The following is a 42,002-nucleotide window of genomic DNA, read 5'->3' as shown; positions in this document are numbered from 1 at the left end:
GGGGGGGGGGGGGGGGGGGGGGGGGGGGGGGGGGGGGGGGGGGGGGGGGGGGGGGGGGGGGGGGGGGGGGGGGGCCCCCGGGGGGGGGGGGGGGGGGGGGGGGGGGGGGGGGGGGGGGGGGGGGGGGGCCCCCCCCCCCCCCCCCCCCGCCGCGGGGTGCACCACCATCATCAAAGGACACGGTGCCTCGATGCTCTACGACCCTTTCCACGTCGGGGGCCTGCTGGCGGTCGACGGCCCAAGCGGACCTCGCAGCGACGCACCCCAACCCACCGGCACAGTGGAAAACACCGACCATGGTGAGGACGACACTTTGGTGCTGTTGTCGGTCAACGACATTCAAAGTTTCTGGCGCTCCAACTACAGCAAATTTTTCAAAGGCGAATTCAAGCCCGTCGACGAACTCGTCTCCTACGACTCCGAGGATCCGGCCAGCCCTGCCGTATGCCATCACCGAACCTACAAACTGATCAACGCGTTGTTCTCGCCGCGCTGCAACCTGATCGCCTGGGACCGCGGGGTGCTTATCCCCACCGGCAAAACATATTTCGGATCGATGCCGGTCACAGGCATCTTCGCTCACGAGTATGGTCACGCCATTCAGGACATGGCCAACATCGCCCCCCGCGGCACCTCGACGATCGTGCTAGAACAGCAGGCGGACTGCTTTGGCGGTGTCTACATGCGCTGGGTTGCCGAAGGCAAGTCGACGCGCTTCACCCTCAGTACCGGTGACGGGCTCGACCATGTACTGGCCGGCCTGATCACCCTGCGTGACCCGATCCTTACCCCCGACGATCGGGAGCTGATCGAAGAAGGCCACGGCACCGCGCTCGACCGTGTCAGTGCTTTCCAGATGGGTTTTGTCTCAGGCGCCTCGGCGTGTGCCGCGATCGACGACAACGAGGTCAAGCAGCGTCGCGGGGATTTGCCGATCGCGTTGACCTACGACCAATCCGGTCGCTTAGAGACCGGGGAAGTGCCGATCACCGAGCAAACCCTGTCGTCGCTGATGGACACCCTTGGGGCGATCTTCGCCCTGAAAAGCCCCCCGCAGCTGTCCTATACCGCCGCCGGCTGCGCTGACGCCCAAGCCAGCCCGCCCGCCTCATACTGCCCGGCCACCAACACCATCGCTGTCGATCTCGCCCAGCTCCAAAAGATGGGTGCGCCCGGTAATGAGCAGTCCGGTCATGTGCTGATCCAGGGTGATGACACCGCGATGTCGGTGGTGATGTCGCGGTATGTCCTTGCGGTGCAACACGAACGCGGCCTCAAGCTCGATTCACCGGTGAGCGCATTGCGGACCGCCTGCCTTACCGGCCTGGCGCACCGCAAAATGGCTGGCACGGTGTCGGTGCCGTCGGGCAATGCGCTGACCCTGACTGCCGGGGACCTCGACAAAGCTGTTGCCGGGCTGTTGACCAACCACCTGGTGGCCAGCGACGTCAACGGGCAGACCGTGCCGGCGGGGTTTACCCGGATCACCGCATTTCGCTCCGGGGTCGTCAACAGCAACGACGACCTGTGCTACCAACGTTTCACCGACGCCTGAACAGAGCCGCACGCAGGTGCTGGATCAATGCGGGCCCGGTGAGCGAGCAGCGACACGGTGCGACGACAGCCGCTCGCCGACGAGGCATTGGATCCGCAATCCCACTGAGGATTTCACCGTATTGAGGCAGGGTTAGAGCAATGAGCACCGATTGGGGGCCCGGGCAGGGCGATGAGCCGACGATGAACCTCCCGCAGCGCCCACCAGCGCCGCCACCGACGCCGGGGGGAGGATCCTTCCCGCAACCCGGCCCGGCCTGGCAGCCGCCTCAAGCCCCACCACACTGGCAGGGGCCACCGAGTGGGCCGCCGTATCCCTACCCAGTGGGCGGTCCGGGCATGCCGCCCATCGGATACCCGCCGCCGCGGCGGCGCCGGCGTTGGCCCTGGTGGGTTGCCGGTGCGATCACCGCCGTGATCACGGTAGTGGTGATCACGCTGGTGGTGGTGGGCGGCAACGATTCGACGACGACGTCGAACTCGGCGGCGCCGTCATCGACGCGGGCACCTGCCTCGAGCTCGAGTAGGCCGGCGCCGCCGACACCGTCACCGAGCGCTTCGCCGGCGGCGCCGGCGCTAGACATCGCAGCGCTGCCGAGCCTGCTGGCATCTGCCGACCAGGTCGGCAATGTACTCCACGACGTGCAGATGCGACCGCGTGAGGTGGCGACGTCGCTTGCCTCAGACGTGTCGATAGACCCGGCCAAGTGCGCCAGCGCCGTGGCCCCGGCGTTGGCAAGCACCTACACCGGGTCGGGGTATACCGGCGTCGCGGTCCAAGGACTGATGGAGGCCAGTCCGGGACGCCACAAGGTGATTCAGGCGGTGGCGGCGTTCTCCGATGAGGCTGCCGCGCAACAGTTTTACACCCAACAGCTCTCGGCGTGGCGAGGGTGCCGACTGACCGGCGTCACCGTTTCCTTCACCAACGGCCAACCCGATGACCACGCCACGATCACGATCATCAGCGAGACCGACGGCATCGCCAGCACGGTGTTGCTGCCCGCCGGGGCGAGCGAACACCAAGGCAGTGAGTGCGAGCGCGCGATGGGTGTGCGGCGCAACGTCGTGGTGGATGTGCGCGCGTGCGGGCAAAACACCATCACCACGGGCGCATCACTTGCTCGCGTGATCAATGACAACATCACCCGCCACTCATAACCGGCCAGAACTGCGCCCCTGCGGCGGCGGGAGTTTCACGGGGAAGTCAGCGCATGCTACGAAACCCTCTGCAGCACAGCGGCAGTGGGAATGATGACACGGGTGATGGCTCGGGGTGCAGACCCGCAGGGCACGATGAAGGTCTGGGGATGAGTGCACGGGAGTTTCGCGACGATGATGCGGGCTATCAAGCCTGGCTGACTGACCACCCGGATGGCTTCGTGATCAACATTGCGCGCAGCCACACTGCCACCGGCGCCCGTGTGCACCGTGCCAGGTGCCGAACGATCAACGGGACGAACCCACGCGCCGGCAGCTGGACCGGACCGTACGTGAAGGTCTGTGCGCAGCATTCGGCCGAACTCGAGCGGTGGGCGATCAAAGAGCTGGGGGAGCCGCTTGCGGTGTGCGCGATCTGCCACTCGGGCCCGCGAAACCTGGAATCCACCACGACAGGGCGGAGCCGGCGAACAGGCCCACGCCGTGAGTATGAGGGTCGCAGCGTGGTCCACGGGCCATTGCCGGGGCGTGCGGTCGTCGAGGCCTGGGCAGATGCCTACATCCAGTCTGGGGACCGGCGTGTCCGCCAGAAGAACCTAAGCAGCGAGATTCAGGCTCGCTGCAGGCAGCTCAAACCCTCGGATGGCCAGGTGCTGCACGCCACGTTTTTCGGAGCAAAGCCCGACGGTGCTGACGTGGAAAACCTGTTGCTCTACAACATTGGCTCGTTTGCGATCGCTGGGTGTAACGGGATTCGCTTCGAGCACGGTGCTGTCGTGCCAGCCCCTCCGGATGGTGGCGAGTATCCGTTCTGCTACCGCTATGCGCTGGCACCGCGGTCGGCCTCCTTCACCGACTGGCGGCAGGGCCGACTGCTGGCGTCGTTCGACTGGACGGACCTGGGCGCGTTCTCTGGCGAGAAGAAGCTGGAACAAGTGTGGCTAGCGCTCGCGCGCGGGCCGGTGAAGGTATTCGAGCCAGAATGCACGCCCCATACACCTTTTGGTGTCAGAGTCCGGGTCCGGCCGCCGCGCGGGGGTCGACCACCGGTGTGGGGTGCTGGTTTGGTAAAAGGCATTTTCGATGGCGTCATCTCGGTGTTCGCCACCCATGCAGACGCGACCGTGCTTGCTGAAGTTGTGGCGCGGCTTGCGACAATGCTGGCGGCCGATGCCGCCGAAATCGAGGCGCACCTGCTTGATCAACGACGCGGCGTGCTCGGCGCTGTGCCGCGGCTTGTCAAGCCTTTCGGTGCCGGGGGTGTCCAGTGGAGCCCTGGAGACGATTGGTGTGTGGCCGGTGAGCTGCTGGCCGTTGAACCCATCGGCTCGCGGTGGGAAATCAGCGGAGAACTCGTCGAGCTCTCCCGCTGACACCGCGCGGATGGCAGCCCGCCAGGATGGGCAATGGATCCCGGTGGGACGATCTGATCCCATCTGCAATCGCACGAAACTCGCGGCGCTTCGGGACGGAGAATTCCTGTCCTCCCGAGGAGGTTTAGAAGGCAAGGGCGTAGCAGAACAAGAGCAGCAGTAGCAGCGGGATCAGGGACACCAGGGTCAGCACGGCGACCACCTGGAGAAATGGGTGCGGGCGTACGGCCACGGCGCTCGCGGCCAGGCCAGTCGCGACGACGATCAACCCGGTCGAAGTGAGGACCCCGATTCGTGCGGAATGCACGATCGTCGCGGAATTGTCGGGGAAATAGCCCTCTTCGAGTTTGACCCCGAACACCGGGCTGCTCAACTCGTTGAACAACAGCAGGATCACCAGCGCCAGCACCACCATCGCCAGCAGCGCTAGGCACGCCCCTAACAGGTTGCGGTTAGGCGGCTTTGGCGCCTGGCCGCAGTGGATTCGTGCCGGCTGGCCCATGTCGTCCAAGCGCATGGTCAGATTTTTGTTCCCTTCGGGGCGCTGACCTCGTAGCCACCCGCGTCGTCGGTGAAGGTGACCGTGAACTGGTGTTTGATGTGGTCAATGGTGGCCTGGCAGGTGAAGGTGGCTCCCTTGAGAATGGTGGGGTTGTGGCCGTCGTTGCAGGTGACGTCGCTGACGTTCTTGGCGGCGTAACCGTTCGGATCGGACAAGACGTGCGTGACGCCGGCTGCGACAGCGCGGACGTCGAGTTGTTTGGTGACGAGAAAACCGGGTGCTACGAATCCCGCGAAGAGCACCGCCGCGGTGATCGCGGTGAGCGCGCCGCCCAGGTAGAGCGGAAGGTGTTTGCCGCGCAGGCCAACTCGGGGACTACGGGCCGTGAAGGCGGTTGGTGCCCAGGGGTTCGCGCCTGGTGGTAGGTGAGGATGCGGGTAGGGGAAGGGGCCGGCCTGGGGCGTCATCGGGAAGGCTTGTGGGCGGGGCAGTGGCTGGATAGGCGGTTCGTAGAAGCCCTGGGGAGCGACCGGCGGCATCCCCGGCGCGTACGGGTGGCGCGGTGGCGCCAGGGGCGGCTGCTGTGGGTGTTGCATCGGCGACCTTTCTCTGTGCGTGGCCGAGGGCCGCAATGGCATCGTGCCCGAACAGTAACCCAAGCAGTCCCCATAGCGCAATGGTTTAGAAACCACAGCACGCTTGTGGGGCCGTCCCGCTTGCGAGTCATGGGCCCGGTGAAGCAACCGCGTCAGCAGCTCACTCTAGGGTGTCTACCTGGATTAATGTGGTGAGTCGCCCATCGGTACGCACGACGCGAGAATCGCAGAACGCCGCAGGCCCTCGACAGCGGCGCTGTGCTTTCTAGCCCACCTTTACGGTTCGGATGAGGTAGCATTTAGCCGAGCGCTTTGTTTAACAGCAGAGCATCAGTGCCTCAACCGGGAAAGGGAGCGACGATTGATTGCCAGCCCAGTGACGACGCCCGCGCTAATTGTGCGGGTCGGTCGCGCGACGCACACTCTTCACGCCGCCGCGGGCGCGGTATTCATCGGCAGAGATCCTGAGGCGGCGGTCGACATCGATGATGAGCGGGTTTCACGGCGCCATGTTGTCCTCGAACCCCACCCCGATGGTTGGTACGCCGTCGATGTCAGCACCAACGGAATGTTCGTCGACGGAGAACGCCGCACCCCGGTACCCATTACCGCTACCACGACCCTGCACCTCGGGACCCCAGATGGGGTGGCCGTGACCCTTACCACCGACGTGACTCAGGATGAGTCGACCCAGGCACTGGGGTCAGCTCAGACCGAGCATCCGTCGCGAGCCGAGAAAATCGCCGCGGCGGGGCGTCTGCGGGCTGGCCAAGCGGTCCGTGCGCGTCGTGAGCAGTTGGGGATCTCCCAGCGGGGCCTGGACAACGACGGGATCTATAACCAGTCCGCTCTCATCAATTTCGAGCTGGGTCGCAGCTGGCCGCATCCCAGCACGCTGGCAAAACTGGAAAAGAAATTGGACTTGCCCGCCGGGTACATCGAGGCGCAGCGACGCGAGGGCGAGCTAGCAGCAGCGGCCGTCCCTGAGGCTGGTAGCGACGAGGCGACCGAGGTGTTGACCGACTCCATTCACGCGCCGACTATTTCGCGCACGGTCGAGCTCGCTCTGCAAGCCGTCAGCGTGACCATCGCGGACTTGCCTGAACCGAACGCCCCGGACTTCACCGCCAAAGCCACTGCGATCCTGGCTGATCTGCGCAGGCTCGAGGGCCTGGCGTTGACTGCTGCGCGCCAGCCCACTGGGGGCGCTGCGGCCATGAAGGCGTTGAGCCGTGTGCGGCGCACCTACAACGATGTGATGATGCGCGCCGCCGCCTCGCCGTCGGCGACGTTGGGGCAGCGGCTTTACGGGGCCCGCCACCGGGCGGAGCTGAGCCTGGAAGAGGCGGCCATAGGCTCCGGGCTGCCCGCCTCAGCCCTTGAAGACGCCGAAGCCGAACGTCCCGTAACGCCCGATGTCGCCGACGCAATCGAGCTCCTGATCGCCGACCTGTTAGACAAATAACCGATCACGATGTGAGCGAACGATGCTGTCGGGGCGCCGCGCGCGTCTTGGCTGTCGTCAGAAGACGTGACTGTGGGGAGCCGCGATCACGAAGCCATGGGTTTGTGGACCGCTGTTGTCGGCACCGATGGCCTTCGGCGCGTTGAGCCTGCACACCAGATCCGCCGATCGCGGCACCCCGCAGACCAGCGATTGGGTGTTCGAGAACGCCCAGAACACGATTTTGTGCCCCGCTGGCAGCAGGACCGGCGCCTGGCCCGTGGTGTCGCCGAAGAATCGTTCGGGCGGGGTGGGCAGAAACCGCGCCGGCCCGTTGGCCTGGGCGTAGACCGTGGGCAGTGTCACCACCCGGGTCCCCGCCGGCGCCCCGGGCAGATCACCCGCGCACGTCACGTCATGCATCACCTTGACCACGGTCTTTTTGCACAGCAGGCCACTAGGGGTGGTGAACAGCAGATCAGGTAGTGCCGTGAGGTCGCGGGTCTGTTTGGGCAGTGGCCCGCTGTCGTCGATCAGTGCATCAATGTCATCGGGCGCTGCGGTCGCATGCAGGGGCAGACCGACCAACGCCGGCCAGGCAAGCGCCAGCGCGATCAATATGAGCGATCGTTTCGCAGCAACATCCTTGAGCCGGGTTCTCGGCGCGTGAAAGATGTTGGCGTTCTTCATTTTTTATTGGGTGATTTCGGCCAGCGAGACCCACAGGTATGGGCCTGCCGGGTTGATGACGATCCCGCTGTGGCCTTGCGCGCGAGCCATGTTCACCACTTGTTCGACCGTGAGGGGCCCGGCCGCATCAGCGGGGCTCCAAGCTAGAACTTCTGGGCCGCTGGTGAAGCCGAAGATGCTGGAGCTGCCGTCGGGATGTGTGGTGTTGCGAACGGCGATGTGCCCGTTGCCTTGGGAATCGTCGGCGGCGATTGCCAACGGTCCGTTCTGGCGCACCACGTCGACGACGGTGTGCCTGTCGATCTTGCCGGCAGCGTGATCGGCCAGCGCCCGTTTGAGCGGCTCGTTATTCGGATTGCGCAAGGCGAAATCGATTTCGGCGGCCGACAATGCACAGGTGGGGCCGGCGGGGTCGATATAGAGCCAGTCGTTGCCTTGGCTTTGGGCCAGCTCCAGGGCCCCGGTAGCCGACTGCACCAATGACTGCGTGCGCGTACCCGGCGGGTGCAGGCGGGCGATCTCCTCATGACGGGTATAAGCGAACAGCGCCGACCCTTTGCCGTGGGGGCCTGTGCCGCCGCGGATTTGGAGGCGAGACCCGGCCGCGAACGGTGTTTGGCCGGTAAATGCATCGGATCCGGTGATGTCGAAAAGCACCTCACCGACCATGCACAAACGGAGTACCTCGAGCGCCCCGCGCTGGTTGGGTTGTGCGGCGAAGGCGGCGACGGCTTGTCGCAGCGCCACATTGTCGACCAGGGTGGCGCGGTTTCCGTTGTCCTCGGTTGGCATTGCCATACGGATTCCCCTGACTGCACAGATAGCGTGATTCAACGATGGCCTGGTTCTTAACGCGTCGTGCGCTGCAGCCTGAACGCGGCGCGCGGTGTCTCGTTGGCGGTTTAGTGGATTTGGTTGCCAAGTTTGGTGACCAGCGCGGTGTTGAGGTAGGTGGTGGCTGCTGGTGTAGGTTCTCATCCAACATGGCGGAATTCTCATCTTCGTGACGTCAAGTTGGCGGATCCGCCACGAAGATGAGAATCTGTTTAGTGGGCCTAGGTCTCAGCCGTCGCTTCGACGGTACCCGCTAGGCCCTCTCTCCCCACCATCGAAGTGTCTTGTGCACCAATACTATTGTGGTTCTCGATTGGGTTAGCGTCACATCTCACGACGCAAAAAGCGTGGATATCGACGTTTATCCATGCGTGACCGCCCATCGCAAGTTCTGTGACGAACTCGTTCGCGGAATTAAAGCGTCAAATTCAGTTGCTGCAGTGGTAGTTTAGCGTGCACGGGCATAACGAATGCCGGGGTATGAAGCTAGTGGCGAGTTCCCTACTCGCTTGATTATCGGCGGCGCTGCGGACGGCACACACTCAGCTGGGTCGTCCGGCGAGGCGTCCGAGCCATCGTTGGCCGCAACAGGACCGACACCGTCAGCATCCCGGTAGCCCGCTGAGAACGTGATCCGTGGCGATCTCCAGGGCTCGCTCAGCCAGGTCGAGCACTCGGAAGCGCAGTGACAGTTTCCGGTGTTTGCGTTGAGCGATTGCGCGACGCCATTCGTCTTGGACTTCGGTGAGATCGGGTCGGTGGTCTGCCATCGCAATTTCGGATTCGTAGCTGCAATAGTTCCCAGTCGTTGCAGTGGAGTGCTCGAGCTGATGCGGTGCGAGAAGGTAGCGCAGCGGTGCGGGGACGCCGCGGCCGCCGGGGTGGGCCACGAGGCTGACGAACTGGGCGAGCAGGGCGGCGCTGACGCTGGCTGAGAGAGCGGCGACATTCTGAGCCGCTGGCGCCTGTCCGCCGGTGCGGGCGATGTAGGTCGGATCATCAAGCAGGCGCTGCTTGTCGAGACTGAGCTCGCCAAGGTCGAGTTGGCCAAGACAGACCATGCACGGGTGTCCGGGGACGAGGGTGTGGGCGCGCCAAATTCCACTGCGCAGCCGTCCGTCGGCGAAGGTATCGAGGGCGATGCCGCCGTCGATGACGGGGATGAGGTCGGCGTAGGCCGTCAGGTTCAACACCGCGCGCGGCCAGGGTCGGTCGACGCAGGAAAAGATCACGTCGTAGTCCAGCGCGACCTGCAGCCCGGTGGGGTCGCTGACACTTGTCTCGTGCACGACCGGTTTGAAGTGACCCGCGGTGGCAGCCGAGACCATGAGCCGTTTAGCGACGGCGACCTTCGTGCGGCCGATGGCGGCGTCGAGCCGCGTCGCGCCGATCATGCGATCCAGATTCACCGGCTCGACGGCATCGAAGTCCATTACTCCAACTTCGAGTAACCCAGTCGCGGCGAGGCGCTGCGCGACGTCGAGGCCGACACTGCCGACACCGACGACAAGGACACGCAACCGGGCGATCGAGGCTTGTGACTGCTCTCCCCACGCCGACACGGTGCGCTGTTGGGATCGAGTCGGCCGTGGCACTGGACGCAGGGCGTCGTTCCATGTTACGACCAGCTTGTCGGACACGCAGCGCACCGATTCGGCCCAGCTCGGGCGTGTGCGGTCGAACCAGAAGCGGGCCGACCAGGCGTCGTCTGCGCCGGCCAGGGTCATGCCGACTAGCGGCATCTTCGTGTAGGCGCGGGCGACACGTTCGTAATCGGCTTCGGTGTCGTGGTCGGTGCGACTGAGGCCCTGCCATCCGCGACCGTAAGGGTGGGAGTGCAGCAACGCCAGCCCTTCACCACGGGCGCGGGCCTCGGCGGCCGCGCGCAGGACATAGTCGCTGGTGAACGAGGCGTTACCGTGGATCAATCGCTCGCCGTCGCGGGGCATGATCACCGTCGTCAGCACAGCTGTCTTGCGCTGCATACCCGTGGACAGCAGGTACGTGGCGGCGAGCACGTCTTCTTGGCCGTCGTCGCGGATGAGGTGCTTGCGCATGGCGGTGTGCACCTCGTGGGTCATCGCCACCGAGTGCCGCACTAAGTCCTTCTCCTATCTGTCGGAGTCCTCCGCTGAGCGCCGGAGCATGCCTACCTAGGCTGCGGGTGCGACTGCCAGCGACAGCAGGCCTCGCACGTGACGCAGCCATGCCGTTGCCGGCGGGACCGACGTGTCGGTGAAGGCGAACTCACGTGAGTGGCGCTTCCACCCCGGTGGGCAGTCGTTGGTGTCGCTGGTGGTGGTCTCGAATACAACGGTGTTGGGCAGGTGCACCCAGTGTGGCGGCACCTGGGGCCAGTTTTGTACCTCGTTCAGACTGACGCCGGTCTGGACCATTTGTCCGGCCAACGCGCCATCGACGGCCAGGACGTCGAACATCAACCGACCGGGTTCCGCGTGCACGGGTACACCGGCGGCGACGCTCATCTCGTCGGCGAAGCGTCGTGCCGGCGAGCCGTGCGCTGGCAGCTCGGTCACTGGACGGGCCCGGCGTGCTTGGCGGTGACGAACTCGTCGCCGTCGTGGATGGTCACCATCTGCTCGCCAGAGAATTTCTCGGGTCCACCGGCAGCATTGACCAGGGCGAGGTCGTATTTCGCCGGGGCGACGCCGGCCAGCCGCAGCAGCGCATCGGCGGTCTGCTCGTCGTCCCAGGTGGTGTGCGGCTCACCGTCGATGCTGAACCGCACCTTGCGGCGGGTGCGGAAGCGTTCGCCATCATGCAGATCGACGATCTGCTTGTCGTGGATGTGCGTTTCGACGCCGTGCTTGTCGATAAGGAACAGGTCGTAGTCCTTCGGGTCGCGGCCGGCGAGACGCACCAGCGACGCGGCCTCCTGGTCACCGTCGGGGGTGGAGTACTCGACCTCGTCGATCGTGATGTGGATTGTGGCCATGGTCAGGCCCTCCTGTCCTACTCGAACTCGTGTCGACACCGGTCGTACGGCGGTGTCGCAGGTATGCTTGGTGTATCCGGTAACCGATCCTACACGAGTTTACTATTACCTTGGAGGTAACAGAATTTTTCTCGCTTGGGTGTCGGCGGACTTGCGCCGCATCTGCATGTCACGTGACGTTCTGGCCCGGTTGTGTCCCGGGTCGGTCGATGCTGTGCGGCTGCTGCTTTCGGTTGTCGGGCATGCCCCTGATCTGCGCTCGGTGGCTCGGTTGCGCAGTATGGATGTCCTGCTTACCGATCCACCGTTGGGGCGCGTCGTCGTTGAGCACAAGGAGGTTGTTATGCATGCCGCAGTCTTGACGAAGGCCGGCCGGTTGCTTCAGGGCAACGACGAGAAGTTTTGGACCGCCGCTTCGGCGGCGGCGGCGCTTCGCGTCGACGATGTCTGCACCGACGGTGCTAGCGTCCTTCGAAACGTCAGCTGATGGCGGGATCCCACCCAGATCCTGCGGTCACCTATGTCGCGGGTCGCTTCGAGCCAGATTGGGCCGTCCCACCGGGCTCATTGATCAAAGCCGAGCTAGATGCTCTCGAATATTCACAATCCGATGTGGCGGCGCGGGCTAATATCAGTACGAAACATTTTAATCAGTTGATTAATGGCCATGTGCCGTTATCTCCTGAGATCGCAGTGTCGTTAGAGCGCGTTCTCGGCATCGCCGCCGAGATAACGCTGCAGATGGACGCGACATGGCAGGCGGAGAAAGTACGACGAGCTTCGGCGAGCATGTTGGCAGGACTCAATCGGTGGTTTAGCAGATTTCCTCGCAATGTGCTTCAAGATTATGGTGTTGTTGACTTCTCAAAGGCTATGGCGGATCGTGTGGACGAACTCTTGCGCTTCTTTAGAGTCGCTGATGAAAAGTCCTTCGACCGTATATGGCTAGCTCCACAAGTTAATTATCGTCGCAGTCAGAAATTTACCGTCGACCCGTATGCCACGGCCTTGTGGCGTCGGTTATCTGAGGTCCAAGCCGAAGGCCTGCTCTCCACTTCAGACGATTACGATCCCGGCGCTTTGCGAGCCGTCGCACAACGACTACCAGCGCTAAGCCGCGTGGAAATCGGTCAAGGCTTCCGCACGGCACGAGATCTGCTATCGAGCGCAGGAGTGTTGCTGGTTTTTGTCCCAGAGATCGCAGAAACGCGAATATCGGGTGCAACGTGGTGGTTAACGCCGTCGCACCCCATTATTGCTTTGACTGGCAGATATAAGTTTGTCGATATATTCTGGTTCACGATGATTCATGAAATCGCGCATGTGCTGCTACATCCCAAACGAGTGACATTCATGCATTTCGATCGGAAAGGAACCGCAACTGACGATCACGATCAACAAGAGACGGCTGCTGACGCATTCGCTGCAGATATTTTCCTCTCCGATCGACAACGATGCGAATTAGTTCTACTCACGACAATCGCAGACGTCAAGCAATTCGCCGATAGGACGAACTTATCCATCGGTGTCGTTGCGGGCCAATATGGTCACTACACCGGCAAATGGTCCCGTTTCGGTAAACTTCGCGAATCCGTGGATCTGGCTGCGGCAATCCTCGGGAACTATCCGCAAGGTATTCGCTAGCATCGTGTCTAGATAGTGGATCTTATCCATGGCATCGTGGGCGCGTCGCTCAGCGGGTTGCTCCGGTGGGGCGGTTTCATGGTGGTGTGACAACACAGCACTCCCTGGCTAGCGCTCTGTGGCCGCATCAGCGAGATGCAGTCAGGGTAATGACGAGATATCTCGCGTCGCGTACACGACCGCCGACGGGCGCCGGACTTGTCACAATGCCGACGGGCACTGGCAAAACCGGGGTTATTGCGGGCGTCATCGAAAGCGGTAGGCAACATCGGCATTGGCTTGTCCTTGTCCCCAGACTCTCGTTGGTGCGCCAGGTTCGCCGCGCTCTTGATGAGGGATTGTGGCGCCAGCTTCGACTGACGCGACCGCAACAATTCCCTGCGACGCGCGAACTACCTGTCGCATCACGAGTCGACGAGTTGAGCGCAACTTCAACTCCAACTGTATTTATCGGCACCTTCCAAAAGGCCCTTAGCATCGACACCGAGCTGAAGGACGACTCGGCGCGCCGAGCCGAGTGCTTCGGCCGATTCAACGCGGCGCTTGTCGACGAGGGCCACTACGAACCATCACATGAGTGGTCTGGCGCGGTGCGGAGACTGGGATTGCCCACCGTCCTATTCACTGCGACCCCGTATCGCAATGACGAGCTTCACTTCGAAGTCGATCCAGCCCACCGGTTCTGGTATCACCACCATCAGGCTGTCGCGGACGGTCGATTACGAGAACCCAGATTTGTGAATCTTGCTGACGGCAGCACCGAGCAGTTCGTCGAAGAGACGATTGCGTTCGTTTCCGGCAAGCGCCTCAGCGCGGCACGGGTCATAATCCGTTGTGCCACAGCGAACGCCATCCGGGCATGTGTGAGCGCCCTTCACCGACATGGCAAGTCCGCCATCGGCATTCACGAGAGATTCGCCAACAGCGGAGACGAGTATCTTATGGACCAGGTACCGGCTCCCGAGGACAGTCAAGCGCAGTACTGGGTGCACCAGTACAAGCTTCTCGAAGGCATAGACGATCCGACGTTTCGGGTGTTGGCGTTTCACGATCCCCTGAACAATGACCGTGCGGTGGTCCAACAGATCGGCCGCGTTCTGCGCCGACCTACACCGACTCCCAAGACCGCATGGGTGCTTTCGCGGCACAGCTTCGACGTTAGCCAGATATGGAACCGGTACCTGTATTTCGATCGCCACAGCGGAGAAGCCACAGCAACGACGCCCGACTTCACGCAGTGCCTGCTGGATGCCCAGCCCGTCTCCGCCTACTACGACCAGCAGTTTCGTGCGCCCATCGACCTCGGCAGTCCCGATTTGTGGCGACAGTTCGCCTACCGACCCGCAGCGCGCATCTACCGATGGCCGCCACCACGGCACATGTCAAGTGCGGACCTCGGTGCTGCGGTTCTACACGAGTACAAGCTGTCGGGCCTCACCGTGCAAGCACCGATGTTCCCCGACCCCCAGACTGTGGTCATCGGATTTGTCGGTATCAGCAATTCAGATGTGCTGCTCAGCGGGCTATTCCTTGAGGGGGATCTCGGGTTTACCGTCATTCGATTGACTAAGAGTCGGTTGTTCGTCTTCGACACTCACAACCACATCCCCGATGTCATCGTCAGCGAATTGAGACTGACTCAGGAAACACGACCGGTGCTCTCTCTCCTTCTGGACCGCGACACTCGACTTACCAGCGTGGCGCTCGATAACACCGACATCGGAAGGCGGGCGATCCGATCCCGCACTTTGCGCGCCGCATCGATCGAAGACGTGGCGCCCGAACTCACCGACTATGCCTACGTGTGCAACGTGGCTGAAGGCTATACAACGAACTCCGTGCTGGGCAGCCGAACCCGCAGGTACCTCGGGATCAGTCGATCACGCATCCGTGACGGCCGTGGAACTCGACTCACCTTCGAGCGATACCGTGACTGGGTCGACGCCATTGACGCAGTCCTCGACGATACGAACGCGATGGCCAGCGCCACCCTAAACCGGTATGCAGATGCGATCAGCGCACCATCGGATCCGACACCTCGTCACCTACTGCTCGACGTTGATACCACTGACTTCACGCGGACCGACGCATCAGGCAGCACAGAGGCGCTTCACCTCGACGGAATCGCCACCGAGGTTATCGACGGCACGCTGACACTTCAGGTCTGCGGCGCACCGCTCCATGCCACGCTGCGATGGGACTCCACAGCCGGCCGATACCGGTTCGAATCATCTGCCCTCAAGCGTCGGGACTTCCGCGAGCCAACAGGACGCGAACTCATTACCGTCATCAATAGCGAGCAGCTGGTCCGCGTCGTGCCGCAGACGCCGGGCAGCATTTACGTACACGGACAATTCATCGCGGTTCCCGATCCGCACACGAGCGGCGCGGGGCTGCGTTTGGTGAACCTTCTCACGGGTATGACCGAGCTCGCAGACGTCACAGCCGAGAAGAGTGCGCCTGTCGGTGACGGATGGGCCAGCGATTGCGTGTTCGGCGTCATCGACAAGCTTGCTGGCGGGCAGGGCCAGCGCACCGAGATTGCCGAGATGTCAGTCTATTTCGACCGTATCGAGACTTTGTTATGTACCGACCTGGGAACCGAACCGTGCGACTTCATCGCTATGCAGCCCGACCGGATCGCGTTCATCCACGCAAAATATGGAGATGGAGCCAGGCGATCTGCCAAAGTGTTTCACGAGGTCGTGTCCCAAGCGATAAAGAACGTGGCCTATTTGCTGCCGTCAACGCAGAGCCAACCGCCGCTTGACTATTGGGACAAACCCTGGCCAGCCGCCAACAACCAACGTCCAACCTTGAATCGTCTTCGCACCGCGAACGAACGAAACCCACAGGTAATCTGGGACCCCGCTCGTGAAATTATCACCAATCCCAGTGCGCAGCGGGAGGTTTGGATCGTTCTTGGCGCTGGGATGTCGGTCAACACAGTACGCGCCGAAATTGCCAGGCCGCAGCCAGCCGACGAAATAATCCAAATCTATGCGTTGCTTCAAACTGCGTGGAGCACTGTGGCGCAATGCGGCGCGCAGCTACGCATTTTCTGCTCGCCCTAGCCGGTAAAGCGTTCGACCCTCTTGTTGACTCTCGGCCCGCTGCCGGTATCTGCGCACCCTGACATTCTGGATCCATCGTTGCCAATAGCGCCTGTGTCGCTGCCCCTGAAGACGGGGCTGGCCGTCGGGCAGTCCTCTTCGCCGATGGCTGTCCGAGCGTTGGGCTATCGACAACATGGCTTAGCGTTGGACCAGCTACATCAATTGCGCTTGCAGATACGGAAGTCTTGCAATTCCCCACAATTTTTTCGATGATTGGCGGAGGACGCCGGTCGTGGCCCCAAGTCCTACTTGGCACTGCGCGGTGTTCGGAGCAACACGGTGTCGTTCGAATGTGGTGTCGAGCTGAATACCGCGACCGTTGCCTATCGGCCCGCGGCGGGGGAAGAGCGGTCGGTATCCGCGGAGAAGGTCTCACCGGCTGCGCTGTTCCAAGCCGCTCCGTGGCGGACTTTCCGTTGGTATTTTGGGCAGCGCCATTATTCGGGAACGTACTGGTCTGCTACCGAGCGTGACCATGTCATTTACGAGTCACGTTTGGAGCTAGCGAATCTGCTGCTGGCGGATTTCGATCCTGCGGTACACCACATCGTTGCTCAGCCATTTTCGTTGTGTGCGGTGGTGGATGGGCAAGCGCGCAAGCATGTTCCAGATTATTTGTGGGGCAGCGATTCTGGGCCGGTGGTGGTCGATGTCGTTCGCGCCGAGCGGATGGCGCAGCCGAAGGTCGCGGTGTTGTGCACCTGGACCCGCCGAATCATCGAATCGCTGGGTTGGTCGTATCTCGTGGTGCACGAACCGCACCGAATCCGCTTGTCTAATGTGCGCTTCCTAGCTGGTTATCGCCGTGAGTGGCTGATCAATCAATCAATCGTGGGTGAGATACGTTGCAGAATAGGGCAATTCGCGGGCATGTCGATCGCTGATGCCGAGCAGATGGTTGAGGGTTATCCGCGGCAGCTGGTCCGCCCGGCGTTCATGCATCTGTTGTGGTGCCATGAATGTCGTGTGGATCTTGATGTGCCCCTGCGTCCGTCGACTGTGTTGGAGGTGCCGTGATGAGACCTGCCGGTGTGCGGGTCGGGGTGGGAACGCGATTCAGCTATGACGGCGAGATCGTCGAAGTTGTTGAGATGCACCTCCTAGGCGGGATACCGGAGGTTGTGACGCGAGACGTGAGGTCTCAGACGGTCCGTCGGTTCGCGCTGGATGAGGTGATGTACTCCGACAGGGCCCGTCTGCTCAGCGAAGACCTCGTCGTCGCAGCTCCTGAGGCCGGCGGTGATGTCCCAACGGTGACGTGGTCGGCAGTGCCCGAGTCAGCGCGCAGTCAAGCACGTGAGCGTGCCGCCCACGTCCGCGAAGTGTTGACCGGTTATCGATCGGGATGTGCGCTGACTGCGCTGCCGGGTGAGCCGCGCCCACGTTACAGAATCGAGCTGCCGAAACAGGATCGTATGGTGGCCAAGGCCAAAGAGCTCAGGCTGGGGCTGCGCACGGTGGAGCGCTGGGTGAGTCGGTATGAGGCCGAGGGCGAAGTCGGGTTGCTTTCGGCCAAAACTCTGCAACCCGTTGTGGGCAGCGAAACCTTCGAGTTATTCGAGCACGCTGCCCTGGACGTGATGCGTGAGCATACCGACTTGTCCAGACCGACGCGGGGTTATGTGGTTGCCCACGCGCAAGCCCGCCTCGATGCGACTTACGGGGCGGGTGTGGTGCGGCTACCATCGCCGGCGACCGCGTATCGCATCCTCGACAAGCTCGATCGGCTCTACCCGCTTTTCTCCAACAGCACCAAGCGCAACCGCGACATTGCGGCCCGTCCAGTGTTGCCCTACGGCAAGATGCATCCCACTCGGCCTGGCGAGTACTTGCTCATGGACACCACTCATTTGGATGTGTTCGCGATGGATCCACACACCTTGCGCTGGGTCGGTGTGGATCTCACCGTGGCGATGGATTGGTATTCTCGCTGCATCGTCGGTTTACGGCTGACCCCGTGCTCCACCAAGGCGATCGACGCCGCAACCGTGCTGTATCAGTGCTTTCGACCCCCGCCGGCCGGGCTCGACTGGCCCGCCGAGGCGGTGTGGCCGCCGCACGGAGTGCCGCGCTCGGTCTTGATCGAACTCGAGGTCGTGGATCCTAAATGTGTGTTCGCCGCGACACCGGCGGTCGTTCCGGAAACCCTGGTCGTCGATCACGGGAAGATCTATGTCGGCGAGCAGCTGACCAGTGCGTGTCGGCAACTGGGGATTTCGATTCAACCGGCGCGGGTTCGCGTGGGCTACGACAAGGGCCCGGTGGAACGATTCTTCCGAACGATTCGCCAGGGTTTTCTTCAGGAGTTACCGGGTTATAAAGGGCCAGACGTGTATTCGCGCGGTCTAGCGCCGGAGCGGGATGCGTTCTTTTTCATCGACGAACTCGAAGCGCTGCTGCGAGAGTGGGTAGCCGCGGTCTATCACCGACGACCCCATGAGGGGATCGGTGAGCCCGGCTTATGGGCATTGGGAATGTCGCCGACACAGATGTTTGAGCATGGCCTGGCGCGTGCCGGGTATCTCGAAGCTCCTCGCGACCCATGTCTCGCTTACCAATTCCTGCCGGTGGTGTGGCGCACGATCCAACACTATGGCTTTGAAATCGACCACCGCGAGTACCGCGGTGCGGGGCTCATCGGGTATCAGGCGCGGGAGAAGAGTCCGTTCAAACAACGCAAGGGGCTGTGGCCTGTCCACGTCGATCCCGACGATGTGCGACAGGTGTACTTCTTCGATCTGAAGAACACCTGCCAGTGGCACGCGTTGCGCTGGACCGAAGCAGACGCGTGCGACGGCCCGCTGAACGAAGATGGCTTGAAGTTCGCCCGCGGGGTAGCCAAGGCTAAGTACCGCTATTTTGACGACAAGCTAGCGCTGGCCGAACTTTTGGAGCGGCGCAAACTCAGCCAAGGCCACACCATGGCCGAACGCCGCGCCGCCCTGCGCATGTCGCGCCAGCAGTCCACGCTGGGCCTCGATGTGCACGCGGCGGTCAACGTTTCCGAATTGCCAACCGCGATCCGAGTTCGCAATACGCCCGAATCGCCGGACGCCCGCGATGCAACAGCATTCGTCGACGATCTCGACGAGGACTTGACGGTCGATGACGGCCACTTCTACGACGAGGTCCTGGAGGACGTATGAGCACCGCTACCGCCACGCGTCCCTCTAAGACTCCCAAACTCGACAATCTCACGCTGTCCCGTAAAGAAGGGTGGCGCGAATTCGTTCACGCGCCGAAGCGCGACAGGCCAGAAGCATTGTCACGAGCCCAGATTCGGCGGCTGAGTGAGACGGCAGCCGATATTTACAATCAGCAGCGCGCCGACTGGCACAACAATATCGGGCCACTAAAAACGCCGCAGTTAGCGGCGTTGCACGAAGACCTCTGGGTCATCATGGATAGCAGCACGCAGGACGGCAATCACGCCAAAGGTGCCGTTGCGCTCGACGGGTACCCCGGTCTGGGTAAGACAGTGGCGATGGAGGCCTTCGGCAAGGACTTTCACGAGCGAGAAGTACGACGCCACGGAGACTTCACCAGTGCCGGTGACGAACGCTGGCCGGTATGCCGTATCGGGATGCGCGGTAACACCAGCATGAAGGACTTCAACGCCGCCTTATGCGACTTCTACGCCCACCCGGGCAGCCGCCGCGGCACCGCGGAAGAACTGGGCAAGCGAGCACTAGATTGCGTGTTAAGTTGCGAGACAAAACTTCTCATCATCGATGACCTTCATTTCCTGCACTGGCAGCGAAGCGGGGGAGTGGAGATCAGCAACCACTTCAAGTACATCGCGAACGAGTTCCCAGTGACGTTGCTGTCGATCGGCATCGGGTTAGGGGACCGCGGTCTGCTGATGGAAGACCTCTGCTGCAATATCGACGGCGCCGGCTACCAGGACATCGTGTTAGAACAGACAACACGTCGTACCACCATGCTTGAGATGCTTCCCTACCGAGTCGACACCGAGCGCGGACGCCGACAGTGGCGCACGCTGTTGAAGACCATCGAGGAACGTCTGGTTCTGGGGTCTAGACGCCCCGGCATGCTCGTGGAACTGTCGGATTATCTGTTTATCCGAAGCACCGGACATATCGGGTCGCTGATGGAGTTGATCCGGCGCGGATGCGTCAAAGCGATCCGTACCGGCGCAGAAGCGTTGAATCAGAGGGTGCTTGATTCGATCAAGGTCGATAGTGCTGCTGAGAAAGCCCGCCGCGAACTCGACGTTGCGTTCCGTACTCGCCGGTTGTCGACGCGGCTCGCACTGCGATGATGCGAACCTTGCCGTTGAGGGTCTTGCCGGTTGCCGGCGAGGGACTTGATTCTTGGCTGGAAGCTATTGCGGTACGCCATGGCGTCACCCTGGCCGAGGTCCTTCATGCAGTGGGCATCGCAGATACCTACACGTTCTATCCGTGGTGGGTTGTCGACCTCGCCGACCGTGAGCGCGCGAATATATCCAATGCGACCGGCATCGACGGATCCGCTATAACGACAATGACGCTCAAGCACTATGACGGGACCGCATTAGCAATCGATTACGCCAGGCGCCGCTTCAATCATGGGTTTCCTTTCGGCTGCCGCGCGTGGTCGCGCTATTGCCCGCGATGTCTCGCCGAAACCGATGGACGATGGCAGCTGCATTGGAGATTGGGGTGGACGTTCGCCTGCACCAGGCATCAGTGCCTGTTGGCCGACCATTGCCCGCAATGTGGTCGACGACAGCGCCGAGGTCGCAGTCCGCACAGCCTGGTCCTTCAACCGTCCCGATGTGGCGGGAGCACGGGGTCATCCTGTGGCGCGGACCTTACAGACGCGCAGGTGTTTGACTTTCCCCGAGGCCATCCGGTGATCCAGGCACAAAAGACGTTGTTCGCGGTCCTGGCGGACGACCGCGCGGACTTCGGTGTCTATCTTGGCAATCCCCGTTCAGCTCGGGCCGCGCTGGCCGACATCAAGGCGTTAGCGACCCGCATACTGGCCTACGCGGCCGACAACGGTCCGGCAAGCGTGAAACCGCCACATCTCTTGGGTGAGCGCATCAACCAAAAGGGCCGGTCAGCGATGCAATGGCGCTATCGGCGCAACACCGCCCAGATGAAAGCGCCCCAGATCGCGGCCGAAGCGGCGCTGGCCACCACGGCGGCGCTCTCCGTCTTGCAGGCTCCTACCGTTACGGTAGCCGCCGATCGCGTGCGTTGGCTGGTCGAAGGCCGAGTTCAAACGGGTAGCGGTCCGGCCATAATCCCATATGCGCGAGACGGCGGCCTCGTCTCGGCCGTGCTGCTAAAAGTGTTCGCGCCTAACGCGGGCTCGTCGCTGACAGGCGCGCACATGCAGCTGCGGTATCGCACAACACTGCCCGAGCCGAAACCACCTGAACCCGGGAACGCTCTGCCGCGGGGCGTCGCTCGCAGTCTGCCGTCAATGCTGTGGCCGAATTGGTCAATTCGATTGCGAATTCGCGAGATGCACTTCGGATATCTGCGTTGTGTCCTGTCGTGCGCCACGGTCCTGGTCGGCTCCGGCATCAACGTCGACGAAGCAATTGCATTGCTCGGCAACACTATTGACACCGCGTCCGCCAAGAACGCCCTCTTCCACCTTCAAAGGAGTCCGAACTGGGCGGGAGTCTGCACGGCCTTGACACGACTCAGTGAATACCTCGCCGATCATCCCACACCCATCAACTATGCCCGGCGGCGCCGACTTGACTACGCCACACTGCTTCCCGGTGACCGCTGGGCACACATCTGCCGTCAAACAGGGGCCCTACCGGGAAAGGGGCGGGGACAAAAGGCGCTAATCGCTCGCTGCCACCTCTATGAAAAACTCAGTTCACGTCCCGCATGGGAACTCCTTGGCGAGATCGCGCCCTCGACACGGATCGATATGGTGCAACGGATCGCGAACTTTCCCCGTCGAGTCACTCCGGATCTGGCCCGGCTCCTCGATGATGAAGCCCGAAAGTTCCTCCACTCAAACCGCATCCATGAACCGATCACCTGGACTCCACCGCTGGAGCTGATCAGCGATCTCGACCTACCGTATCCCGACCCGGCACGAATCAAGATCAGCAAGCTGCAGCGCCTCGCGCAGGACCCGACGCTGTCTCTCACCGAGATCGCCAAACGGCTATCCACCAGCACCCACACCGTTCGCTATCTGCTGGATCAGAATCCGATCCAACCGGGCCACGCAAGTCTGGTAGAGACCGCGCGCGCTCAGGTCTGCCCTCGCCTAACCGCAGCTGTCCTCGATGACCTGTACGTCGAGCAGGGCCGCACGCTGGCCCAAATTGCCGCTCAATTCAAGACCAACAAAACCATGGTTCGACGCCTTCTCGTGCGTGATGGGCTACCCGTCCGCCGCCGCCCGCCACCCCCCAACGCCGAGTGGCTCTACGAACAACACGTGATCAAACGACGGACGCTCGAAGACATTGCATCCGAAACAGGTGTGCGTTGGCGTGCCGTATGCGAGTGGAAACGTCGCTATCAACTCGCCTCTCAACCCGCAACATCAAATCTGTCGCACCGACCGATGAGTCAAACGTCCGCGCTCAAACTGCTCAAACCGGTACTCACCGCAGACAAACCGTCATACTGGCTCAGCAATTTTGCCCAAACCCTCAGCTATCCAACGATGATGGCAGCAGCAGCCGGATTGCGTATGAATCCTGCAACGCTTCGCTATCGAATACGGGCCTTGGAAACGATCTTTGACGGGCCGCTGCTGTTGCGGGCGCGACACGGAATGTCGCTGCGACCCACACCGCTGGGAGATCAGGTTGCCGAGGCGACTCGCCACCTAAGCGATTTTCCGGCTGGTTGAGGCTTGTCTGCCAGGGCAGCGTCAAAGCGTAACGTCGTCGTCGTGCTAGCGGCACGCCTCACATCACCTCACCCGTCGACGGCATCCACATGACGCCCGGGGTGCGGAGGCGGTAGTGGGCTGCATTCTCGACTGCGCGAACGAGACAAGCACCGCCCGCAATGGACAGCGTCGTCTCACCGCACCGTCGGCCATCTATTGTCGTTAGCAAGTCGTGTAACTCGGTGCGCGTCAGCTCCACCACACCTTCGGCCAGCGCTGCCGTCCGCGCACTTGTATCGCCACGATCGGCGTCATTCTCAACCGCTCGCACCAGAATGTTGCCATCACCGTCGATCAATCCCCGCGCCGACAGCGGGTCATCCAGCTTAGCCAACAGGACCTCAAGGTTCCGACGGGTCAATTCGACGATACGACAGCCTTTTTGATCGACCATGTATCTCATGACATCCCGCTCCGATCTTGCCCGCGTTCACATTTGCGGGCTCCTACGAAAGCTACGTGGTGACAGGACCACTCGCCGAAGCGCATCAAGCGACGGACTGCAGCCCTGACGCCAGCACGCCCGTTGCCGCGACGGTGACACGCCGCGCCGGCGCATTGACGATGTCAGCCACTGCAGGCTTTTGGCCGCGGTTTCGGAGTCGGTCGCCTGAAGGATCGGCATGGCCATACACGCAATGGCGGCGTCGGTAGCCGGCGTGGAGTACGTCACCCGCGCGCCGCCGCTCGTGATGAGCTGTTGCGCAATCTCTTTGGTTGTTTGGAGTCTGCATTGCTCCCAGAGCACATGTGAAATGCGACAGGTCACATCGGTGGCTTGCGCGCAGTTCAACATCCAGCTGCCCAACGTCTGCAGATCTCGGGCGAACACTGTCGAGGCCACTGGTGAAAGCGCGTAGATGCCGCCTGAAGTGTGCCCTGCGCGAAGCACGCGTAGTACCTCCTGCTGCACTACCACTGCAGGGTCGGTATCAAGGTGGACAGCGCGCATATTCGATAACTGTTCATTGCACTTGCGTGGTTCACCGAATCTGACGATCGTGCGGGTGCATGACCCTAGGCTTGGTACGTCATTGACGCGAGGTGGGGCCGTGCGTTGAGGACCGCCGCACACGCTGCACGCGTGGGCGAGCAAGCACCCATGGGTTGGGCACGCGAAGGCCCACCGCAATCGCCACCACACTCGCCACCTGCCACCGCGTTCGTCAAGACACCGCGGACAAAACCGCGAACCGCTGATGCGCATGGAGGCCACCGACCGCCGTTGCCAACTGGGGTCCTTGATCCACGGTTGCAACGTCATCTCCCGAAGCCGGCGCGGATCAACACCCGTGCAGTAGCTGATGGTGTCGGCCTGTTCCGGTGTCAGCGACACGGCGGCGCGGGTCGCCCGATACGACGCGGTAGAGCCGCGCATCCCGACAATGCCGACCGCGCCCAAGATGTCGCCCCAGGTCGCATCCGTGCGGTGAGCCAACGCCTCTAGCCACGAGTCGAAGCTCTCCTCGGGGAGGGGTTTCACGCGTATCGGCAGCGTGCGCACTATGTGCTCACGCCCTACGCCGCGGCGAGAACGGTCGTCCTGCAGGGATGCGTTACGGACCATGCTCGACCAACACCCCACTAGCAGTGCATTGGAGGTCGCGCCGAACGCCTGCTCTGTTATGCCGGCGGACACGGTGCCTGCGCCTCGGATCGGGCGGATCAGCGATTAAGAATAGCCATAAAAGCACCATTTGCACTACTAGTAGGGCAGACTTTTGAGGACTTTCGCGGACTACTGGTATGCGTGCCGACGCGCCCCAGTCAAAATGACCCGAAACGGGTCGCTGTGTGGGAGAGGCGGCGACGGAAGGTCGGTGCGCGGATACACGCTTTGCGCATTGACCGCGGTTACACCCAGGAGGAGCTTGCGCATAGATCTGGCGTGTCGCGCAATGTGTTGATAGACCTTGAGCATGGCCGCCGGGGCATTTTGCACGAAAGGCTGTTCGACATCGCCAGAGCGTTGGGTGTGTCGGCATCAGAGCTGTTGGAAGGCATCAAATGATCCGCGCCTGGAAACGATCAATTTGGATCGCGATTCGTCTTCACTGTGCGCTACCAGTAGTACTGAGTAGGTAGCCGCGCCAAGCGGCATCGCACTCCTGCGATCGTGCATGCATTCGACGCCCTGACGAGCGCTATTTGGACGAACCTCGGCGACACCACCAGTCGCCGACGATCTCGATGGGCCGCACCTTCGCCCTCAGTGCCGACGTCTGTCGATCTCAGGCGAGCATTCGAGCCGACGAGATGAGCCTAATATCTGCCCTACTAGTGCTACACTGACTTGTGTGAGCCTGGTCTGCCGGCTGACCTAAAGAGCCGGACAACGGGTGACGATCCGGCCGCGCACGGGGCGGTTTACCGCCGATCAGACGTCCCACACTGCCGCAACCAGGCTCACCCGCGCCGCGAGAACACGCAAATGCACCTCCGGCTAACGGAAGCGCGAAGGAGGTTGAATGTGGCAAAAGATGATTGGTAACAGTGGCTCGACGCGGCCACCGATTCTTACGCCCGACCGGCGAGGCGCGCTTTCCACCGCTATAGCTTCAAGTGTCTTGGCGGGCTGGACTCCTGATCTCCGCGCCGTGGAATTGCTCTCCCAATTTCGTTCTGGGACAATCGCCTTCACCAAATGCCGGGCGATCGTGGTGCGTGAAGCGGCCTCTGGCTCGTCCACACGGGATATCGTCAATGAAACTTATTCGCGGGCAACGCACCTTTCGCCGTAGCTCGACGTTGTACCGTTTTCGGGCCCGAGTCACGGAGGCGGCTCTGCCATCGGTACCGTGGCAATTTTTATGTCCGCGGTCCGATGTCGATCAAGGTTCGGCTCGAAACTCATATGAAACCGCGGCGATCGCTGCGAGGGTGCAACAGCATGGATGAAGGACCGGAGATCTTTGCGGTCGACTTCTCCAACGATCCCGGTGCGGCCGAGCGCCGGGAACGCCTCGAGCACGCCCGCGCCGAAGCGCACCGGCGATACCTCGAGCACCTGACCGCAGTGTTTGACCTGCACGGCTCCCCGCAACCCAGCGCGCTCGCCGACCTCGCACTCAACGCACTGACCGATTGGCGCTACATAGATAGCGACGAACAATGCCGGTGTTCGTGTCACCCGCGGTTGCCCGAAACCGACCGCCACGACTACGGGTTTGACTGCGTGTGTACACGAACACCCGAAGATCGCCGCCGCACCTTCCATAACTGGCTCGACAACCTCAGCGCCTTCTGGCGATCACCAGAAGGCCAACAGATCAAAGCCGAAGAGCAGGCCGCCGAAGCCGAACTGCAAGCATGGCTCGCACGACAAGAAGGAGTCACTGTCAGCAGCCACGGCGGCCTGATACCCGAACAGTGGAGCGGCGACGTCGATGGCCACAGCTTCTACTTCCGTGAACGACATGGCGACTGGCGCCTCGAGCTCGATCTGCGGCCAAGCGGTCGCTTCGTACGCACTCTGGCCGGCCGCGACAGCAAAGGTGCAACCCAATACCAGGAGCGCGAACTGGAGGAGGGCGACATAATCGCTTCTGGCACAAACGATGTCGACGAATACGGGACAACGCCAGTCCAGCGAGCACAGTTCATCATCGACACCATCCGCGTCCACCTCGCCCGTCAGGCATGCACACGGCACCGCGATGACCTGCCATCGATGCAAGCCTGGCTGGGCGGCGAACTCAAATGGTGCCCAGCCTGCGGAACCCGCCTACCCGCTGGTGATCCGCGCACCGACCAGGCGCCGTCAACGTCGGGCCGCCCCACGTGAAGCGCCGCGGATGATTCGCAACCCTCGTCCCGCAAACCAGTTGACGACCTACCGGGCGGGTGAGACTCTGTTGGGCTGCCCTGTCCCCGAACCATCTCACAAGCGATGAACCTAGCCGATAACGAACTGACCGACCTAAGCGCCGATACTAACCCGCGCCGTCGACTCATCACCGACGTCAGCGCCTGGTTCGACGGCTTAGACCGTGGTGCGCAGCCGGCGCTGCGCGCGCTTGGCGAGCTGTTGGTCGGCGTCACCGACGGCGATGCCACCACCCGTGCGGAAAGCGCCGAGAGATTCACCGCCCGCTGCTTGGGCGTGGCGCGTAGTGGACATCTGCTCGATGAGGAACGCGACCTCAACCCAGTGTCGCGATTCACCTTCGCGCTGGCGCTCGCCGAATGGATGGCCGAGCACGCCGCTGTCTGCGAGATCGGTCCAGGCGAGTACACAAGCCCACCGAAATGGACCCAGACCGAGATCGGCGGGCACCGTTACCGCCACCCGCTGTGTTTGCGAGTGTATTTTCCCCCAGGGACGCTGCTCGAGGAGACCGGATGTGTCATCGGCATCGAGGGACGCGACAGCGTCATGCAGTCCGCCGTCATGAGCGCCTACGTGACGCCAGATGACCAGGATCATGCCCGCGCGGTGCTCGACCGGCTCGCCGATCGCGCCAACGAGCTCAACCCGTACCGGGGGCGTGCGGTGCGCGCCACCTACACCGTTGGCCTGCACTTAACCGTCATCGACCTGCCGTCTAACGCCACGCGTGAGAACGTTATCGTCAGCGACGACGTGTGGGCCGAGATCGACCTCGGTATCAGCGCTGTGCGCGACCGTCACGACCTACTCAACGCACACAGCCTCGGAGCGAGGCGTGGCGTGTTGTTGTGCGGTCCGCCCGGCACCGGCAAGTCGGCAGTGTGCGCGGTCGTCGCTCGGCAAGTCGTCGGAGAATTCACCGTCATCTACGTCGAGGCCAAGGCTGGCGCTCAACTGCTGACCGCCGTCGTCGAGGAAGCCCAGCGCCTCGACGGCCCGGTGCTGCTCGTGCTCGAAGACATCGACCTGTGGTGCCGCGACCGCACAACCGGTGATGGCGGACTGTCAGAGCTGTTGCAGGCAATGGACATTCAACCCGATGCCCGCATCCTGACACTGGCCTCCACCAATGACGCCTCCACCCTGGATAAGGCGGCCATCCGGACTGGACGGTTCGACTCCATCGTTGATGTCGGCTATCCCAACCCGGCCGATGCTGCCCGCATTCTGGCCGCACTGATCCGGGATCTGCCCGGCGGCTGCGATGTCGACACCGCGGTAGTAGTGGCCGCCCTACCCGACAACAGCACCGGGAGCGACATCCGCGAAATCGTCCGTCGCGCCATCTTCGGGGGCGACGACGGACACGTCGAGACGGCAATGCTGCTGGCCGAGGTCAGCAGCGGGCGGTACCGGGCCCAGCCGCCAGCAGGAATGTACCTGTAATGAGCAAGGGCAACGAACCTCCCGAACTCGCCGAGGAGAAGGAGCCTTCGGAGGGCAGCAGGTCCGCGTTGGGCCGTGCCACGGGAGTCGGCCAGTTAAGCAACACAGTCAGGTTCGGGATATCGGCCACCTTTACGCAGGAGTCCCATGAGTAACGACCCGTGTCCCTCGTGCGACCACCCGAAGGTCAGAGCCATCCCCGACAGCTGCATCGATTGTGGGCGCGAGCTCACACAAGTTTTCGAGGGTGATGTCACCAGCCGGCAATATCGCAATGCCCTCGGGATGACCCTTACGGGTGGCTACGGCATGTTCTTCGACGACACCGATCCTGTGCACCGCATCTTCCTTTGCCACGATTGCGCGCACGGGCTGTGTGATGCGCTGCCTTGGCTGGCGAACCTCGTCGAACCTGAACGATCGCACCTGCATACCGCCCAGTTCTGGGCAGCGCACCCCGACCACGAGGGCTGCGACAAGCCGGCCAACCTCTACCCAACGTAATGGTTTGATCATTATCGGCACTGCGGCGGTCTGTAGGCAGGTCGACTGGAGGCGGCCGAACATGTGTCCGAATCCTCGTGGAAACAGCGGTTATTCGCCACGCATATCGCGGCCGCTAACAATGCCGCGAGGAGGGTACGCAGACGCGCACGTTTCAGCGGCTGGAGATCTGACTGATCTCGCAGCAGAGGACCATGACGTGGCCGTCGCGATGCACCTTCAGCGGCGGTTCGCCCGGGGTGGTGTCGGTGCTCATCTTCTGCGGCCCCTGCGGTGCGGCCCGGCCGGCGTGGCATGTCATGCGGTGGGCGTGGCGTACCACTGGGTGATATCGCGGCCCTCGGCTTCCGCGCCGTACCAGATCGCGGTGAAGTCGGGGATCGGCTGGCGTTCAGGGCGATGAAAAGGGGCTTGGGACAACGCCAGCCGGTAGAGCATGGCCGCCATCTCGCGGCCGGGGATGTCGCGGAACGCCGCGGACCGGAAGCTCAGCGCCTCACCGGAGACCGCGCCGCGGTCCGCGGCGGGCACGTGCACGGCGAAGTCGTCGATGATGACCTTCATCAGCCCGCTGACGTGGCGGGTGACCTTCGGCAGCACGCGCAGGCGGTACCACTTGCGGCCCACGGCGGTGTCGTAGATCCCGAATGCCGAGGAGCGGTGTTCGATCTCCTCCATGAAGTGCCACAGGAACAACGACGCCACCCGGTCGGCGCCGCCGCGAAACAGGGTGGGCTCGTTGTTCAGCATCATCCCGAACAGCGGGGTGAAGGTGGCCTCGATATCGGTGACATAGGCCAGATTGAACTCCAACGGCTCGTTGTCGAGAAGGTCGGTGTAGGCGGAGTCGACCTTCTTCTGCGTCTCGGCGAGGCCCGGATATTGGGCCACCAGCCGCGCGGCGTGCTTGCGGTGCATCCGGGCGTGCTGGGCCTCTTGGCGGAGGAACTCCTGCGCTTCGTGCTGCATGGGCGTGCCGGCCAGTCGCGGTTCGGCCAACTGCACGACCTGAACGATGTAGCGCTCGAATGCCGGCGCGGCGAAGCTGATCGCATTGCACAGCTCGGAGAAGTCCGGATTCGCCGGCTGCCACAGGTACGGAGCCGAGCCGTCGGTGAAGGCGAACGGTGGTTTGCGGATCTTGAGCGCACTCATCTACGACCTCCGGTTTTCCCGCCCACGATGCCACCGCGACGTGAGACGGATGCAAATTAAGTTTCACGGAGCATCGCCGAAGTCCCGCGCCGATGTCAAGAGCAGAGGCCACGCCCTTTGGCCGGGCTCAGTCGTGTTGCGGTGTGATCAACGGGAAGATCGCGTAGCGCTTGAGCATCGCCAAACGGTGCTCGCGGGAGCGGCCGGCGAATGCGGGGGCCAGCAGGCTCATCAAGATGCCTATCAACCACTCGACCGCGTCGGGCAGATCGACGTCTTCGCGTAGATGACCGGAGCCGACGTATTCGTGCAGGAGCGTCTCGATCAGCGGGGAGATCGCCGTACCCATGGCTTCTAGGCCGCCGCCTATACGCGCCAGCGGATACGAGCCGTCACCGTCGTTCTGCAGTGCCTTGAACCAACTTTCAGACCGCAATGCGTCGCTGAACAGCAGCAGGCCTTGGGCCACGCGCTCGGTCGGATCCGAGATCCCGTCGATCTGATGGGCCACGATGCCGGCCATCACCGTCGTCCTGGCGACGACCACCTCACGCACCAGCTCGTCCTTATCGGCGGCATGGCGGTACAGCGTGGCCCGTGAACACCCAGCACGCTCGGCGATCTCGTCGACGCGCACACCCAACGGGCCGCGCTGCTCGATCAACTCAGCCGTCGCGGCGATGAGCCGCGCGCGTACGCCCTCTGGCATCTCGCAACGCCTCCATCCGCCACGGCCCCGCATTTTCGGGTCTCACGCTAACAGAATGCGCAGGGATTCCTTGACCCGAGGCCGCCGATATGACACGTTTCCTAGAAACGTCTCATAGGGGCCGCCACGCCGGGTGGGACACGAACGCGTTTCGAGGATGAGGGAGGTGTCGGTGTCGACCGACGTGGAGGTCGCCGTCGTCGGCGCGGGGCCCGGTGGCATCAGTGCCGCCCATCACCTGCTGAGGCGGGGTATCACCGACTTCGTCATCCTTGAGCGCGCCGACGACTTCGGGGGAACCTGGCGCGACAATCACTACCCAGGGCTGGCCGTCGACTTGCCCGGCGTGTTCTATCAGCTGTCGTTCACCGGTAATCCGGACTGGTCGCGGGTGTTCCCCACCGACCCCGAGATCGGCGCCTACCTGCGTCGCACGGCGCGGGAATTGGGCCTGTATCACTATCTACGACCGGGATGCACCGTGACTCAACAGCGTTGGCAGCAGAACGACGCACGCTGGCGGCTGGAGATCGCCGGTCGTCCGGCGGTCACGGCGCGGTTCATGCTCAACGCGGTTGGCGGTTACATCAACCCCGACCGCTCGACTGCCCTGCCTGGGGTGGACGACTTCACTGGCACGGTGCTGCGGCCCAACGACTGGGACGACGGCTGCGACGTTCGCGGCAAACGGGTCGCGGTGGTGGGCACCGGGTCCTCGGGCGTGCAGATCGCCTCCGCCCTGGCCGACCGCGCGGCGCACCGCGACGTGTATCTACGCACCCCGGCCTGGATCTTGCCCAAAGTCGACTCCGACGTGCCCGATGCGCTTAAGCGCATCCAGCGCATTCCCGGCGTGCTGGCCGCGCTGAACCTGATCGGGCGAGTGCTGATGGACACCGTCGTGGTCATCCTCCTGGTCCACGTGCTCTCGTGGATGCCTGAGAGGCTGCTGACGACCGTCCTACCGATCTACGACATTGGCTGGCGTGCCTTCTACCGGGCGTTGCTGCGCCTCGTTGTCGATGACCCGACCTACCGGCGCGCGCTGGCGCCCCGCTATGGCACGTACGCCAAGGGGCCGGTCATCTCCAGCTCCTTCCTGCCCGCACTCAACCGGGACACGGTCAACCTCATCACCACACCCATCCAGCGGGTCACTGAAACCGGTGTGCTGAACAAGGATTCGGTGCACAATCCGGCGGACCTGCTGTGTTGGCCACCGGATACGAGCTCTACACCGACCCCGAAACCCACCGGACCGGAAGTGTCGTCGGTCGCAACGATCTGGCCGCGTGGTTCGGCAGCCACGGCCTGCGCAGTTACGCCGGAGCCAGCTACCCCAAGCTGCGAAATCGGTGGAACCTGGTCGGGCCGCGCGGATATACGGCGGACTGGCCTGGACCGACTGGGTGGAGACCACCGCCCGGCATGCGGTGCGCATGATCGACGTGGCCCGACGCATCGGCCCGCGCACCACCGCCGAGATCACCCAGGACGCGTTCGACAGGTGGAACAGCCGCACGGACCGCCGCGCCCGCACCTACCACGTCTACGTCACCAAGTGCAGCCCGCCGCTGCGGACGTACTTCGTGAACTCCCACGGCGAAACCCTGTACTACCGGCCGCAAACCATCCTCGGATCACGATCGTTCGCCCGCCACTCACCGCTGCACGACTACGGTTCCAGGTCGCCGGTGCACCAGCCCCAACGGCCTTGCCGGGCAATGAAACTGAGGCGCCAACAGCGATTTCGGCTATGCCCGCCAGCGAAGAGAACGGAGTACGGATCCGATGACCACTGTGTTCGATCCCGACGATCTGCATGCCGTCGCCAAAGCCGCAGTTGGACTCGGCGACCGCGGCGGCCTGCCGCCAGATCGTCGCCGACCTCAAACGCGCCCATCCTCAACGCTTTCGCGACGACATCCCGTGGGAGCTCAACAACGCCGGTGGTGCGATGGGGCAGATGAAACTGTTGCACTGCTCGCTCACCGAGTACCTCATCCTGTTCGGCACTCCCATCGGCACCGAAGGCCATTCCGGGCGCTATCCCACCGAAGTGTGGGACTTCGTGTTCGACGGCAACGTGTGGTGCTACGAGGAGGGACAGCTCGACCGCTCCGAGTACCGTCCCGGTGACGTCGCCTACCTCGGGCGCGGTCGCGTGAAGGGGTACTCCGCACCCGGCGGGGCCTACATGCTCGAATGCGCCCGCGGTCCGATCCTGAGCATGGCGCCGTTCGGCCTGGCCGATGCCGTCCTCAGCACGCTCGACGCACCCACCGTCGGCAAAACGGCGTGGGCCTACGCCAAACTCGTCGCCGCCAACCTGCGCCGCGGCAAGGTGTAAACCCGTGCCGCCAAGATCTGACCGAGACCCTCGACCCGCCGCCATCGGCAGGGCGGCGAGCCCCAGCTCCCATCCCAACCGAACGCTTCCGAACGCAGCGATACCAGGGAGGTAAGCCTCATGCCCTACGACACGATCATCCGGCGCGGCCGGTGGTTCGACGGCACCGGCGAACCATCCGCGGTGCGCGACATCGGCATCCGCGACGGGCGCATCGCCTCGGTGTCGGTCACCGAACTCGACGGCACCGACTGCCCGCGCGTCATCGATGCCGTCGACATGTGGGTGATGCCGGGAATGGTCGACGTTCACACCCACTACGACGTCGAAGTGTGGAAGGGCCCCGGCCTCGCCGAATCGGTGCGTCACGGGGTGACCACCGTAGCGGTGGGCTCCTGCTCGATCTCCACGGTGCACGTCGACGCCGAGGACGCCGGCGACCTCTTCGGGCGCGTCGAAGCCATCCCCCGCGACCACGTCGTCAAGGCCATGCATGAATTCAAAACCTGGTCCAGCGGCGAGGAGTACATCGCCGCGCTGGAATCACTGCCGTTGGGCGCCAATGTCTGTGCGTTCATCGGCCATTCCGATATGCGGGTGGCGGCCATGGGTCTGGAACGCGCCACCGATGGCGGGGTCACGCCCACACCGGCCGAACTGACGCAGATGGAGGACATGCTCAACGAAGCCCTCGACGCAGGATTCGTCGGAATGTCGGCGATGGACCTGGAATTCGACAAACTCGACGGGAACCGCTGCCGGTCGCGCGCCGTGCCCTCGACGTATGCCAAACCCCGCGAATTCCGCCGACTCAAAGGAATTCTGCGCCGCCGCGGCGCGGTCGTGCAGTCCGCCCCCAACGTCCGCCGCCCGGCGAATCTGCTGACCCACGCCTTGCTGTCTACCGCACTGCTTCGCAAACCCCTGAAAACCAGCCTGCTGGCGGCGGCTGACCCCAAATCCAACAAGGGCAGCGTCTTCGTGCTCAAGGCGGTTTCTCGGCTGGGCAACGCCTTTGGCGGCAATTTCCGGTTCCAGCACCTGCCGGTGCCTTTCACCGTCTACGCCGACGGTATCGACTTTGTGATCTTCGAGGAGTTCGGTTCCGGCGAGGAGGCAATGCACCTGGCCGACTGCGTCGAACGCGACGAGCTGATGCGCGACGAGGCCTACCGCCGCCGATTCCGCAAGGACTACGACATGAAGTTCGGCATCAAGGTCTGGCACCGCGACTTCTTCGACGCCGAAATCGTGTCCTGCCCTGACGCATCGGTGATCGGTAAATCGTTCGGGCAGGTCGGTGTCGAGCGCGGTGGGTTGCACCCAGTCGACGCGTTCCTGGATTTGGTGCTCGAACACGGCAAGGCGCTGCGCTGGTACACCACCATCCAGAATCACCGACCACGTATCCTCAACCGGCTGTCGAGAGACAAGTACAGCCAGATGGGGTTCTCCGACGCCGGCGCGCACATGCGCAACATGGCGTTCTACAACATGGGGCTGCGTCTGCTCAAACGGGTGCGCGACGCCGAGAACGCCGGCGCCCCGTTCATGACCGTCGAACGCGCGGTGCACCGAATGACCGGTGAACTGGCCGACTGGTACGGCCTGGACGCCGGGCATCTGCGGGTCGGGGACCGCGCCGACGTCGTCATCGTCGACCCCGAGCACCTCGACGAGTCTGTCGACACCTTCGCCGAAGCCGCCGCCGAGCAATACGACGGCATGGTGCGCATGGTCAACCGGAACGACGCCACCAAGGCGGTGTTCATCAGCGGCCAACCCGTCGTCATCGACGGTCGACCCACTGAGATCCTCGGTACGGTGCGCACGGGCAGCTTCCTGCGTGCCGGGCGCCAGTCCCCGGCCGTGCCCGTCGGCGCCGGGACCGCATGACCGCACCGCAGACTCTGACCTTCGACCTGCCGCACCTGCGCGTGTCCGCGCTGGCGTGGGGGCCACCGGACGGCCGTTTGCTGCTGTGTCTGCATGGTTTCCCCGACACCGCGTGGACCTACCGGCGGATCGGACCGCTACTGGGCGCCAAGGGGTTTCGCGTCGTGGCCCCATTTAGCCGCGGTTACTCACCGACACAGATTCCCGACGACGGTGACTATCACATCGGTGCCCTGATGTTCGACGCGCTCGCCGTGCACCGTCACCTCGGCAGCCCCGCCGATGCTGTCCTGATGGGCCACGACTGGGGCGGGTTCACCGCCTTGGCCCTGGCCGCACACCCGGACTCTCCGTTTGCCACCGTCGTCGGGCTAGCCGCCCCGTGGCTGTATGGGTTCCGCCGCGCCGGCCCTCGCGTGCTGGGGCGTCTGGCTAGCCAGGCAAGAAGGAGTTGGTACGTGCTCTACCAACAACTTCCGGCGTTACCCGAACACACGCTGCACCGCGTCATCGGCCGGCTCTGGCGCGACTGGAGCCCGCCGGGCTATGACACGGCGGCTGACCTGAACTACGTGCAGGCGGCGCTGCCCGACCGAGCCCACCGTAGCGCTGCCCTCTCCTACTACCGTCACCAGTTCCAGCCGCGCCGCCACCACGCCGCCTACCGGCTATGGCACCGATCGTGGCGCCGCATGCCCCTGCGCGTCCCCGTGCTCCTGCTCCACGGCGGACTCGACGGGGCCCTGGACCCGGAATTGGCCGCCCTCAGTGCCGGCGACCTACCCAACGGCAGCACCCACGCGGTCCTGGCCGGCGGAGGTCATTTCCCTCAGCTCGACCTGCCCGAACTGGTCACCCAGCTGATCGCTGACCACATCATGTGTGACACCGCGCAGCCGGGGACCCCCTGAGAGGGGAGGCTAGAAAGCAACTGGACCGCCGGCGGCCGTGGCTGCGGCGGCGCTGGGGTGCCCCCGTGAGGCTGAAGCCGTTACGACGCCACTCCCACTATCGCCACGTCGCCCCCTCGACTACGAAAGGACCCACACGCCGCTACGTTGCCCGAAGCCGCATAACCACAAATCCCGTGTCCACTGCCCGGGTCAAGGCCCAGGGACGCCTCGGCGAGTTGGCCGTATTGCCGCCCAACGTCAGGTCCGTCCAGTGAAACCACCCATGTTCGCCGGCTCATCTGGACCAATATCCTGCGAAGCGACGGAGAGGAGCGAAGCAGTGGATGGCGACTTCGTGAGCACGGCCGGTGGAGTCATCGGCACCGACCAACTAGGCGTGACGCTGATGCACGAGCATATTTTCGTCATGTCCACTGAAGTCACCCAAAACTATCCTAGTAAGTGGGGAGACGAAAACCATCGGATCAATGACGCGATTATCCGGCTAAATTCATTGAAGGAGCGCGGCGTCGATACGATTGTCGACCTCACCGTGGTGGGCCTGGGACGTTATATTCCGCGTATCGCCCAAATCGCTGCTGCCACCGAATTGAACATCATCGTCGCCACCGGGCTGTACACCTATAACGAACTGCCCGTCTATTTTCAATACAACGGCCCCGGCACCCCGCTGGGGGGCGTCGAACCGATGGTCGAGATGTTCGTCCGGGATATCGAAGAAGGCATCGCTGAAAGTGGGATACGAGCCGGAATTCTCAAATGTGCCACCGATGCCCCGGGGGCGACCCCTGGCGTCGAGCGCGTGTTGTGCGCCGTCGCTGAAGCGCATCGCTGTACGGGCGCGCCGATCTCCACACATACCGATGCCGCTACACGTCGCGGACTGGAACAGCAGCGCATCTTCGCTGACGCGGGCGTCGACCTTTCACGGGTGATCATCGGCCGCTGCGGCGATACGAACGACCTCGCTTACCTCGAAGAGTTGATTAACAACGGCTCCTACATAGGGATGGACCGTTTCGGGGTGGACGCTTACTTGTCTTTCGAAGACCGAGTTGACCCTGTGGCGAGAATGTGCGAGCGGGGACACATCGATCGAATGGTTCTATCTCACGATGCCTCCTGCTACTACGACGTTTGGCCCGAAACGCTCATACAGACGGCCTTGCCGAATTGGCATTACCAACACATCTTCAACGACGTCCTGCCCGCGCTGAAACAGCGCGGCGTTACCGACGAGCAAGTCCACACGATGCTGGTGGACAACCCGAAGAGGATCTTTGCCGCCCCGGTCTGCAATCCTTAGCGTGATCCGAGCTCAGCCCGCGACACTCCTTGACCGGACCCCATGAACTGGTCCACGGCTGACGGGAGTCGTTCATCGGTGGGTACAGGTGGCAGCGTAGCGGGCTGGTGGTTGATAGCCCAGCGATGAATGTCGGCGGTGGTGGTTGTAGTCGTGCTTCCAGTCGCCGGTAACGATGCGGGCCTGGGTCAGGCCAGGTCATTCTCAGTCCGTCATCTCGAGATGCTGTCTCACCTCGACGGTTCGTGGACCGGGGATCTGGCTGGCTGGAAGCCACGCGTAATATTATGTGTACGGCGTCGTTCACATAATAATTCGGGATGGACCTACCCCGGAGGTAAGGCAGAAGAGATGAAACTCGATTTCAGCACGCGCGCAATGGATATCGGTACACCGGCGTTCAACCTCGTGCGGACGTTGTCGGTCGCCGCGACCGGTGGGGCCGAAGCCGCAGAGTGTCTGCTGACTGCGGGGCGCGTGAAGAACGGCGATGCTGAAAGTTGGGTCACTGAATGGGCCGCGTTGGCCGATCAGCGACACCGTGAGGCCGAGTCTGCTGAGCATCGATCTGTCGTACGAAGCTCCTATCTGCGAGCAAGTAACTACTACCGGACTGCGATGATTTCGCTGCCACCATCAGATCCCCGACTGGACGCCTATCTGACGCGCAGTCGAGACTGCTTCCAGCGTGCGGCCGCCTTGTGTTCTCCGCCGGTAGAGACGTTGGCCATCCCGTTCGAGGAAGCTGTGTTGCCGGCCTACTTCGTGACCACCGGCAAGCGTGCGCCGACTCTGGTCGTGCTCAACGGCGGAGATTCCACAAACGAGGAGGTCGTGCATTGGCTGGGATTCGCCGCGGTCGATCGTGGCTGGAACTGCGTGGTGTTCGAGGGGCCTGGGCAATGGAGTGCCCTGCAGCTCAACCCCGGGCTCTATCTGCGCCCGGACTTCGAGGCGCCGGTGCGGGCCGTGATCGATCACGTGACTCAACGGACCGATGTCGATTCGGACCGCCTCGCAATCTTCGGCCCGTCTTTAGGTGCCTCGCTCGCAGCACGGGCGACTGCCTTCGACAAGCGGATAAAGGCCTGCGTGAGCGACGGCTTGGTGGTGGACGTCTACCAAGCCTGGCACGCCGTCTGGCCCAGCCCTCTACAACAAGCGCCCGCATGGTTGTTCGACATGGCGTTCGCCACGATGGAGAAACTGAGCCCGCAATTGCGCGGATTGAGTAACCGGTTCCGCGCGATGTTCGGCCAGACTCGCCCGCACGATCTCATCGAGTCTTGGCGCCCTTTCGATATCGGCGGCCTTGCCACTCGAATCGACGTCCCCGTCCTGCTCCTGTACGGGGAAGCAGAGCTCGCCCAGACCAATGAGGACGTTTCCGCCGGTGTGCTGCAGTTCATCGCGGAGCTGGCGGGTGCGACGACGCTTCGGGTGTTCGGCTACGACCAAGGCTGGGCCGCCACCCACTGCCAGATCGGGGCACTCTCGTCGCTGCAGGCCGCGATGTTCGACTGGCTGGACCGGGTTGTCGTCGCGGGTGAAACATTGCCGACGATGGACGCCGATCTGAGCGTGATGCGTCGACATCTGCACGGTGCGGCCGCCACTCGTGCACTAGACCGTATCGAGGCGACAGCCCACGGCGCTCGGCTGAGTTCACCCTGAGCAGTTCTCGCACCTCGATCACTTGTTCTGATACGACCAAGACCCCACAGGAAGGAGCATCCATGGACGACACCGAACGGGCCGGCCGCCGCCGAGGCCGGCCCCGCAGCACGGCCGTCGATGCGGCCCTCCTGCAGGCCGCGGTGGACGAGTTCACGGCCAATGGATTCCGCGACATGAGCATGGAATCCATTGCGACGCGCGCCGGGGTCAGCAAGGTCTCCCTGTACCGCCGCTGGACATCCAAAATAGCTGTTACAGAAGAGATCCTGCGCCTGATGAGCCAAACGACAACGCCCACTGATCAGGGCAGTCTCGAAGCTGACGTTCGCCACTTGATAGGTCAGTCAGTGGGCACCCCCCAAGCCATGACAACAGCCCGGGTCCTGATGCGTACCATGGGCGAAATCAGTGGCGACCCTAAACTGCTCGCCCTGTACCGAGAACACCTGCTGCGTCCAAGGATCGAGCAGATCCACACACTCATCGAACGTGCGCGCCGACGCGGCGAAATACACCCAAACCTGGACACCGACGTCATCGCCATGACCATCGCGGGGCCAGTCTTCCTCTACCAGCTCAGCGTGCTCACCAACACCGACACCGACCTCCCCGAAGACATGCCTGACCAGATGATTCGGGCAATTCTCGTCGGGATCTCTGCGACAAGAGATTGTTGACTTTTGCGTTCATCGGGATCGCCCCCTCGCGTGACTCTGCGCCCAGCGTAGTTTTTCGCTCTGCGACCAAAGCTGATGACCGGACCCATGAACCGGTCCACGGCTGACGAGAATCGTTCATCGGTGGGTACAGGTGGCAGCGTAGCGGGCTGGTGGTTGACAGCCCAGCGATGAATGTCGGCGTTGGTGGTTGTAGTCGTGCTTCCAGTCGCCGATAACGATGCGTGCCTGGGTCAGGGACCAGAAGCTGTTGATGTTGAGACATTCGTCGCAAAGGCGGCAGTTGAATGATTCGACGTAGCCGTTGCGCCATGGCTCGCCGGGCGGGATAAAATGCAACCCGACCTGACCCAGCGCCCAGCCAGCCATTGCGCTGCAAGCCAATTCAAGTCCGTTGTGCATCGCCAGATCGTCGGATAGGTACCGCGCTGGGCGGCCACTCGGTCCAGTTCGTCAAGGAGTGTCGCGGGCTGAGCTCGGAATCACGCTAAGGCATTCGCGGGTGTGCTCGTCGATGATTGACACGAACTTGATGGGCCGCCCGTCGGTAGTCACGTCGAACTGGAAATCCACCGCCCACACCCGGTCGGGCGCATCGGCGACCATGGTCGGCGGTGCGGCGGAGGTGCCGCGAAGCTTGCGCTTTCGCCGCTGCGGCACACGCAGTCCCTCTTCGCGCCAAAGGCGTTGGATCTTCTTGTGGTTGACGTGCCAGCCCTCGCCGTGGGCATCGTAGTAAGCCGGCCGGAAACCACGGCGGGAATGCTTGTTGGCATAAGCCCGCAGCCACTCTCGCAGGGCAGCGTCGGGATCATCTGGTGTCGCCGCGACAGGTTCGTGGCGTTGGGTGGCGCGGTGTTGCCCGGTGACGCGGCAGGCGAACCGTTCGCTGACCCCAAGCACGCGCTGGAGGTGACAAACGGCTGCCCGCCGGCGTTCCGGGCCTAGAAGTTTCCCGTTGCGATCTCCCGCAGCGCGTCCTTCTCCGACTCCGCGTCGGCCAACAAGCGCTTGAGCGTAGCGTTCTCGCGTTCGAGGTCCTTGAGGCGCTTGGCATCCTCGGCTTTCAGGCCGCCGAACTGGTTGCGCCAGGGGTGGTAGGTGGCCTCGGATACCCCGAGCTCGCGGCACACCGCCGCAGCGTCCTTGCCCTCGGCCAACAGCCGGTCGGCCGCGGTCAGCTTGCGCACAATCTGCTCCGGGCTGTGCCGTTTCCTCGTCGCCATGATCTTGTCGAGCCTTCCTACCCACAACGTGGGCCGCAAGCCTCTCATAAGCCATGGATCAACCAATCGGGGTCAGGCCACCCACCGGCTGCAACTAGCCGCGTGGCGTAATCGACTGCCTCGTCAAAGAAAAGGTCGAGCCCGCCGACTCCAATCCAGGCAGGTGCGAGACCTGAAAGGTCCTACCGACGCGCCGGTGCCGCATACTCGGGAGCGTCAGACATCCGAGGTTTTCGACCGAGATACGCCGTCCATCCGAATTCGTTGGACCCGGCGGTCCATACCAATCGTCCTCGTATCCCTGGATCGCGCAGCGCTGTGCGGTCATCGATCATCGGACAGCCCAGCACCTGCGCGCTCAGAGGAAGCTTCTCGTCATGGGCCCGCTGGGCAACTGCGGCAGCGAGCCCACCGCCAGCACTGGAACCCACTACGGCGATGCGCTCCGCGTCAATGCCAAACTCTGCCTTGCGCATCCAGGCAAGGGTGGCCATGCAGTCGTCAAGGGGTGCGGGGAACGGATTCTCGGGCGCGAGGCGATAGTCGGGTGCGACGACTATGGTGTTAAGCGCTCGCGCCGTCGCAGCAGCCGAAGCAGCTTCGAAGCCCGCTGAGCCACAGACCATTCCACCCCCGTGCAGCCACAAAACGCCCGGCCGCTGGCCCGTGCAACCTGCCGCGGCGATGACTCGCACCGGCACGCCGACGCCGGGGACAACGCAGCACCGCGAGGTCATGCCCCGGCCAACCGGTGTCGGGATGCGCAGGACAGCGCGGTTGAACGGCAGGGAACGCTCCGTCACGTCAGACGCCAGAAGGGGAAGCAACGGATTGCGCATGTCGGGCGCGACGCCGGCCAGTAGATGACATGCAGCGCGATAGCGCCGCCGCAGGGCCGCGGCCGTGGCGATCGTCGCCACTAGAACCAGAACCAGCACCGCCCGTGCCGCGGGTTCTCTGAATTGAGTGAGTCGGCGGCGCGGCAGTGCGCCGCCGCCGAGTCGACCCAGCGCGCCTCATTGCTGTCCCGCTCCGCTAAAACCGAGGTGTGCCTGCCGAGCAGATGTGTGCAATTCAACCCTCCAAAAGCTTTGCTCCATCCAACGTCCGGACGGGACGACCGATCTGCTCGAGTAGGGTCAAAGACTTGTGTATGCCGCCGTTCAGGCCATCGCGATGGCTCGTGCACAGCGCCAAGGCGGCTTCGGCCATAGCCTCGACGGGCTCGAGGACGCCGGCATCGGCGACGGCGTCCTCGGCGATCGTCGCCTTCACGCCTTCTGTCAACACGGCCTTCACCGGAGCGAGTGCGTTGCAGACGATCGAGTCGGCGTAATACTCGGAAGCCAGCCCCTCACTCAGCCGGTTCAGGGCCGCCTTGGATCCGCCGTAGGCGGTCCCCTGGAGGTGGTAGATCGGGTCGGGCGGGCGCGTCGTCGGGATGTCGCCCGACAGCGAGGTGATGTTCAAAATCCAGCCGCCGCCTCGTTCTCGCATTGCCGGAATCACGCGCTGGCACAGGTCGAACGGGGCGAAGTAGTTGATCGTCGTAATGAGC

37 protein-coding genes and 3 pseudogenes are annotated in these 42,002 nt (G+C 63.1%); 23 read left to right on the top strand and 17 right to left on the bottom strand.

Going from position 1 to position 42,002, the window contains the following annotated elements; translation table 11 throughout:
• Positions 1–190: 190 nt before the first annotated feature.
• Positions 191–1,555: a neutral zinc metallopeptidase gene (locus ACYQ8K_RS25145; protein ID WP_459973312.1), complete on the top strand. Its 1,365-nt coding sequence runs from the start codon at positions 191–193 to the stop codon at positions 1,553–1,555.
• Between the two features lie 316 nt (positions 1,556–1,871).
• Here ACYQ8K_RS25145 and ACYQ8K_RS25140 read toward each other — a convergent pair whose 3' ends face one another.
• The gene (locus ACYQ8K_RS25140; protein ID WP_036473540.1) at positions 1,872–2,138 is read right to left on the bottom strand and encodes a hypothetical protein; all 267 of its coding nucleotides are present in this window, start codon (positions 2,136–2,138) and stop codon (positions 1,872–1,874) included.
• Here ACYQ8K_RS25140 and ACYQ8K_RS25135 point away from each other — a divergent pair.
• Positions 2,137–2,715, top strand: coding sequence for a sensor domain-containing protein (locus tag ACYQ8K_RS25135; RefSeq protein ID WP_255359027.1), 579 nt, complete (start codon positions 2,137–2,139; stop codon positions 2,713–2,715). The two genes, ACYQ8K_RS25140 and ACYQ8K_RS25135, sit on opposite strands and share 2 nt — an antisense overlap.
• Positions 2,716–2,864: 149 nt before the next feature.
• Positions 2,865–4,088 (top strand): hypothetical protein, encoded by a 1,224-nt coding sequence (locus ACYQ8K_RS25130; RefSeq protein WP_051641686.1) that lies wholly within the window; start codon positions 2,865–2,867, stop codon positions 4,086–4,088.
• A gap of 124 nt (positions 4,089–4,212) precedes the next feature.
• Here the strand turns inward: ACYQ8K_RS25130 and ACYQ8K_RS25125 are convergent, their stop codons facing one another.
• Together ACYQ8K_RS25125 and ACYQ8K_RS25120 are read right to left on the bottom strand one after the other, a co-directional pair.
• Entirely contained in the window at positions 4,213–4,605 is a 393-nt protein-coding gene (locus ACYQ8K_RS25125; RefSeq protein WP_036473545.1) for a hypothetical protein, read from the bottom strand.
• A 2-nt stretch (positions 4,606–4,607) separates the two neighbouring features.
• Positions 4,608–5,186, bottom strand: a complete 579-nt coding sequence (locus ACYQ8K_RS25120) for a DUF4333 domain-containing protein (protein ID WP_231122300.1) — start codon at positions 5,184–5,186, stop codon at positions 4,608–4,610.
• A 376-nt stretch (positions 5,187–5,562) separates the two neighbouring features.
• On the opposite strand from ACYQ8K_RS25120, the gene ACYQ8K_RS25115 reads away from it, so the two are divergent.
• On the top strand, positions 5,563–6,651 hold the full coding sequence (locus ACYQ8K_RS25115; protein WP_051641688.1) for an FHA domain-containing protein: 1,089 nt from the start codon (positions 5,563–5,565) through the stop codon (positions 6,649–6,651).
• Positions 6,652–6,708: 57 nt separating this feature from the next.
• Here ACYQ8K_RS25115 and ACYQ8K_RS25110 read toward each other — a convergent pair whose 3' ends face one another.
• From ACYQ8K_RS25110 to ACYQ8K_RS25090, 5 genes are all read right to left on the bottom strand, one after another.
• A complete protein-coding gene (locus ACYQ8K_RS25110; protein ID WP_231122301.1) occupies positions 6,709–7,320 on the bottom strand; it encodes a hypothetical protein in 612 nt (203 codons plus the stop codon).
• A 3-nt stretch (positions 7,321–7,323) separates the two neighbouring features.
• Positions 7,324–8,118: an SseB family protein gene (locus ACYQ8K_RS25105; RefSeq protein WP_232232243.1), complete on the bottom strand. Its 795-nt coding sequence runs from the start codon at positions 8,116–8,118 to the stop codon at positions 7,324–7,326.
• 638 nt (positions 8,119–8,756) lie between these two features.
• Positions 8,757–10,253, bottom strand: a complete 1,497-nt coding sequence (locus ACYQ8K_RS25100) for a ThiF family adenylyltransferase (RefSeq protein ID WP_459973309.1) — start codon at positions 10,251–10,253, stop codon at positions 8,757–8,759.
• Positions 10,254–10,307: 54 nt separating this feature from the next.
• Positions 10,308–10,691, bottom strand: coding sequence for a hypothetical protein (locus ACYQ8K_RS25095; protein WP_459973308.1), 384 nt, complete (start codon positions 10,689–10,691; stop codon positions 10,308–10,310).
• A complete protein-coding gene (locus ACYQ8K_RS25090; protein WP_459973307.1) occupies positions 10,688–11,110 on the bottom strand; it encodes a hypothetical protein in 423 nt (140 codons plus the stop codon). Before ACYQ8K_RS25090 ends, ACYQ8K_RS25095 begins: the two co-directional genes overlap by 4 nt.
• A gap of 70 nt (positions 11,111–11,180) precedes the next feature.
• Between ACYQ8K_RS25090 and ACYQ8K_RS25085 the strand changes: the two genes are divergently transcribed.
• The 8 genes and pseudogenes from ACYQ8K_RS25085 (at position 11,181) to ACYQ8K_RS25050 (ending at position 22,713) form a co-directional block, all read left to right on the top strand.
• Positions 11,181–11,597, top strand: coding sequence for a hypothetical protein (locus ACYQ8K_RS25085; RefSeq protein WP_459973305.1), 417 nt, complete (start codon positions 11,181–11,183; stop codon positions 11,595–11,597).
• Positions 11,597–12,754 (top strand): helix-turn-helix transcriptional regulator, encoded by a 1,158-nt coding sequence (locus ACYQ8K_RS25080; protein ID WP_459973304.1) that lies wholly within the window; start codon positions 11,597–11,599, stop codon positions 12,752–12,754. Before ACYQ8K_RS25085 ends, ACYQ8K_RS25080 begins: the two co-directional genes overlap by 1 nt.
• Positions 12,755–12,819: 65 nt before the next feature.
• On the top strand, positions 12,820–15,828 hold the full coding sequence (locus ACYQ8K_RS25075; protein WP_459973302.1) for a DEAD/DEAH box helicase: 3,009 nt from the start codon (positions 12,820–12,822) through the stop codon (positions 15,826–15,828).
• Positions 15,829–16,083: 255 nt separating this feature from the next.
• Complete coding sequence (locus ACYQ8K_RS25070; RefSeq protein WP_459973300.1) at positions 16,084–16,887, top strand: TnsA-like heteromeric transposase endonuclease subunit; 804 nt, start codon at positions 16,084–16,086, stop codon at positions 16,885–16,887.
• Positions 16,887–19,016, top strand: coding sequence for a transposase (locus tag ACYQ8K_RS25065; protein ID WP_459973298.1), 2,130 nt, complete (start codon positions 16,887–16,889; stop codon positions 19,014–19,016). The genes ACYQ8K_RS25070 and ACYQ8K_RS25065 overlap by 1 nt, the downstream gene beginning before the upstream one ends.
• A complete protein-coding gene (locus ACYQ8K_RS25060) occupies positions 19,013–20,152 on the top strand; it encodes an AAA family ATPase (protein ID WP_459973297.1) in 1,140 nt (379 codons plus the stop codon). The genes ACYQ8K_RS25065 and ACYQ8K_RS25060 overlap by 4 nt, the downstream gene beginning before the upstream one ends.
• A pseudogene (locus tag ACYQ8K_RS25055) lies at positions 20,149–20,559 on the top strand (TniQ family protein); the annotation flags it as partial. The gene ACYQ8K_RS25060 and the pseudogene ACYQ8K_RS25055, both read left to right, overlap by 4 nt.
• Positions 20,560–20,700: 141 nt before the next feature.
• Positions 20,701–22,713 (top strand): helix-turn-helix domain-containing protein, encoded by a 2,013-nt coding sequence (locus ACYQ8K_RS25050; protein WP_459973314.1) that lies wholly within the window; start codon positions 20,701–20,703, stop codon positions 22,711–22,713.
• Between the two features lie 58 nt (positions 22,714–22,771).
• Here ACYQ8K_RS25050 and ACYQ8K_RS25045 read toward each other — a convergent pair whose 3' ends face one another.
• On the bottom strand, positions 22,772–23,149 hold the full coding sequence (locus ACYQ8K_RS25045; protein WP_459973295.1) for a hypothetical protein: 378 nt from the start codon (positions 23,147–23,149) through the stop codon (positions 22,772–22,774).
• 36 nt (positions 23,150–23,185) lie between these two features.
• Positions 23,186–24,322: a TniQ family protein gene (locus ACYQ8K_RS25040; protein WP_459973293.1), complete on the bottom strand. Its 1,137-nt coding sequence runs from the start codon at positions 24,320–24,322 to the stop codon at positions 23,186–23,188.
• A 183-nt stretch (positions 24,323–24,505) separates the two neighbouring features.
• On the opposite strand from ACYQ8K_RS25040, the gene ACYQ8K_RS25035 reads away from it, so the two are divergent.
• From ACYQ8K_RS25035 to ACYQ8K_RS25020, 4 genes are all read left to right on the top strand, one after another.
• On the top strand, positions 24,506–24,766 hold the full coding sequence (locus tag ACYQ8K_RS25035; protein WP_459973291.1) for a helix-turn-helix domain-containing protein: 261 nt from the start codon (positions 24,506–24,508) through the stop codon (positions 24,764–24,766).
• 813 nt (positions 24,767–25,579) lie between these two features.
• Positions 25,580–26,539 (top strand): hypothetical protein, encoded by a 960-nt coding sequence (locus ACYQ8K_RS25030; RefSeq protein ID WP_459973289.1) that lies wholly within the window; start codon positions 25,580–25,582, stop codon positions 26,537–26,539.
• 105 nt (positions 26,540–26,644) lie between these two features.
• Entirely contained in the window at positions 26,645–28,030 is a 1,386-nt protein-coding gene (locus ACYQ8K_RS25025; RefSeq protein ID WP_459973287.1) for an AAA family ATPase, read from the top strand.
• A gap of 147 nt (positions 28,031–28,177) precedes the next feature.
• Positions 28,178–28,534, top strand: a complete 357-nt coding sequence (locus ACYQ8K_RS25020; protein WP_459973285.1) for a hypothetical protein — start codon at positions 28,178–28,180, stop codon at positions 28,532–28,534.
• Between the two features lie 154 nt (positions 28,535–28,688).
• On the opposite strand, the gene ACYQ8K_RS25015 is transcribed toward ACYQ8K_RS25020, so the two are convergent.
• The 3 genes from ACYQ8K_RS25015 to ACYQ8K_RS25005 form a co-directional block, all read right to left on the bottom strand.
• The gene (locus tag ACYQ8K_RS25015; protein ID WP_459973283.1) at positions 28,689–28,835 is read right to left on the bottom strand and encodes a hypothetical protein; all 147 of its coding nucleotides are present in this window, start codon (positions 28,833–28,835) and stop codon (positions 28,689–28,691) included.
• The gene (locus tag ACYQ8K_RS25010) at positions 28,832–29,689 is read right to left on the bottom strand and encodes a metal-dependent hydrolase (RefSeq protein ID WP_459973281.1); all 858 of its coding nucleotides are present in this window, start codon (positions 29,687–29,689) and stop codon (positions 28,832–28,834) included. The genes ACYQ8K_RS25015 and ACYQ8K_RS25010 overlap by 4 nt, the downstream gene beginning before the upstream one ends.
• Before the next feature lie 127 nt (positions 29,690–29,816).
• Positions 29,817–30,398: a TetR/AcrR family transcriptional regulator gene (locus tag ACYQ8K_RS25005; RefSeq protein ID WP_459973279.1), complete on the bottom strand. Its 582-nt coding sequence runs from the start codon at positions 30,396–30,398 to the stop codon at positions 29,817–29,819.
• Positions 30,399–30,570: 172 nt separating this feature from the next.
• Here ACYQ8K_RS25005 and ACYQ8K_RS25000 point away from each other — a divergent pair, with 172 nt between their 5' ends.
• The 5 genes from ACYQ8K_RS25000 to ACYQ8K_RS24980 all read left to right on the top strand — a co-directional run bounded on the left by ACYQ8K_RS25000 (position 30,571) and on the right by ACYQ8K_RS24980 (position 36,864).
• A complete protein-coding gene (locus ACYQ8K_RS25000; RefSeq protein ID WP_459973277.1) occupies positions 30,571–32,193 on the top strand; it encodes a flavin-containing monooxygenase in 1,623 nt (540 codons plus the stop codon).
• Between the two features lie 27 nt (positions 32,194–32,220).
• Positions 32,221–32,748, top strand: coding sequence for an ERG2 family protein (locus ACYQ8K_RS24995; protein WP_459973275.1), 528 nt, complete (start codon positions 32,221–32,223; stop codon positions 32,746–32,748).
• Positions 32,749–32,868: 120 nt separating this feature from the next.
• Positions 32,869–34,644: an N-acyl-D-amino-acid deacylase family protein gene (locus ACYQ8K_RS24990; protein ID WP_459973274.1), complete on the top strand. Its 1,776-nt coding sequence runs from the start codon at positions 32,869–32,871 to the stop codon at positions 34,642–34,644.
• On the top strand, positions 34,641–35,555 hold the full coding sequence (locus ACYQ8K_RS24985) for an alpha/beta fold hydrolase (RefSeq protein WP_459973272.1): 915 nt from the start codon (positions 34,641–34,643) through the stop codon (positions 35,553–35,555). Before ACYQ8K_RS24990 ends, ACYQ8K_RS24985 begins: the two co-directional genes overlap by 4 nt.
• A gap of 322 nt (positions 35,556–35,877) precedes the next feature.
• Positions 35,878–36,864, top strand: coding sequence for a phosphotriesterase family protein (locus ACYQ8K_RS24980; RefSeq protein ID WP_459973270.1), 987 nt, complete (start codon positions 35,878–35,880; stop codon positions 36,862–36,864).
• A gap of 72 nt (positions 36,865–36,936) precedes the next feature.
• On the opposite strand, the pseudogene ACYQ8K_RS24975 reads toward ACYQ8K_RS24980, so the two are convergent.
• A pseudogene (locus ACYQ8K_RS24975) lies at positions 36,937–37,056 on the bottom strand (integrase core domain-containing protein); the annotation flags it as partial.
• A 159-nt stretch (positions 37,057–37,215) separates the two neighbouring features.
• On the opposite strand from ACYQ8K_RS24975, the gene ACYQ8K_RS24970 reads away from it, so the two are divergent.
• Together ACYQ8K_RS24970 and ACYQ8K_RS24965 are read left to right on the top strand one after the other, a co-directional pair.
• Positions 37,216–38,538 carry an alpha/beta hydrolase family protein gene (locus tag ACYQ8K_RS24970; protein ID WP_459973268.1) on the top strand — a complete coding sequence of 441 codons (1,323 nt, stop codon included), beginning with the start codon at positions 37,216–37,218 and terminating at the stop codon, positions 38,536–38,538.
• A 62-nt stretch (positions 38,539–38,600) separates the two neighbouring features.
• Positions 38,601–39,218, top strand: coding sequence for a TetR/AcrR family transcriptional regulator (locus ACYQ8K_RS24965; protein WP_459973266.1), 618 nt, complete (start codon positions 38,601–38,603; stop codon positions 39,216–39,218).
• A gap of 117 nt (positions 39,219–39,335) precedes the next feature.
• Here ACYQ8K_RS24965 and ACYQ8K_RS24960 read toward each other — a convergent pair.
• From ACYQ8K_RS24960 to ACYQ8K_RS24950, 3 genes and pseudogenes are all read right to left on the bottom strand, one after another.
• A pseudogene (locus ACYQ8K_RS24960) lies at positions 39,336–40,444 on the bottom strand (IS3 family transposase).
• A gap of 182 nt (positions 40,445–40,626) precedes the next feature.
• Positions 40,627–41,364 (bottom strand): alpha/beta fold hydrolase, encoded by a 738-nt coding sequence (locus ACYQ8K_RS24955; RefSeq protein WP_459973264.1) that lies wholly within the window; start codon positions 41,362–41,364, stop codon positions 40,627–40,629.
• A gap of 154 nt (positions 41,365–41,518) precedes the next feature.
• On the bottom strand, positions 41,519–42,002 hold a 484-nt coding region (locus ACYQ8K_RS24950; RefSeq protein ID WP_459973262.1), incomplete at its 5' end, for an SDR family NAD(P)-dependent oxidoreductase.

It is taken from the genome of Mycobacterium sp. MUNTM1 (assembly GCF_054660795.1).
This window is presented reverse-complemented; position numbering and strand designations above follow the sequence as displayed.

Coding starts and splice junctions, on each gene's coding strand:
- ACYQ8K_RS25145 (WP_459973312.1), top strand. CDS start 191: ATGCTCTACGACCCTTTCCACGTCGGGGGCCTGCTGGCGGTCGACGGC.
- ACYQ8K_RS25140 (WP_036473540.1), bottom strand. CDS start 2,138: ATGTCTAGCGCCGGCGCCGCCGGCGAAGCGCTCGGTGACGGTGTCGGC.
- ACYQ8K_RS25130 (WP_051641686.1), top strand. CDS start 2,865: ATGAGTGCACGGGAGTTTCGCGACGATGATGCGGGCTATCAAGCCTGG.
- ACYQ8K_RS25125 (WP_036473545.1), bottom strand. CDS start 4,605: ATGCGCTTGGACGACATGGGCCAGCCGGCACGAATCCACTGCGGCCAG.
- ACYQ8K_RS25120 (WP_231122300.1), bottom strand. CDS start 5,186: ATGCAACACCCACAGCAGCCGCCCCTGGCGCCACCGCGCCACCCGTAC.
- ACYQ8K_RS25110 (WP_231122301.1), bottom strand. CDS start 7,320: ATGAAGAACGCCAACATCTTTCACGCGCCGAGAACCCGGCTCAAGGAT.
- ACYQ8K_RS25105 (WP_232232243.1), bottom strand. CDS start 8,118: ATGGCAATGCCAACCGAGGACAACGGAAACCGCGCCACCCTGGTCGAC.
- ACYQ8K_RS25090 (WP_459973307.1), bottom strand. CDS start 11,110: ATGGCCACAATCCACATCACGATCGACGAGGTCGAGTACTCCACCCCC.
- ACYQ8K_RS25080 (WP_459973304.1), top strand. CDS start 11,597: ATGGCGGGATCCCACCCAGATCCTGCGGTCACCTATGTCGCGGGTCGC.
- ACYQ8K_RS25065 (WP_459973298.1), top strand. CDS start 16,887: ATGAGACCTGCCGGTGTGCGGGTCGGGGTGGGAACGCGATTCAGCTAT.
- ACYQ8K_RS25060 (WP_459973297.1), top strand. CDS start 19,013: ATGAGCACCGCTACCGCCACGCGTCCCTCTAAGACTCCCAAACTCGAC.
- ACYQ8K_RS25045 (WP_459973295.1), bottom strand. CDS start 23,149: ATGGTCGATCAAAAAGGCTGTCGTATCGTCGAATTGACCCGTCGGAAC.
- ACYQ8K_RS25040 (WP_459973293.1), bottom strand. CDS start 24,322: ATGGTCCGTAACGCATCCCTGCAGGACGACCGTTCTCGCCGCGGCGTA.
- ACYQ8K_RS25030 (WP_459973289.1), top strand. CDS start 25,580: ATGTCGATCAAGGTTCGGCTCGAAACTCATATGAAACCGCGGCGATCG.
- ACYQ8K_RS25025 (WP_459973287.1), top strand. CDS start 26,645: ATGAACCTAGCCGATAACGAACTGACCGACCTAAGCGCCGATACTAAC.
- ACYQ8K_RS25020 (WP_459973285.1), top strand. CDS start 28,178: ATGAGTAACGACCCGTGTCCCTCGTGCGACCACCCGAAGGTCAGAGCC.
- ACYQ8K_RS25015 (WP_459973283.1), bottom strand. CDS start 28,835: ATGACATGCCACGCCGGCCGGGCCGCACCGCAGGGGCCGCAGAAGATG.
- ACYQ8K_RS25010 (WP_459973281.1), bottom strand. CDS start 29,689: ATGAGTGCGCTCAAGATCCGCAAACCACCGTTCGCCTTCACCGACGGC.
- ACYQ8K_RS25005 (WP_459973279.1), bottom strand. CDS start 30,398: ATGCCAGAGGGCGTACGCGCGCGGCTCATCGCCGCGACGGCTGAGTTG.
- ACYQ8K_RS24995 (WP_459973275.1), top strand. CDS start 32,221: ATGCCGTCGCCAAAGCCGCAGTTGGACTCGGCGACCGCGGCGGCCTGC.
- ACYQ8K_RS24990 (WP_459973274.1), top strand. CDS start 32,869: ATGCCCTACGACACGATCATCCGGCGCGGCCGGTGGTTCGACGGCACC.
- ACYQ8K_RS24985 (WP_459973272.1), top strand. CDS start 34,641: ATGACCGCACCGCAGACTCTGACCTTCGACCTGCCGCACCTGCGCGTG.
- ACYQ8K_RS24970 (WP_459973268.1), top strand. CDS start 37,216: ATGAAACTCGATTTCAGCACGCGCGCAATGGATATCGGTACACCGGCG.
- ACYQ8K_RS24965 (WP_459973266.1), top strand. CDS start 38,601: ATGGACGACACCGAACGGGCCGGCCGCCGCCGAGGCCGGCCCCGCAGC.